47 protein-coding genes (1 of these 47 only partly in view) are annotated in these 57,671 nt (G+C 61.4%); 28 read left to right on the top strand and 19 right to left on the bottom strand.

What is annotated here, in order from left to right; translation table 11 throughout:
• The first annotated feature begins 64 nt into the window (after positions 1-64).
• From mexE to LIY45_RS08425, 3 genes are read left to right on the top strand one after another with little or no spacing between them, the layout of a single operon-like run.
• Complete coding sequence (mexE, locus tag LIY45_RS08435; RefSeq protein ID WP_226475966.1) at positions 65-1,306, top strand: multidrug efflux RND transporter periplasmic adaptor subunit MexE; 1,242 nt, start codon at positions 65-67, stop codon at positions 1,304-1,306.
• Positions 1,307-1,321: 15 nt separating this feature from the next.
• Entirely contained in the window at positions 1,322-4,501 is a 3,180-nt protein-coding gene (locus tag LIY45_RS08430) for an efflux RND transporter permease subunit (protein WP_226475965.1), read from the top strand.
• Positions 4,498-5,913 (top strand): TolC family protein, encoded by a 1,416-nt coding sequence (locus tag LIY45_RS08425; protein ID WP_017479681.1) that lies wholly within the window; start codon positions 4,498-4,500, stop codon positions 5,911-5,913. Before LIY45_RS08430 ends, LIY45_RS08425 begins: the two co-directional genes overlap by 4 nt.
• A 941-nt stretch (positions 5,914-6,854) precedes the next feature.
• Here the strand turns inward: LIY45_RS08425 and LIY45_RS08420 are convergent.
• The 3 genes from LIY45_RS08420 to LIY45_RS08410 form a co-directional block, all read right to left on the bottom strand.
• Positions 6,855-8,555 carry a TrkA C-terminal domain-containing protein gene (locus LIY45_RS08420; protein ID WP_226475964.1) on the bottom strand — a complete coding sequence of 567 codons (1,701 nt, stop codon included), beginning with the start codon at positions 8,553-8,555 and terminating at the stop codon, positions 6,855-6,857.
• Positions 8,556-8,624: 69 nt separating this feature from the next.
• Positions 8,625-10,055 carry a glutamate decarboxylase gene (locus LIY45_RS08415; RefSeq protein ID WP_226475963.1) on the bottom strand — a complete coding sequence of 477 codons (1,431 nt, stop codon included), beginning with the start codon at positions 10,053-10,055 and terminating at the stop codon, positions 8,625-8,627.
• 176 nt (positions 10,056-10,231) lie between these two features.
• Positions 10,232-11,254, bottom strand: coding sequence for an AraC family transcriptional regulator (locus tag LIY45_RS08410; RefSeq protein WP_226475962.1), 1,023 nt, complete (start codon positions 11,252-11,254; stop codon positions 10,232-10,234).
• Positions 11,255-11,422: 168 nt separating this feature from the next.
• Between LIY45_RS08410 and efeU the strand changes: the two genes are divergently transcribed.
• Genes efeU through efeO (LIY45_RS08390) form a run of 4 tightly spaced genes read left to right on the top strand, consistent with a single transcriptional unit; the run spans position 11,423 to position 15,652 of the window.
• Positions 11,423-12,271 carry an iron uptake transporter permease EfeU gene (gene efeU, locus LIY45_RS08405; protein WP_026078249.1) on the top strand — a complete coding sequence of 283 codons (849 nt, stop codon included), beginning with the start codon at positions 11,423-11,425 and terminating at the stop codon, positions 12,269-12,271.
• A gap of 10 nt (positions 12,272-12,281) precedes the next feature.
• Positions 12,282-13,484 carry an iron uptake system protein EfeO gene (gene efeO, locus LIY45_RS08400; RefSeq protein WP_017479674.1) on the top strand — a complete coding sequence of 401 codons (1,203 nt, stop codon included), beginning with the start codon at positions 12,282-12,284 and terminating at the stop codon, positions 13,482-13,484.
• 14 nt (positions 13,485-13,498) lie between these two features.
• Positions 13,499-14,806 carry an iron uptake transporter deferrochelatase/peroxidase subunit gene (gene efeB / locus LIY45_RS08395; RefSeq protein WP_226475961.1) on the top strand — a complete coding sequence of 436 codons (1,308 nt, stop codon included), beginning with the start codon at positions 13,499-13,501 and terminating at the stop codon, positions 14,804-14,806.
• A gap of 27 nt (positions 14,807-14,833) precedes the next feature.
• Positions 14,834-15,652 carry an iron uptake system protein EfeO gene (gene efeO, locus LIY45_RS08390; protein ID WP_003218415.1) on the top strand — a complete coding sequence of 273 codons (819 nt, stop codon included), beginning with the start codon at positions 14,834-14,836 and terminating at the stop codon, positions 15,650-15,652.
• Between the two features lie 211 nt (positions 15,653-15,863).
• On the opposite strand, the gene pssA is transcribed toward efeO (LIY45_RS08390), so the two are convergent.
• The gene (gene pssA / locus LIY45_RS08385) at positions 15,864-17,207 is read right to left on the bottom strand and encodes a CDP-diacylglycerol--serine O-phosphatidyltransferase (protein WP_226475960.1); all 1,344 of its coding nucleotides are present in this window, start codon (positions 17,205-17,207) and stop codon (positions 15,864-15,866) included.
• Between the two features lie 126 nt (positions 17,208-17,333).
• Here pssA and LIY45_RS08380 point away from each other — a divergent pair, with 126 nt between their 5' ends.
• Both LIY45_RS08380 and LIY45_RS08375 read left to right on the top strand, forming a co-directional pair.
• Positions 17,334-17,885, top strand: coding sequence for a TetR/AcrR family transcriptional regulator (locus tag LIY45_RS08380; RefSeq protein WP_226475959.1), 552 nt, complete (start codon positions 17,334-17,336; stop codon positions 17,883-17,885).
• A gap of 32 nt (positions 17,886-17,917) precedes the next feature.
• The gene (locus LIY45_RS08375) at positions 17,918-18,397 is read left to right on the top strand and encodes a nuclear transport factor 2 family protein (RefSeq protein ID WP_226475958.1); all 480 of its coding nucleotides are present in this window, start codon (positions 17,918-17,920) and stop codon (positions 18,395-18,397) included.
• Between the two features lie 140 nt (positions 18,398-18,537).
• Here LIY45_RS08375 and LIY45_RS08370 read toward each other — a convergent pair whose 3' ends face one another.
• A complete protein-coding gene (locus tag LIY45_RS08370) occupies positions 18,538-19,698 on the bottom strand; it encodes a PQQ-dependent sugar dehydrogenase (RefSeq protein WP_226475957.1) in 1,161 nt (386 codons plus the stop codon).
• Between the two features lie 30 nt (positions 19,699-19,728).
• Complete coding sequence (locus LIY45_RS08365) at positions 19,729-20,049, bottom strand: hypothetical protein (RefSeq protein WP_063029909.1); 321 nt, start codon at positions 20,047-20,049, stop codon at positions 19,729-19,731.
• A gap of 199 nt (positions 20,050-20,248) precedes the next feature.
• Here LIY45_RS08365 and LIY45_RS08360 point away from each other — a divergent pair, with 199 nt between their 5' ends.
• Complete coding sequence (locus LIY45_RS08360) at positions 20,249-21,085, top strand: Ku protein (RefSeq protein ID WP_226476091.1); 837 nt, start codon at positions 20,249-20,251, stop codon at positions 21,083-21,085.
• 11 nt (positions 21,086-21,096) lie between these two features.
• On the top strand, positions 21,097-23,595 hold the full coding sequence (ligD, locus tag LIY45_RS08355; protein WP_226475956.1) for a DNA ligase D: 2,499 nt from the start codon (positions 21,097-21,099) through the stop codon (positions 23,593-23,595).
• 18 nt (positions 23,596-23,613) lie between these two features.
• On the opposite strand, the gene lpxO is transcribed toward ligD, so the two are convergent.
• Both lpxO and LIY45_RS08345 read right to left on the bottom strand, forming a co-directional pair.
• Positions 23,614-24,513: a lipid A hydroxylase LpxO gene (gene lpxO, locus LIY45_RS08350; RefSeq protein WP_226475955.1), complete on the bottom strand. Its 900-nt coding sequence runs from the start codon at positions 24,511-24,513 to the stop codon at positions 23,614-23,616.
• A 263-nt stretch (positions 24,514-24,776) separates the two neighbouring features.
• A complete protein-coding gene (locus LIY45_RS08345; RefSeq protein WP_226475954.1) occupies positions 24,777-26,120 on the bottom strand; it encodes a Wzz/FepE/Etk N-terminal domain-containing protein in 1,344 nt (447 codons plus the stop codon).
• Positions 26,121-26,518: 398 nt separating this feature from the next.
• Between LIY45_RS08345 and LIY45_RS08340 the strand changes: the two genes are divergently transcribed.
• Positions 26,519-26,905, top strand: a complete 387-nt coding sequence (locus LIY45_RS08340; protein ID WP_226475953.1) for a TIGR03067 domain-containing protein — start codon at positions 26,519-26,521, stop codon at positions 26,903-26,905.
• Positions 26,906-27,042: 137 nt separating this feature from the next.
• On the opposite strand, the gene LIY45_RS08335 is transcribed toward LIY45_RS08340, so the two are convergent.
• Positions 27,043-27,855 (bottom strand): class I SAM-dependent methyltransferase, encoded by an 813-nt coding sequence (locus LIY45_RS08335; protein ID WP_226475952.1) that lies wholly within the window; start codon positions 27,853-27,855, stop codon positions 27,043-27,045.
• 302 nt (positions 27,856-28,157) lie between these two features.
• On the opposite strand from LIY45_RS08335, the gene LIY45_RS08330 reads away from it, so the two are divergent.
• The 3 genes from LIY45_RS08330 (at position 28,158) to LIY45_RS08320 (ending at position 33,394) form a co-directional block, all read left to right on the top strand.
• The gene (locus LIY45_RS08330; RefSeq protein WP_226475951.1) at positions 28,158-29,396 is read left to right on the top strand and encodes an MFS transporter; all 1,239 of its coding nucleotides are present in this window, start codon (positions 28,158-28,160) and stop codon (positions 29,394-29,396) included.
• 162 nt (positions 29,397-29,558) lie between these two features.
• On the top strand, positions 29,559-31,148 hold the full coding sequence (locus LIY45_RS08325) for an ABC-F family ATPase (protein WP_008436174.1): 1,590 nt from the start codon (positions 29,559-29,561) through the stop codon (positions 31,146-31,148).
• A 1,061-nt stretch (positions 31,149-32,209) separates the two neighbouring features.
• Positions 32,210-33,394, top strand: coding sequence for an MFS transporter (locus LIY45_RS08320; RefSeq protein WP_226475950.1), 1,185 nt, complete (start codon positions 32,210-32,212; stop codon positions 33,392-33,394).
• On the opposite strand, the gene LIY45_RS08315 is transcribed toward LIY45_RS08320, so the two are convergent.
• The 3 genes from LIY45_RS08315 to LIY45_RS08305 all read right to left on the bottom strand — a co-directional run bounded on the left by LIY45_RS08315 (position 33,388) and on the right by LIY45_RS08305 (position 36,323).
• Positions 33,388-34,425: a dienelactone hydrolase gene (locus LIY45_RS08315; RefSeq protein WP_226475949.1), complete on the bottom strand. Its 1,038-nt coding sequence runs from the start codon at positions 34,423-34,425 to the stop codon at positions 33,388-33,390. The genes LIY45_RS08320 and LIY45_RS08315 overlap by 7 nt on opposite strands.
• A gap of 227 nt (positions 34,426-34,652) precedes the next feature.
• Positions 34,653-35,264: an FMN-dependent NADH-azoreductase gene (locus LIY45_RS08310; protein WP_177026042.1), complete on the bottom strand. Its 612-nt coding sequence runs from the start codon at positions 35,262-35,264 to the stop codon at positions 34,653-34,655.
• A gap of 120 nt (positions 35,265-35,384) precedes the next feature.
• On the bottom strand, positions 35,385-36,323 hold the full coding sequence (locus LIY45_RS08305) for an AraC family transcriptional regulator (protein WP_226475948.1): 939 nt from the start codon (positions 36,321-36,323) through the stop codon (positions 35,385-35,387).
• A gap of 157 nt (positions 36,324-36,480) precedes the next feature.
• Between LIY45_RS08305 and LIY45_RS08300 the strand changes: the two genes are divergently transcribed.
• The gene (locus tag LIY45_RS08300) at positions 36,481-37,389 is read left to right on the top strand and encodes a LysR substrate-binding domain-containing protein (RefSeq protein WP_226475947.1); all 909 of its coding nucleotides are present in this window, start codon (positions 36,481-36,483) and stop codon (positions 37,387-37,389) included.
• Positions 37,386-37,748: an MmcQ/YjbR family DNA-binding protein gene (locus LIY45_RS08295; RefSeq protein ID WP_226475946.1), complete on the top strand. Its 363-nt coding sequence runs from the start codon at positions 37,386-37,388 to the stop codon at positions 37,746-37,748. The genes LIY45_RS08300 and LIY45_RS08295 overlap by 4 nt, the downstream gene beginning before the upstream one ends.
• Here LIY45_RS08295 and LIY45_RS08290 read toward each other — a convergent pair.
• Both LIY45_RS08290 and LIY45_RS08285 read right to left on the bottom strand, forming a co-directional pair.
• The gene (locus LIY45_RS08290) at positions 37,731-38,114 is read right to left on the bottom strand and encodes a DUF1294 domain-containing protein (RefSeq protein WP_226475945.1); all 384 of its coding nucleotides are present in this window, start codon (positions 38,112-38,114) and stop codon (positions 37,731-37,733) included. The genes LIY45_RS08295 and LIY45_RS08290 overlap by 18 nt on opposite strands.
• On the bottom strand, positions 38,111-38,941 hold the full coding sequence (locus tag LIY45_RS08285) for an undecaprenyl-diphosphate phosphatase (RefSeq protein ID WP_003215357.1): 831 nt from the start codon (positions 38,939-38,941) through the stop codon (positions 38,111-38,113). The genes LIY45_RS08290 and LIY45_RS08285 overlap by 4 nt, the downstream gene beginning before the upstream one ends.
• Before the next feature lie 229 nt (positions 38,942-39,170).
• Between LIY45_RS08285 and LIY45_RS08280 the strand changes: the two genes are divergently transcribed.
• From LIY45_RS08280 to LIY45_RS08265, 4 genes are all read left to right on the top strand, one after another.
• Entirely contained in the window at positions 39,171-40,805 is a 1,635-nt protein-coding gene (locus tag LIY45_RS08280; protein ID WP_017475614.1) for a methyl-accepting chemotaxis protein, read from the top strand.
• Between the two features lie 176 nt (positions 40,806-40,981).
• Positions 40,982-41,545, top strand: a complete 564-nt coding sequence (gene pnuC, locus LIY45_RS08275; RefSeq protein WP_226475944.1) for a nicotinamide riboside transporter PnuC — start codon at positions 40,982-40,984, stop codon at positions 41,543-41,545.
• A complete protein-coding gene (locus LIY45_RS08270; RefSeq protein WP_226475943.1) occupies positions 41,542-42,063 on the top strand; it encodes an AAA family ATPase in 522 nt (173 codons plus the stop codon). Before pnuC ends, LIY45_RS08270 begins: the two co-directional genes overlap by 4 nt.
• Positions 42,064-42,081: 18 nt before the next feature.
• Entirely contained in the window at positions 42,082-43,242 is a 1,161-nt protein-coding gene (locus LIY45_RS08265) for an NAD(P)/FAD-dependent oxidoreductase (RefSeq protein WP_226475942.1), read from the top strand.
• Here the strand turns inward: LIY45_RS08265 and ggt are convergent.
• Positions 43,236-44,960 (bottom strand): gamma-glutamyltransferase, encoded by a 1,725-nt coding sequence (ggt, locus tag LIY45_RS08260; protein WP_226475941.1) that lies wholly within the window; start codon positions 44,958-44,960, stop codon positions 43,236-43,238. The two genes, LIY45_RS08265 and ggt, sit on opposite strands and share 7 nt — an antisense overlap.
• A gap of 153 nt (positions 44,961-45,113) precedes the next feature.
• On the opposite strand from ggt, the gene LIY45_RS08255 reads away from it, so the two are divergent.
• A complete protein-coding gene (locus LIY45_RS08255) occupies positions 45,114-45,770 on the top strand; it encodes a TetR/AcrR family transcriptional regulator (protein WP_226475940.1) in 657 nt (218 codons plus the stop codon).
• Positions 45,771-45,890: 120 nt separating this feature from the next.
• On the opposite strand, the gene LIY45_RS08250 is transcribed toward LIY45_RS08255, so the two are convergent.
• From LIY45_RS08250 to LIY45_RS08235, 4 genes are all read right to left on the bottom strand, one after another.
• Positions 45,891-49,427, bottom strand: a complete 3,537-nt coding sequence (locus LIY45_RS08250; RefSeq protein WP_226475939.1) for a molybdopterin cofactor-binding domain-containing protein — start codon at positions 49,425-49,427, stop codon at positions 45,891-45,893.
• 16 nt (positions 49,428-49,443) lie between these two features.
• A complete protein-coding gene (locus tag LIY45_RS08245) occupies positions 49,444-49,920 on the bottom strand; it encodes a (2Fe-2S)-binding protein (protein ID WP_226475938.1) in 477 nt (158 codons plus the stop codon).
• A 255-nt stretch (positions 49,921-50,175) separates the two neighbouring features.
• Positions 50,176-50,610 carry a MarR family transcriptional regulator gene (locus LIY45_RS08240; RefSeq protein WP_226475937.1) on the bottom strand — a complete coding sequence of 145 codons (435 nt, stop codon included), beginning with the start codon at positions 50,608-50,610 and terminating at the stop codon, positions 50,176-50,178.
• 190 nt (positions 50,611-50,800) lie between these two features.
• Positions 50,801-51,853, bottom strand: coding sequence for a 2,5-dihydroxypyridine 5,6-dioxygenase (locus LIY45_RS08235; protein WP_226475936.1), 1,053 nt, complete (start codon positions 51,851-51,853; stop codon positions 50,801-50,803).
• A 308-nt stretch (positions 51,854-52,161) separates the two neighbouring features.
• Here LIY45_RS08235 and LIY45_RS08230 point away from each other — a divergent pair, with 308 nt between their 5' ends.
• From LIY45_RS08230 to LIY45_RS08205, 6 genes are all read left to right on the top strand, one after another.
• A complete protein-coding gene (locus LIY45_RS08230) occupies positions 52,162-53,295 on the top strand; it encodes an FAD-dependent monooxygenase (protein ID WP_226475935.1) in 1,134 nt (377 codons plus the stop codon).
• Positions 53,292-54,101 (top strand): alpha/beta hydrolase, encoded by an 810-nt coding sequence (locus LIY45_RS08225; protein ID WP_226475934.1) that lies wholly within the window; start codon positions 53,292-53,294, stop codon positions 54,099-54,101. Before LIY45_RS08230 ends, LIY45_RS08225 begins: the two co-directional genes overlap by 4 nt.
• An 11-nt stretch (positions 54,102-54,112) precedes the next feature.
• Complete coding sequence (locus tag LIY45_RS08220; RefSeq protein WP_088424308.1) at positions 54,113-54,865, top strand: Asp/Glu racemase; 753 nt, start codon at positions 54,113-54,115, stop codon at positions 54,863-54,865.
• 137 nt (positions 54,866-55,002) lie between these two features.
• The gene (locus LIY45_RS08215; RefSeq protein ID WP_003215327.1) at positions 55,003-55,635 is read left to right on the top strand and encodes an N-carbamoylsarcosine amidohydrolase; all 633 of its coding nucleotides are present in this window, start codon (positions 55,003-55,005) and stop codon (positions 55,633-55,635) included.
• Positions 55,636-55,776: 141 nt separating this feature from the next.
• Entirely contained in the window at positions 55,777-57,087 is a 1,311-nt protein-coding gene (locus tag LIY45_RS08210; protein ID WP_226475933.1) for an MFS transporter, read from the top strand.
• 27 nt (positions 57,088-57,114) lie between these two features.
• Positions 57,115-57,671, top strand: partial view of a nucleoside hydrolase gene (locus LIY45_RS08205; RefSeq protein ID WP_226475932.1) — the 5' portion only. The gene runs 526 nt beyond the window's last position; only the first 557 of its 1,083 coding nucleotides appear in the window; its start codon is at positions 57,115-57,117; its stop codon lies off the right edge, out of view.

Below are 57,671 nucleotides of genomic sequence, written 5' to 3'. Positions count from 1 at the left end.
TTCGTGAGATAGCACCCTGCCGAGCATGATCCGCCCATCTTAAATACATTGGCGGATGCACCTCATGGAACAGTCACTCAAACATTTGCGCTATCCCTTGGCCATTTTGGCCGTGATGGTGATGAGCGCCTGCGGCAAGGCGCCGGAACAAGCGGCCGCCATGCCACCAAGCCACGTCAGCGTGGCCAAGGTGCTGGAACAACCGGTCAACGAATGGGACGAATTCACCGGCCGCCTCGAAGCGCCGGAAACCGTGGAGATCCGTCCGCGGGTGTCGGGCCAGATCGATCAGGTCGCCTTCACCGAAGGCGCGCTGGTCAAGAAAGGAGACCTGCTGTTCCAGATCGACCCTCGCCCATTCCAGGCTGAGGTGCGCCGCCTCGAAGCACAACTCGCACAAACCAAGGCCGCCGCCACCCGCAGCGATAACGAAGCCCAGCGCGGCGAACGCCTGCGCCAGAGCAATGCGATCTCCGCCGAACTGGCCGACTCGCGCACCACCGCCGCCCAGGAGGCCCGCGCCGCTGTTGCCGGGATCCAGGCGCAGTTGGACCTGGCCAAGCTGAACCTGAGCTTCACCCGTGTCACCTCGCCCATCAGCGGCCGTGTCAGCCGTGCCGAGATCACCGCCGGCAACCTGGTGACCGCCGATGTCACCGCGCTGACCAGCGTGGTCTCCACCGACAAGGTCTACGCCTACTTCGACGCCGATGAACGTGTGTACCTCAAGTACACCGAACTCGCGCGCCAGGGCCGCCGTGGCGCGACCACCCCGGTGTACATGGGCCTGTCCAATGAAACCGGCAACCCGCACCTGGGCCAGATGAACTTCGTCGACAACCAGGTCAACCCGGCCACCGGCACCATTCGCGGTCGCGCCGTGTTTGATAACAGCAAGGGCGAATACACCCCTGGCCTGTACGCCCGCTTGAAGCTGGTGGGCAGCGGCACCTACTCCGCCGTACTGATCAGCGACGAAGCCGTGGGCACCGACCTGGGCAAGAAATTCGTACTGGTGATGGACGGCGACAAGCCGGCCTATCGCGCCGTGGAACTGGGGCCGAAGATCGAAGGCTTGCGCATCGTGCGCAGCGGCCTGACCAAGGACGACACGATCATCGTCAAGGGCTTGCAGCGCGTTCGCCCGGGATCGCCGGTGGCGCCGGAAACCATCCCGATGGCCAGCAAGGAAACCCTCGCCGCCTTGGCACAACAACGACAAGCGCTTGAAGCCAGCAACCTGGAGCAAGTGGCGCCGGATAAAGCCGCGCCCAAGCTCGCCAGTGTCGCGACTCCACGCGGTTAAGGGATACGACTCAAGATGAATTTTTCCAAGTTCTTCATTTCGCGGCCGATCTTCGCAGCAGTGCTCTCGCTGCTGATCCTGATCGCCGGCGCGATTTCACTGTTCCAGCTGCCGATCAGTGAATACCCGGAAGTGGTGCCGCCGACTGTAGTGGTCCGCGCCAACTTCCCGGGCGCCAACCCCAAGGTCATCGGTGAAACCGTGGCCGCGCCCCTGGAGCAAGCCATCACCGGCGTCGAGAACATGCTGTACATGTCCTCGCAATCGACCGCCGACGGCAAGCTGACCCTGACCATCACCTTCGCCCTGGGCACCGACCTGGACAACGCGCAGGTACAGGTGCAGAACCGGGTAACCCGGACTCAGCCCAAGCTGCCCGAGGAAGTGACGCGCATCGGTATTACCGTGGACAAGGCCTCTCCCGACCTGACCATGGTGGTGCACATCACCTCCCCCGATCAGCGCTACAACATGCTGTACCTGTCCAACTACGCGATCCTGAATATCAAGGATGAGCTGGCACGCCTGGGCGGCGTGGGTGACGTGCAGCTGTTCGGCATGGGCGACTACTCCCTGCGTGTGTGGCTCGATCCGAACAAGACCGCCTCGCGCAACCTGACCGCCACCGATGTGGTGACGGCCATCCGCGAACAGAACCGCCAGGTAGCGGCCGGTGCACTGGGCGCGCAACCTGCGCCGACTGACACCAGCTTCCAGCTGTCGGTCAACACCCAGGGCCGACTGGTCACTGAGGAAGAGTTCGAGAACATCGTCATCCGCGCCGGGGCTAATGGCGAAATCACGCGCCTGAAAGACATCGCGCGGGTTGAGCTGGGTTCCAGCCAGTACGCCCTGCGCTCGTTGATCGACAACCAACCGGCCGTGGCGATCCCGATCTTCCAGCGCCCGGGCTCCAACGCCATCGACATCTCCAATGAAGTACGCGCCAAGATGGCGGAGCTGAAACAGAGCTTCCCGGAGGGCATGGATTACCGCATCGCCTACGACCCTACCGTGTTTGTGCGGGGTTCCATCGAGGCCGTGGTTCACACCTTGTTTGAAGCACTGATCCTGGTGGTGCTGGTGGTGATCCTGTTCCTGCAGACCTGGCGCGCGTCGATCATTCCACTGGTAGCAGTGCCGGTTTCGTTGATCGGTACGTTTGCGGTGATGCACCTGTTTGGCTTCTCGCTCAACGCGCTGTCGCTGTTCGGGCTGGTGTTGGCGATTGGTATCGTGGTGGACGACGCCATCGTGGTGGTGGAGAACGTCGAGCGCAACATCGAGCTTGGACTGGAACCGTTCCCGGCCACCGAAAAGGCCATGAGCGAAGTGACTGGCCCGATCATCGCAACCGCGTTGGTACTGTGTGCGGTGTTCATTCCAGCGGCCTTTATCAGCGGCTTGACCGGCCAGTTCTATAAGCAGTTCGCCTTGACCATTGCGATCTCGACGGTGATTTCGGCGTTCAACTCGCTGACCCTGTCGCCCGCCCTGGCAGCGGTCTTGCTCAAAGGCCACAACGCGCCGAAAGACGGCTTCTCCAGGTTCCTCGACAAGATGCTGGGCGGCTGGTTGTTCAAACCGTTCAACCGCTTCTTCGACAAGGCCAGCCATGGTTACGTCGGCACCGTACGCCGGGTGATCCGCGGCAGTGGCATCGCGCTGTTCCTGTATGCCGGCCTGATGGTCCTGACCTGGCTGGGCTTTGCCCACACGCCGACCGGTTTCGTACCGGCCCAGGACAAGCAATACCTGGTGGCCTTCGCACAATTGCCGGACGCCGCGAGCCTGGACCGCACCGAAGACGTGATCAAGCGCATGTCCGACATCGCCATGAAACAACCCGGCGTGGAAAGCGCGATTGCCTTCCCTGGCTTGTCGATCAACGGTTTTACCAACAGCCCGAACAACGGCATCGTGTTCGTAACCTTGAAGCCGTTCGATGAGCGTAAAGACCCGAGCCTGTCTGCCGGTGCGATTGCCGGTGCACTGAACGGCAAGTACAGCAGCATCCAGGAAGCCTACATGGCGATCTTCCCGCCGCCGCCGGTACAGGGCCTGGGTACGATCGGCGGGTTCCGCCTGCAGGTCGAAGACCGTGGCAACCTGGGTTACGACGAGCTGTACAAAGAAGTGCAGAACATCATTACCAAGAGCCGTGGCGTGCCTGAGTTGTTCGGCCTGTTCACCAGCTACACGGTCAACGTGCCCCAGGTCGATGCTGCCATCGACCGCGAAAAGGCCAAGACCCACGGCGTGGCGATCAGCGACATCTTCGACACCCTGCAGATCTACCTGGGTTCGTTATATGCCAACGACTTCAACCGCTTCGGGCGTACCTATCAGGTCAACGTGCAGGCTGAGCAACAGTTCCGCCAGGATGAAGACCAGATCGGCCAGCTGAAAGTGCGCAACAACAAAGGCGAGATGATCCCGCTGGCGACCTTCATCAAGGTCAGCGACACCTCGGGCCCGGACCGCGTGATGCACTACAACGGCTTCATCACCGCCGAGATCAACGGCAACGCCGCACCGGGCTATAGCTCCGGCCAGGCCCAGGCGGCGATCGAGAAACTGTTGAAAGACGAACTGCCCAACGGCATGACCTACGAGTGGACCGACCTGACCTATCAGCAAATCCTCTCGGGCAACACCGCGCTGTTCGTATTCCCGCTCTGCGTACTGCTGGCGTTCCTGGTACTGGCCGCCCAATACGAAAGCTGGAGCCTGCCACTGGCGGTGATCCTGATCGTACCGATGACCCTGCTGTCGGCCATCACCGGGGTGATTATCTCCGGCGGCGACAACAACATCTTTACCCAGATCGGCCTGATCGTACTGGTGGGCCTGGCGTGTAAGAACGCGATTCTGATCGTCGAGTTCGCCAAGGATAAACAGCAGGAAGGCCTCGACCCGCTCGCTGCGGTACTGGAAGCCTGCCGTCTGCGTCTGCGGCCGATCCTGATGACTTCGTTTGCCTTCATCATGGGTGTGGTGCCGCTGGTGATGTCCAGCGGTGCCGGTGCCGAGATGCGTCATGCCATGGGTGTGGCGGTGTTCTCCGGGATGATCGGCGTGACCTTCTTCGGTCTGCTGCTGACGCCAGTGTTCTATGTACTGATCCGCCGGTTTGTTGAACGCGGTGAAGCGCGCAAAGCGGCCAAGGCCTTGAAGCTGGAGACACAGCAATGAGCGTGAAAGTATTTTTGCCGAGCTTGCTGGTACTGGCGCTGAGCGCCTGTGCCGTGGGCCCGGACTATAAAACCCAGCCACTGGAGGCGGCCAACGTAACGGCCGCCGCCGACGCCAAGCAGTACGACCACGCGAAGTTCGAAGGCATCTGGTGGCAGCAGTTCGAGGACCCGACCCTTAACCAGTTGGTGACTCAATCCCTGAACGGTAACCGTGACCTGCGGGTGGCATTTGCCCGCCTGCGGGCAGCCCGGGCGATTCGTGACGACGCCGCCAATGACGTGATGCCGGTGATCACCAGCCGCGCCAGCAGCGACGTGGGCAAAGGCCAGATTCCGGGCCAGACCACCAAGCGCGTCAACAGTGAGCGTTATGACCTGGGCCTGGACATGGCCTGGGAAGTGGACTTGTTCGGGCGGATCCGCCGCAACCTGGAGGCCAGCGACGCTGACCAACAGGTTGCCGAGGCCGACCTGTATCAACTGCAAGTCACCATGATTGCCGAATTGGTGGACGCTTACGGTCAACTGCGGGGCGCGCAACTGCGCGAGAAAATCGCGGTGGCCAACCTGAAGAACCAGGAAGACTCGCGCGGTATCACCGTCAGCCTGCGGGATGCCGGTGTGGGTGATCAGCTCGATGTGGTGCGGGCCGATGCGCGGCTGGCGGCTGTAGAAGCCAGTGTGCCGCAGCTGCAGGCGGAGGAAGTGCGCGAGCGTAATCGCATCGCTACCCTCCTCGGCCAGCGTCCGGACAAGTTGACCGTGGACTTGAGCCCGAAAGATTTGCCGGCGATTGCCAAGGCCTTGCCGATTGGTGATCCGGGGCAACTGTTGCAACGTCGTCCGGACATTCTCAGTGCCGAGCGTAAGTTGGCAGCGGCCACAGCGCGGATTGGGGTGGCCAAGGCTGATCTGTTTCCGCGGGTGAGTCTCAGTGGGTTCCTCGGGTTTACCGCTGGGCGTGGGTCGCAGATTGGTTCGGCGGCGGCGAATGCGTGGTCCCTGGGGCCGAGCATTACCTGGGCGGCGTTTGACCTGGGCAGTGTGCGGGCGCGGTTGCGTGGTGCGGATGCCGAGGCGGATGGTGCTCTGGCGAGCTATGAGCAGCAGGTGTTGCTGGCGCTGGAAGAATCGGAGAACGCCTTCAGTGATTACGGTAAACGCCAGCAGCGGTTGGTTTCGCTGATTCGTCAGAGTGAGTCGAGCCGGGCTGCTGCGGATCTGGCGGAGATTCGTTACCGCGAAGGGACGGTGGACTTCCTGGTGTTGCTGGACGCGCAGCGTGAGCGTTTGGCCGCCGAGGATTCGCAGGCTCAGGCCGAAGTGGATCTGTATCGGGGGATTGTCGCGATTTACAAGGCGTTGGGGGGTGGGTGGCAGCCGAGTACCACCATTGCCAGTGCCAAGTGATGTGATTTAAAGAGCTCCTTTGGTTGGTCGCATCCAGCCAATTTTTAGCCCCGTGCCGTCATTCGGTCGCGGGGCTTTTTTTTGCTCGTTTGTGGTGGGTACATATCCGTTATTTCGGTCAGGGCTGCTATTGGTTCCGCTCTTACAGCGGCTCACTTTTGAAGAGCGCAAAAGTAAGCAAAACGCTCTTGCCCCACCACTCGGCACCTCGCTTGGGCTCGGTGTGCCCTCACTCCGGCTTTGGACCGTGGGCCGCCGTCATGGGCCATCCTTGGCCCAGGACGGCTAACCCGGCGTCCTGCCGGGTTACCCACGCTCCAAAGCCTGCGTTCGGCCAGCGTGGTTTAACGGGGCGCCTAAGATCAAAATCAAGATCAACAGCAAGAGCACAGCGGCCTACAGGCCGGCTTGAGTGTTGTGAAGCAAAAGCCAAATCAAAAGCTAAAGCGGGCACGGTCAAATGTGGGAGCTGGCTTGCCTGCGATAGCATCAACTGGATGTACCTGATGCACCGAGTTGTCTGCATCGCAGGCAAGCCAGCTCCCACAGAAAAGCAGCTTTGCTTTCGCTCTGGTCTTTGCTTTTGCTTTTAACACTCAAGCCGGCCTGTAGGCCGCTGTGCTCTTGCTTTTGATCTGCTTTTGATTTTGATCTGCGGGCCCCGTTAACCACGATGGCCGCAAGTAGGCACGGTGGAGCGGGTAAATCGGCAGGGATGCCGATTTAGCCGCGCCGGGCCATGGATGGCCCGTCGCGGCGGCCCGCGGAATCGGGCCGGAGTGCGGGCATGCCGAGCCTAGGCGAGGCACCGAGTGGTGGGGCAAAGACCTTTTGGTTACTTTTGGCTGGGCCGGCATTCCGGGCGTTTGCCAAAAGTGACCCGCTGTAAGAGCGGAACCATAAGCCGCCGTTACCGCAGCAACGGATATGTACCCAATACGCTACCGCGCAAGCACCATGGCAAAGTACCCAAACACCGTGAGCAAAATCCCCGACACCGCATACGCCACCGGAAACCCAATCCACGGCACCGTACTATCAATTTCCTTGGCCGCCTCCCGCGCAGGCCCCGAGTGACTCCGCGCCCCCGCAACACCGCCCATGAGAATCGCCGGATTAATCTTGAACACATGAAACCCCACCGCCCAAACAATAAACGGTGGAATCGTGCAAGCCACAAACCCAAGCAAAAAGATCTTCAACGCAATGATCGCGCTGATCTGCGAAACCAGATTGGCCCCGGCATTCACCCCCACAATTGCGACAAAGAAAATCAACCCCATGTCCTCGAGAATGTTGCGCGCCGCATTCGGCGTATTCCCAAAAAACCGCACCCGCGACACCAGCGACGAGACGATAATCCCCGACACCAGCAACCCACCCGCATTCCCCAGGCCCACCGCCGCCCCGAACGCCGGCACTTGAATCAGGCCGATCAGCAACCCCAGCACCATGCCCAACGACAGCGTGAGCAAATCGGTCGCCGTACTCGGCCGTCCCGCCTTGCCCAGTAACGCCGTGGCCTTGTCGATGGCACTGCGCAAGCCAATCAGGTGCATCACATCCAGGCGCTGCAACCGCGTTTCCAGCCCCACCGGAATCGGCGCCCCTCCCCGCTCAATCCCCACCAACTGCACCTGCCCGGCAATCGGCGACTGGCTGAATTCCTTGAGCGCCTTGCCCACTGCATTCTTGTGGGTCACCAGAATCACCGCTTCATCCAGCGGTATATTCAGGGCCCGGGCATCCGGCACCTCCGGCCCGATCAGGCCCATGTGGTCGGTCAGTGCATCCAGGCTGCCACCCAGGGCAATCACATCGCCCAACTGCAACATCAATGTCGGATCGGCTCCCAGCAACTCGTCGCCACGCTCGATGTTCTCGATCTGGTACAGCGCAAAGCGCTGGCGAAACTGCGCGATGCTTTGTCCTACCAGCTCCGGGTTTACCAGGCGATAAGCCCGCAGATCAAACGGTCGATAGCCGCTGAGCCCGGCATCGTCGACGTTCGGCACGCCGTGCTCCACCTCAAACTCTTTGGCGGCCTTGCGCGCATCCACGCCCCACCAGCGCGGCAGGTATTTGCAGATCAGAATGATCCCGACTGTGCCCCAGATATAGGTGATGCCGTAGGACAGCGCGATCATCGCCGTGGCCGCTGCCGCCGTGGTGCCCGGCGGCAGTGGCACCACGCCCGAGGTGATGGCCTGCTCGGCGGAACCGATGGCCGCCGACATGGTTTGCGAACCGGCGAGAATCCCGCCTGCCGCGCCTACCGGCAGGGACAGCAGCCGCACGCCGAGCACCACGATGCCCAGCCCCAGGAACGAGGACAGAATCGCCAGGAAGGTAAACTTCAGGCCATCGCCCTTGAGGCTGTTGATGAACGAAGGCCCGACCCGCAACCCGACGCCGTACATGAACAGGTAATAAAACAGGCTCTTGGTGAAGTTATCGAGTTCGAAATGCACGCCGTAGTACGACGCCCAGGTCGCAATCGCGCAGCCGATCACGATGGCCCCGGCCACCGCGCCCAGGCCGTAGCCCTTGATAGTGCCGCGCCCGACCCAGACGGACAGGCCAACCACCAGGAACAGCAGGATGTAAGGGTTGTCGTGCAGGAAAGTAAAGAAGGCAGTCACGATGATTCGTACCTGGCGATGCAACGCTAAAGGTACCGGGCCTCAAGGCCCGGTGGGTTTTCAGTGCGTTCAGTCGAGGTTCGGGGTGTCGGCCGGGATGACCGGGTCGGCGATGGCGCCATGGCTGAAGCTGGGGCCCGCGTCGGAATGCTCCACCGGGTTTTTCTGCAGGTAGGCAACGGCCTTGCGCAGGTCCTCCAGCAGCAACGCCACCAGGTCACGACTCACGCCATGCCGCACCAGGATGCGCTGTACCACGATGTTCTGACGGTCGGACGGCAACGGGTAAGACGCAATCTGCCAGCCGCGCATGCGCACACGCTCCGACAGGTCGTAGAGGCTGAAGCCGTGGTCTACGCCGTCCTTGAGCTTGTAGCAGACCGCCGGCAGCCCGTCGTTGCCGTCGTACACCAGTTCCAGTGGGGCGAACTGGGCGATTTCCGATGCCAGCCACTGCGCCGTATCGGAGCACGCCTGTTGAATACGGGTGTAGCCGTCACGCCCGAGCCGCAGGAAGTTGTAGTACTGGGCGATGATTTCACCGCCGGGCCGGCTGAAGTTCAGGGCAAAGGTCGCCATGTTGCCGCCCAGGTAGTCGACGTAGAAAATCAGCTCTTCCGGCAGGTCTTCAGTGGAGCGCCAGATCACCCAGCCCACGCCAAGCGGCGCCAGGCCGTACTTGTGGCCGGAAGCGTTGATCGACTTGACGCGCTCGATCATAAAGTCCCATTGCAGCTCTTGCTGAATGAACGGGGCGATAAACCCACCGCTCGCCGCGTCGACATGAATCGGAATATCCAGGCCAAGATCGCGTTGCATCGAGTCCAGCTCGGCCGCCAGGGCGGCGACCGGTTCGTAGATCCCGGTAAAGGTCACGCCCAGGGTCGCCACCACGCCAATGGTGTTCTCGTCGCAATATTCCCGCAGGTCGGCCGGGCGCAGGCCTAATGCATCACCGCGCAACGGCACTTCGCGGATTTCCACATCGAAATAGCGGGCGAATTTCTTCCAGCAAATCTGCACCGGACCACACACAAAGTTCGGTTTGTCGGTGGGTAACCCCGCCGCTTCCCGGCGTTTTTTCCAGCTCCATTTAAGGGCCAGGCCCCCGAGCATCGCCGCTTCGCTGGAGCCCGTGGTGGAACAGCCAACGGTTTGCCAGGACTTCGGCGCGTGCCACAGGTCGGCAATGATGTGCACGCACCGGTTTTCAATCTCGGCCGTCTGCGGGTACTCGTCCTTGTCGATCATGTTCTTGTCGAGGGCGTCGGCCATCAACTGCTGCACTTCGGGCTCGACCCAGGTGGTGCAGAAGGTCGCCAGGTTTTGCCGGGAATTGCCGTCCAGCAGCAGTTCGTCGCGCACCAGGTTGTAGGCGGCGGACGGCGTGGTCGAGTGGTCCGGAAGGCGATATTTGGGCAGCTTGTGCTGGGCGGAGCCACTCGAATAGACGTCTTCGATGGCTTGGTCCTGAGTCTCTACGGTTCTGTGAAGTGCCATGAAATCCTGCTCTTGAATGAGGGAAATGGCGTAGACGTTGATCGCGACAAATGCCGATCAGGCTGCGTCAGGAAACGAACGATGGAGCGGTGGCGCCGAATATCACACGCATCGAGGCACAGGTAAGTGACCCAGGTCATTAAAGCCGTGGATAGTCAGTGCAGCCTGGCAGTGACCTATTGGCTCAGTGCTTCGTTCAATATCAGGCTGCGATAGTGTCCGGGGTTGGAGCCCGACCACTTGCGAAACGCCTTGTAGAACGAGCTGGCATCGGCAAACCCCAGGCGCGTGGCGATCTCGGCAAAGCTGATGTCGGCGTCTGCCAGCCAGACGATCGCCAATTCCTTGCGCACGCTGTCCTTGAGGCCCTGGTAGGTCTGCCCTTCTTCCGCCAGGCGCCGGCGCAGGGTCGAGGCCGAGATGCACAAGGACGCCGCCAGGCCTTCGGTTTCCGGCCAGGTGTCGGCGGGCATCTGCCGCAGGTCGGTCTTGATGCGGGTGGCGAGGCTGTCCGGGTCGCGGTATTTGACCAGGATGTTGGCGGGCGCGTGGGCCAGGAAACGCTTGAGTTCTTCCGGGCTGCGCTTGATCGGCAGGTCGAGGCAGTCGGCCGAGAAAATCATCCGGGTGCGCGGCCGGTCGAAGCGCAGGTTGTCGGAGAACATCACTTGGTAGTCGTCGCAGAAGTCCGGCGGCGAGCAGCGCAGCTCAATCGCCAGGATCGGAATGCGTCGCCCCGCCAGCCAACAGGCGACGCCATGGACGATCATCCAGTAGGCGAAGTAGGTGAAGGCCCGCTTGGGTTCGGGCTCTGGCTCCAACAAGACGATTTCCGCCAGACTCTGCTGGCGTACCAGTTGCGCCGGCATGCGCTCAAGCATCAGCGACAGGAAGCCCAGGCCGGTTTCCAGCGCGGCGGCCAGGGTGGGTTGTGCCATGGAGGCCCGGCACAGGAATTCCAGGCTGCCGGATTTGAGCTTGCGCGGGTCCATGCCAAAGAATTCATCGTCCATGCGCCGTGCCAGCAGGCGCCAGAGGCGCGCGTACGCCGTTGCCGGAACACGTGCACTTGGCTGTTCCAGCAGCGCTGGACTGATCCCGACTTTGCTCAACACTTCATCGGTCGCCGCACCCGGCGCGCAGCTCTGCAACAGGGCTTCGCGGACCAGTTGGATGGAAATCGTGTCTTTTTCCGACATGGGGAATGGCGCAATCCGGTGGCTGGGACGATGCCGCGCATTCTAGTGGCGGTTGCGGTTTGCCACCACCGTTCAGTCAAGGTTCAGTAAAGGTCAATATTTCTTGTTTAGCAATGAGTATCATTATGTTACAACTTAGCCTCCTATCTAGTGACGATTCGGTGCCGAATGCTTGTTCCTTTTCTCATCATGCTGCGCGAAGGCATAGAAGCCGCCTTGATCGTTGGCATTATTGCCAGCTACCTCAAGCAGACTGGCCGTGGCCAGTACATGCCCGCAGTGTGGATCGGCGTGTTTCTGGCAGCCGCCCTTGCGCTGCTGGTCGGCGGTGGCCTGGAACTGGTGAGTGCCGAATTCCCGCAGAAACAACAGGAACTGTTCGAAGGCATCGTCGGCCTGGTGGCTGTGGGCATTCTCAGCTCCATGGTGTTCTGGATGCGCAAGGTGGCGCGCTCCATCAAGCATTCCCTGCATGAATCCCTTGATCACGCCCTCGCCGGCTCCAAACACCAGGTGACAGCGCTGATCGCCATGGTGTTTTTCGCGGTGGCCCGGGAAGGCCTGGAAACCGTGTTCTTCCTGCTGGCGGTGTTCCAGCAAAGCGAAGGCCCGGGTGCGCCGATTGGTGCCCTGCTCGGCCTGATCCTGGCGATCATCGTCGGCTTCCTGATCTACACCGGCAGCATGCGCCTGAACCTCGGCGCGTTCTTCCGCTGGACCGGGCTGTTCATCCTGGTGGTTGCCGCCGGCATCCTCGCCAACTCGGTACAAGCCCTGCACGAAGCCGGGGTGTGGAACCACCTGCAAACCGTCCTGTTCGATTTCAGCGCGACGCTGCCGATGGATGGCCCGCTGGGCTCGGTGCTGGCCGGCATGTTCGGCTATCAGGACGCCCCGACCGTCAGCACCCTCGGCGCCTACCTGATTTACCTGGTGGTGGCCCTGGTGATGTTCTTCCTGCCCGCGCCGCCCAGCAAGCCGGCTACCCGCACAACTTCTTCCGTTTCCAGCCAGTAAGGACCGCCTCTTGTCCAACCAAACCCCTCAACCGGCTCCGCCGTCCCGCGCCTTGCGCTGGGCGGTGGGCGGCTCGGTGGTCGTGATGATCGCCGCCGGTGGCCTGTTCTACTACGCCTCGCAACTGGCTGCCTCCAAGCGCCAGGCCAACCACAATGAAATCGCGGTGACGATCCACGCCCACAGCTGCGAGCCGAATGCGCTGACGGTGCCGGCCGGACGCGCCAGTTTCCGCATCATCAACCGCTCGGACCGTGCCGTGGAATGGGAAATCCTCGACGGCGTGCTGGTGGTCGAAGAGCGCGAAAACATCGCCCCGGGCCTGAGCCAGGTGATCAACGCCAACCTGCTGCCCGGCGACTACCAGATCACCTGCGGCCTGCTGAGCAACCCACGAGGCACCTTGACGGTGACGCCAACTGCCGAGTCGGACGCGCAAGCCAAGGCCAAGCCGTCGATGGTGGCGTTTATCGGCCCGCTGTCGGAATTCCGCGTGTACCTGAGCAGCCAGGGCAGTGCCCTGGTCAAGGCCGTTACGGCACTTGAGCAGGCCATCGAAGCCGGCGACCTCGCCCAGGCCCAGGCACTTTATGTACCGGCCCGCGAGGCCTACCAGCGTCTGGCCCCGGCCTCCCAACGCCTGGCGGAACTGGACAACGCGATCAACGCCCGCGCCGACTACTTTGAAAAACGCGAGCAGGACCCGGCGTTCAGCGGCTTCCACCGCCTCGAGTACGGCCTGTTCCAGCAACGCAACCTCGACGGCCTGGCGCCGATTGCCCAGCGCCTGGTCACCGATGTGACCAGCCTCAAGCAACAGTTGCTGGCCCAGTCGCTGCCGCCGGAGCAACTGGTGAGCATCGTGGTGCGCAACCTCAACAGCCTGGCCGACGTACGCGCCGCCAGCGGCGAGGAAGAACGCTACAGCCACACCGACCTCAACGGCTTCGCCGCCAACCTGGACGCCGCCCGCAAAGTGGTCGACCTGATGCGTCCGCTGTTGACCAAATCCGCCGCGCAATTGTTGCCGGGGATCGACAGTGCGATCAGCGCCCTCGACGCCGAACTCAACGGTTTGAAAGTCGATGGCCGCTACGCCTCGTATGACAGCGTTACCGCCGATCAGCGCAAGCAGATCGCCGACAAGGCCAAGGCTCTGGCCGTTGCACTCGATGGAATCGACCCCGCCCTTGGCCTTTCCGGCCTGAAGTGAAGACGACCGTAGATATGAGTGATTCAGAACAGTTTTCATCCCAGCGCCGTCGTGTATTGCTGGGCATGGCCGCCACCGGCGCCGCGATTGCCGGCAGCAGCCTGAGCTGCCCGGCGATGGCCGCCAACGCTGCCGCGCAAGTCACCACCGCGCCCAGCAGTGAAAAGACCCAGGACCACCACGACTACCGCGGCAAGCACCAGACCGGCATCGTCACCCCGCGCCCGGCCTGCGGCATGCTCGTGGCATTCGACGTGTTGGCCAGCGACCGCGAGGACCTGGAGCGGCTGTTCCGCACCTTGAACGAGCGCATCGCGTTCCTGATGACCGGCGGCACTGTGGTGCAAGTCGACCCGAAACTGCCCCCCACCGACTCCGGCATCCTCGGCCCGGTGGTAACGCCAGACAACCTGACCATCACCGTGTCGGTGGGCGAGTCGCTGTTCGACGAACGCTTTGGCCTGGCTGCGGCCAAGCCCAAGCGCCTGATCCGCATGGTCGGTTTCCCCAACGATGCGCTGGAACCGGCGCAGTGCCACGGCGACCTGAGCCTGCAGTTCAGCTCCAACACCCCGGACACCAATATCCACGCCCTGCGCGACATCGTGAAAAACCTGCCGGACCTGCTGCTGGTGCGCTGGAAACAGGAAGGCAGCGTGCCGCCCCAGGCCCCTGCCCGCCCCGGCGAGCCGGCGCAAAGCGCGCGCAACTTCCTCGGTTTCCGCGACGGCTCGGCCAACCCGAACTCCAACGACAACAGGGCGATGGACCAGATTGTGTGGGTGCAACCAGGCAGTGACGAACCGGCCTGGGCCGCCAATGGCAGCTACCAGGCGGTGCGGATCATCCGCAACTTCGTCGAGCGCTGGGACCGCACGCCGCTGCAAGAGCAAGAAAGCATCATTGGCCGGATCAAGACCAGTGGCGCGCCCATGGATGGCCTGAAAGAAACCCAGGTGCCGGACTACAGCAAGGACCCGGAAGGCAAGTTGACCAAGCTCGATGCCCACATCCGCCTGGCCAACCCGCGCACCCCACAGACCCAGGCCAACCTGATCCTGCGCCGGCCGTTCAACTACTCCAACGGGGTCAACAAAAACGGTCAGCTGGACATGGGGCTGTTGTTCATCTGCTACCAGGCTGACCTGGAGAAAGGCTTTATCAGCGTGCAAACCCGGCTCAACGGCGAGCCCCTGGAGGAATACCTGAAGCCGGTCGGCGGCGGTTATTTCTTCACCTTGCCAGGCGTCACCGGGGACAAGGATTTCATCGGGCGCACGCTGCTTGATGCGACACATCCACACACCACTGCCAAAACCTAAAACAAACCCCAGAGCGGAAATCGTCCCATGAAGAAGTCGTCTCTCGCATTGTCGTTGTTAATGAGCCTTTCGCCGCTGGCCGCCTTTGCCGCCACCGCGCCGCTGGACCTGGTAGGGCCGGTGTCGGACTACAAGATTTACGTCACCGAAGAAATCGGCGAACTGGTTACCCAGACCCAGGCGTTCACCGACGCCGTGAAAAAAGGCGACCTGGCCACCGCCAAGAAACTGTACGCGCCAACCCGCGTTCACTATGAGTCCATCGAGCCGATCGCCGAGCTGTTCAGCGACCTCGACGCCTCCATCGACTCCCGTGTGGACGACCACGAGAAAGGCGTGAAAGCCGAAGACTTCACTGGCTTCCACCGCATCGAGTACAGCCTGTTCTCCGAGAACACCACCAAAGGCCTCGACGCCCTGGCGGACAAGCTCAACAGCGACGTACTGGACCTGAAAACCCGCGTGGACGGCCTGACCTTCCCGCCGGAAAAAGTCGTGGGTGGCGCTGCTGCCCTGCTGGAAGAAGTGGCCGCGACCAAGATCTCCGGTGAAGAAGATCGCTACAGCCACACCGACCTGTATGACTTCCAGGGCAACATCGACGGCGCGAAGAAAATCGTCGACCTGTTCCGTCCGCAGATCGAGAAGCAAGACAAGGCCTTCGTCGCCAAAGTCGACAAGAACTTCGCCACCGTGGACAAGATCCTGGCCAAGTACAAAACCAAGGATGGCGGTTTCGAGACCTACGACAAGGTCAAGGAAGCCGACCGTAAAGCCCTGGTTGGCCCGGTCAACACCCTGGCAGAAGACCTGTCCACCTTGCGTGGCAAGCTTGGCCTGAACTGATGCACCTCACTCGCGGGCCCTTCGTGCCCGCGAGTACTCCCCGCTCCAGCGCCCTCGTCACTGAGGTTCATGAGATACGTATCTCAACATCCTACTCATTCATGACTCGATCATATTCTGGTCAAGAAGTGCAGGCAGCGAACCCCATCGCTACGACTTGGACAACATTCTTGTCAGGTCGATTCCGGGTTGACCTGCAAGGTCACGGGCCCTACAAAATCCGATACAACAACCGCTCGATCCGCACCCGGCTGACCCGGCGCAAGAACTTGCCGACGGCCGCCGGGTACTCCACCAGGGTTTCCAGCTGCTGGTAGCGTTCAATACGCGAGGTGTGCTGGAAAATCTCGGCAAGCTCGGCGCGCCGTGGCCCAACCCACTCACCCTTGGGGTCATCGATGAGCAAGGCGTTTTCCAGGTCGAGGCGAAACGCCCGCGGGTTGATGTTGTTGCCGGTCAGCAAGGTGTAGCGCTGGTCGACCCACATGCCCTTGAGGTGGTAGGTGTTGTCGCCGTCGCGCCACAGGTGCAGGTTCAACTGGCCGCTGTCGATCATGCGCTGGTGACGCTTGGCGAAACGTCGCAGGCTGATTTCGTAGAGATACGGCAGCGCGGCGATGACCTTGAATGGCTCGCTCGGCGGGATGTAGAAGTCGTTGGCGGTCTTGTCACCGACGATGATGTCGATCTTCACCCCGCGCGCCAGGGCGCGGTTGATTTCCCGGGTTACCGGCAGCGGCAGGTTGAAGTATGGGGTGCAGATAGTCAGCTGGTGCTGGGCGCTGGCAATCAGCTCACAGATCACTCGGCTCAGGGGGTTGTTCTTGCATACGCCCAACAACGGACTGACCGTCAGGTTGCCGTTGGGCAACTGCCCCGCCGTGGTGTCATACACCGCGTGTTTCAGGCGGCTGCGCAGGTCGCCGATGTCGTTGCGCAGGCTGCGGGTGGTCGGTGGGTTGGGCAGGTCCAGGCGATGCACCGCCTTGGCGGCCACCAGGCCGTGTTCCACCAGGTGCTGCATCGAGTCGGCCAGCGCCTTGTTGTGGATCAGGTGGTAACGGTCGTAGCGGTATTTGTCGAACTTGTGCAGGTACACGTTATTCAGGCTGGCGCCGCTGTACAGCACGCTGTCATCGATCACAAAGCCCTTGAGGTGCAGCACGCCGAACAATTCGCGGGTTTGTACCGGCACGCCATACACCGGCACTTCAGTGCTGTGGGATTGGGTCATGGCCTGGTACCAGGCGCTGTTGCCCGGTTGCTTGCCTGCGCCGATCAAACCGCGCTGGGCCCGCAGCGAGTCGACCACCACCACGATATCCAGCCCGGGCCGGGCGGCCTTGGCAGCGTGCAATGCGTCGTAGATCTCTTGCCCGGCCTCATCCTGCTGCAGGTACAACGCCACGATGTAGATGCGCTGGGTAGCCTGGGAAATTTTCTCCAGCAGGCAACGGCGGTACTCGGCCGCGCCGGACAGCACCTCGATAGCGTCGGGCGTAAGGGGAAAACCGCGCAGCTTGGGCAACAGGGAGCGTTTGAATAACGACGGCATAGGGCTCGCAATGGGTCGAATCCGAAGGACTCGAGAGCTTACACCATGGGCTGGCTCAGGTCTTCCCGCGCGCGGGTAAAAAATAGTTGATTGACCAAGGAGAACGATCGTTCTACTGTAGTAAACATGAACGATATCACTCGCGACATTATTCTCGACGTCACTGAAAAGTTGATCTACCGAAATGGCATCGCTGCCACCGGCATGGATCTTCTGGTGAAGACCGCCGGCGTCTCCCGAAAGAGCGTCTACCGCTACTTCGCCAACAAGGACGAACTGGTGATTGCCGCCCTGCAACGCCGCGACGAGCGCTGGATGCACTGGCTGCGCAGCGAAGTGGAACACCACGTCACCACGGGCGAGCGCCTGCTGGGGGTGTTCAGCGCGCTGAAATGCTGGTTCGGCTCCGATGACTTTCGCGGCTGCGCCTTCATCAACACCAGCGGCGAGACCGGCGACCCGCAAGACCCGGTGCGCCTGCTGGCCAAGGCCCATAAACAGAAACTGTTCGAATACGTCCTCGAACTGTGTCAAGCACATGGCACCCCCGACCCGGAACGCCAGGCCGCGCACCTGCTGATCCTGATTGATGGCGCCATTACCGTTGCCCTGGTGATGGGCGACACCACCGCTGCCGATAATGCGCGAGCCATGGCGCGCACTTTATTGCAACTTTGACCTGACTTTTAAACCTGTGAAGGAGCCGTCCCATGCCATCCACTGCTGAAATACGCCCGCCATTGCCGCCATTCACCCGTGAATCGGCGATTGAAAAAGTTCGCCTGGCCGAGGACGGCTGGAACTCCCGCGACCCGCAACGGGTATCCCTGGCGTATACCCTGGATACCCAATGGCGTAACCGCGCCGAGTTCGCCCATGACCGCGAAGAAGCCAAAGCCTTCCTGACCCGCAAATGGGCCAAGGAACTGGATTATCGGTTGATCAAGGAGTTGTGGGCGTTTACCGGCAACCGCATTGCGGTGCGCTATGCCTATGAGTGGCATGACGACTCCGGCAACTGGTTTCGCTCCTACGGCAACGAGAACTGGGAGTTTGATGAGAATGGCCTGATGGCGAACCGATTTGCCTGCATCAACGACATGCCGATCAAGGAAAGCGAGCGCAAGTTCCACTGGCCGCTGGGGCGGCGCCCGGATGAGCATCCGGGATTGTCAGAGCTTGGCTTGTAGGCTCGACGCTACCCGCCTGTGGGAGCTGGCTTTTCAGTGGGAGCTGGCTTGCCTGCGATGGCATCAACTGGGTGTGCCTGATACACCGAGGTGTTTGCATCGCAGGCAAGCCAGCTCCCACACAACCCCGGTGGCCTACGTCAGTCCTGGTTAAGGCCTACCCGATACAACACGCCGTTATCTTCATCCGTGAGCACATACAGGTAGCCATCCGGCCCCTGACGCACATCACGGATCCGCGCTTTCAACCCGCCAAGCAAGCGCTCTTCGTGGATGACCTTGTCCCCATCGAACTGCAAGCGAATCAGCTCCTGGCTCACCAGTGCACCAATAAACACGTTGTGCTGCCAGGCCTTGAACCGGTCGGCGTCGTAGAACGCCATGCCACTCACGCCGGGGGATTTCTCCCACACATGGTGCGGTGCAACAGTGCCTTCGACCGTCTTGCCCTTTGCCTCGGGAATCGGTGTCAGGGAATAGTTAATGCCGTGGGTCGCCAGCGGCCAGCCGTAGTTTTTCCCACGCTCGATAATATTGATCTCATCCCCGCCACGCGGGCCGTGTTCGTTTTCCCAGAGTGTGCCGCTCCACGGGTTCAGCGCTGCGCCCTGGGGATTACGCTGGCCGTAGGACCAGATTTCCGGCCGCACGCCTTCCTGGCCGACGAAGGGGTTGTCTTCCGGCACACGGCCGTCCGGGAAGATCCGCACCACTTTGCCTTGCAGCTTGTCCAGGTCCTGGGCGGTCGGGCGATCGTTGTTTTCCCCCAGGGTCACGAACAGATAACCATCGCGGTCAAACACCAGCCGTGAGCCGAAGTGATTACCCGTGGACAGCTTGGGCTCCTGGCGCAGGATCACCTTGAAGTCCTGCAGGCCACTCAGGTCATCGCTCAAGCGCCCGCGCCCGACGGCGGTGCCAGCCGTGCCATTCTTGCCACCGCCTTCGGCGTACGACAGATACACCAGGCGGTCCTCCTTGAAGTCTGGCGACAGCACCACGTCCAGCAGGCCGCCCTGCCCCTTGGCAAACACTTTAGGCACGCCACTCAGGGGCGCGGACAGCTTACCGTCCGGGCTGACAAAGCGCAGGTTGCCAGGGCGCTCGGTGACCAGGAAACCTTGTTTGTCCGGCAGGAACGCCACCGCCCACGGGTGATCCAGGCCCTTGGCAATCGGGGTGACGGTGATACTTCCCTGCTCGCTGGGGAACTGTTGGGTGTCGGCCGCCGAAACGGGCAGCGCCAGGGGCAGCAAGGCCGCGGCGCAGAAGGTCGCTAGAAGGGTTTTGCGTAGAAACATACGGTGGGTTTCCTTGTCGTCTTCACACACTCAATCGCCGCGATTGCCATTGGCATCACGGGTGGGAGCTTTGGGCTGGATGGCCGGCGGGGTCTGTGGGCTGTCGCGGCGCTGGACGCTGTTGCCAATGCCGCCGTTTTGCAGGGTCGGTGACCGCTGCGCCGGTGGGATGTAGGTGCCCCGCGCTGCCGGCGCGTTGGGCTGGGTGCCCTGCATGCTGTTGGGGTTGGCCTGATGGATGGGGCCGTTGTAGGGGTTGTTGCTGCTGCCGGGCAGGTTTTGCGCCTGTGCCAACGAACTCAAGGCCAGGCCCAACGCCAATACGGCAAGGTTGCGCAAACGGGTGTTCATGACAAAAGCCTCTCTGGGCGCAAGTAACACGTGCTTTCGATAACACGCTACGCCTTGGGTTCGGCTTTGGTAACTAAATAGTTTCTCATCAGGTGTAACACGATCTGTCTGAAACCCCGGTGCCAGCCGGCTGGCCAGGGAAACTTTTGCCGAAACCGCCATGTCACCTGAAGACCCCTACATCTTCAGGAAAACCGACATGCCACGGGCTATCTGGAAAGGCGCAATCAGTTTTGGCTTGGTACACATCCCGGTGTCGCTGGTCTCGGCCACGTCCTCCCAAGGCGTCGACTTCGACTGGCTGGACAAGCGCAGCATGGACCCGGTGGGTTACAAGCGCATCAACAAGACCACCGGCAAGGAAGTCACTAAGGACAATATCGTCAAGGGCGTGGCCTACGAGAAAGGCCGCTACGTGATCCTCAGCGAAGACGAAATTCGCTCGGCCCACCCCAAGTCCACCCAGACCATTGAAATTATCGCGTTTGTGGCCAGCGACCAGATCCCGTTGCAGAACATCGACACGCCCTACTTCCTGGCGCCTGACAAGCGCGGTGGCAAGGTCTATGCGCTGCTGCGGGAAACCCTGAAGAAAACCCGCAAGGTGGCCCTGGCCAACGTGGTGCTGCACACCAAGCAGCACCTGGCGGCGCTGATGCCGCTGGAGTCGGCGCTGGTATTGGTAATGCTGCGCTGGCCCGCTGAAGTGCGTGGCCTGGATGAGTTGGAACTGGGCAGCGACGTGACCAAACCGACCCTGGCCAAGGGCGAGTTGGACATGGCCAAGCGACTGGTGGAAGACATGAGCGCCGACTGGAAGCCCGAAGACTATCGCGACAGTTTCCAGGAGAAGATCATGGCGTTGGTGGCGAAGAAGGCCAAGGCCGGCAAGATCGAAGATGTGGAATCCAGCGAGGGTGAGGACGAGCGCAAATCAGCCGATGTGATCGACCTGACAGAGCTGCTCAAACGCAGCCTGGCGGGCAAGAGCCCGGCGAAGAAACCGGCCGCGAAAAAAACCCGCAAGGCTTCATGAGGTAGACCGCCATGGCCAAGCCCCTGAGTGAATACAACGCCAAGCGCGACTTCGATGTGACCGCTGAACCGGCAGGCCGTGCGCCTCGCGGCAGGAGCCGGGCCCAGGCCTTGACCTTCGTGATTCAAAAGCACGATGCGCGCAACCTGCATTACGACTTTCGCCTGGAACTCGATGGCGTGCTCAAAAGCTGGGCGGTGCCCAAGGGGCCGAGCCTGGACCCGAGCCAGAAGCGCCTCGCCGTGCATGTGGAAGATCACCCAGTGGGTTACGGCAGTTTCGAGGGCAGCATCCCCGCCGGCCAATACGGCGCGGGTGACGTGATGGTCTGGGATCGCGGCGTGTGGCAGCCCCACGACGACCCGCGCAAAGCCTACGCGGCCGGCAAGCTGAAATTCACCCTGATCGGCGAAAAGCTCGCCGGTGACTGGACATTGGTGCGCACGCGACTCAAGGGCAGCGGCGACAAGGAGCAGTGGCTGTTGATCAAGGAGAACGATCAGCAGGCGCGCCCGGTGGCTGACTACGACGTGGTCCAGGCCGAGCCGAAAAGCGTGCTGAGTGACGCAACCGTGGGACGCCCGAAAAAAACCGGTGCATCGAAAAAAACCAAGCGCAAACCTTCAATCGCCCTGCCCGATCAATTCACGCCACAGTTGGCGACCCTGGTAGACCGTGCACCGGACGGCGACTGGGTGTACGAGATCAAATTCGACGGCTACCGGATCCTCACGCGTATTCGTGACGGCGAGGTACGGTTGTTCACTCGCAATGGTCATGACTGGACCGACCGGCTGCCGCGCCAGGTCAAGGCCCTGGAGGCGCTTAAGCTCAAGGACAGCTGGCTCGACGGCGAGGTGGTCAGCCTGAACGCGGATGGGTTACCGGACTTCCAGGCATTGCAGAATGCCTTTGATATCGGTCGCAGCCTGGACATCGTCTATTACCTGTTTGACGCGCCGTTTCTGGAAGGTCGTGACCAGCGCGAAATCGCCGTCGAAGAGCGCCGCGCCGCGCTGAAAAGCGTGCTGGCCCGCAGCAGGAGCAAGCTGCTGCGCTTCTCCGAGTCCTTCGCCGCCAATCAGCGGGATATTTTCGAAAGCGCCTGTGACCTGGCGCTGGAGGCCGTGATCGGAAAACGTGCGGGCAGCCTGTACGTCTCCAAGCGCAGCCCGGACTGGATCAAGCTCAAGTGCCGACTGCGCCAGGAGTTCGTGATCGTCGGTTTCACTCGTCCGCAAGGTTCACGCAGCGGCTTTGGTGCACTGTTGCTGGCGGTCAATGACGACACCGGCCTGGTGTATGCCGGGCGCGTGGGCACTGGATTTGATCAGACCGCGCTGAAAAAGATCAGTGAGCAATTGAAAGCGCTGCAACGCGATGCTTCACCGCTGGCCACACCGCTGACCAGCGCCCAGGCACGTGGGGTGCACTGGGTCGAACCTCAATTGGTGGGCGAAGTGCAATTTGCCGAGTGGACCCGCGAAGGCGTGGTGCGCCAGGCGGCCTTTGTCGGGTTGCGCACCGACAAGCCGGCGGAGCAGATTGTTCATGAACAGCCGCGTGCGGCCAAATCGCTGAAGGAAAAGCCCCGCAAAAAGGCAACCGAGACCGGCACCGTGGCTGGGGTCAAGATCACCCATCCCGACCGGGTCATCGACTCCCAAAGCGCTACGCAGAAACTGCAACTGGCCCAGTTCTACGAGGGCATCAGCGAATGGATCCTGCCCTACTTGCGCAACCGTCCTGTGTCTTTGCTCAGGGCGCCGGAAGGCATTGGCGGCGAACAGTTTTTCCAGAAGCACTCCGAACACCTGGCGATCCCGAATATCAAGCAACTGGACCAGGCCCTGGACCCGGGCCATGCGCGGCTGATGGAAATCGACAGCCCGGCCGCACTGATCGGTGCGGTGCAAATGGGCACCGTCGAGTTGCACACCTGGGGCGCCACCGCAGACAAGATCGAAACCCCAGACCTGTTCGTGCTCGACCTCGACCCGGATCCGGCGCTGCCGTGGAAAAGCATGCTTGAAGCGGCGCAGTTGACCCTGTCGGTGCTGGATGAGTTGGGGCTTGAAGCGTTCGTCAAGACCAGCGGTGGCAAAGGCCTGCACCTGGTGGTGCCGCTGGCGCGCAGGGACGGCTGGGACACGATAAAAGCGTTCGCCAAGGCGATCGCCCAGTTCATGACGCAGCAGTTGCCAGAGCGTTTTACCGCAACCTCGGGCCCGAAAAACCGCGTTGGCAAAATCTTTATCGATTACCTGCGCAACGCCCGGGGCGCCAGTACGGTGGCGGCCTACTCGGTGCGCGCGCGGCCCGGCCTGCCGGTGTCGGTGCCGGTGAGTCGTGACGAGTTGAAAGGTTTGCACGGCGCCCAGCAATGGACCGTGGCCAACCTGCACGAGCGGTTGCAGGGTTTGAAGAAGGACCCGTGGGCCGGTTATGCCAATCGGCAGAAGATCAGCAAGAAGATGTGGGAGAAGCTGGGCGCGCATCCGCCAGGCTGATGCGCTCCCCTGCCAGGTTCAGATCAGGATGAAGATCAGCGCCAAACCGGCGAAGATCGCCCACTTCTCCAGGTAGTAGCGGGTGCGATTGCGCTTTTTCAGCTCCTTGCCCCGCAGACGGATCTTGTACAGGCGGGTAAAGGCACGGTTCAAGCCACCGGTCTTGTCCCCGGCATCGTTGGGCGAGCCGGCCGCCGCCATGACGTTGCGGCTGAACCAACGGTTGAACGCCGCCGCCCAGCGATACTTCATCGGGCGTTCGATATCGCAGAACAGAATGATCCGGTTCTGCTCCGTAGTGTTTTCGGCGTAGTGGATGAAAGTCTCGTCAAACATCACCGGTTCGCCGTCGCGCCAATAGTAGTTTTCACCGTCTACGTTGATGTAGCAGCCCGGGGAGTTCGGCGTGTCCAGCCCCAGGTGGTAACGGTAGGAACCGGCGTAGGGGTCACGGTGGCGTACCAGCTTGGAGCCCGGTGGCAATTCGGCAAACATCGCGGCCTTGATCGAGCCAATGCTTTGCACCAGCTCAGTGGTGCGCGGGCACAGCTTCATCGCGGAAGGATGGCTGTCGCCGTACCACTTCAAATAGAAACGCTTCCAGCCCGACTTGAAGAACGAGTTGAAACCCACGTCGTTGTATTGGTCGGAACGCTTGATCTCGCCCGCGCGCAGCAGGTTCTGGCCTTCCTGGCGGATTTCTTGCCAATGCTCCTGGAGCGGACTCAGGTCGGGAAAGTCACTGGGAGACAGGTACGGTCGGCTGGGCAGCTTGGAGAAGAGGTACAGAAAGCAGTTCACCGGAGCCAGGAAGGTCGAGTGATCGCTGAGCTGGCGGCCCAGCTTGTGCCGCACACGGCCACGCAGATGAACGTAGGCAATGGAGGCAACGTAGAGAGCAACAATGATGAGTTTCAAGTTATTCGTCACAAGTCAGAAGAGAACAGGCTGCTCCTGCGTGCCCACGACGGCCGAGGATTGAAGATGCAGCACCTGAAATCACAATTCACAAACAGGCAACACGATCGGCTGGGGCGACAATCCGGTCATGGTCATTGGCAGCTATTTTAGCCACACTTTGTAACCAAAGGTTAATCAAGATTTGTGAAAAGGTGTCCACTGAGTGTGCTGGGAAGCGCTCAAGCGGGCTTGCCAGGCGGCAAGCCCGAGGGCAGCCGGCCTTAAACGTGCGGCTCGTCATCCTTGCGTGGACGCTGGGAAAGGCGATGGTCATCCAACTGCGAATAGGGCACAGACTCGCGCCGCGCCAAGACAAAATGGCGGCCCAGCGCAAACAGCACGCCCAGCACCAATCCTCCAACCAGACTCAGCGCAATCACCAAGGCTTTTTTAGGCTTGATCGGGCTCAGCGGCTCTTGGGCACGCCGGTCAATGGTGACCAGTTTCAGGCTACTCATGTCGATATTAAGGGCCTTCAATCGCGCGACTTCAGCTCGCAATGGTTCAACATCCTGCAAGAAGATGTCTTCATTCCCACGCTTTTTCAGCACTTCTACTTCACGGTTGACCTGCAGCATCTGCAACTCTTTGCCAATTTCCGCAATGCGGCTGTTGGTAAAGTCATCGTTGGTTCGCGCCTGCAAAGCCGTGCGTTCCGCCTCAAGCGCCTCCGTACCCATGAAGTACAGCGGGATTTTCTGATTATTGACCTCAGTGCGCATGACTTGATTCGAGCCGCTACGCGAGGCATCCGCCATAGAGGACGGCGTGGTCGGCGTCTTGATGCCCATCGACTTGGCGATGGAAATGGCCTCAGCCAGCTCCGCCAACCGATCCGTCCGCTCCATTTTCATTTGCAGGCGCAGGGCACCCAACTCGTCTTCCAGCTGGGCTCGCTTGAGCCTGTCGGCCTCAAGCAACTTGGCAATCTTCGATTCCTTATCGGTGTCGTAGCTGGCGCGTGCCGCGTCAATCTTGCCCTTGAGTTCGTTCAGGCGGTTATTGACGATCACTTTCAGGTCTGCACCGACCTGTGCACGCTCCAAATCAATGGCGTAGTCCACAAACCCGTTGAGAATAGCCACCCCGTCGATGTCTCTGGGGTACTGCAATTCGAGACGGATATAGCTGCTCAGGGAATCGGCTTTTTTCGGGTCAGGCAGGATCAGGTTGATGGAGTTTCGGTTGAACGCCTCAAAACTCTGCTCAAGACTTTGGCCGGATTTCTGGAACGCCTTGAACAGCTCTTCATGGGACTTGAAGAACCCCAGGCGGGCTTCGTAGGAATCCAGTTGTGCCCCCACTTTGTTCAAGGCATCAGCCGGGGGCAGCTTATAGACTTCGGAACGGTTCAGTGCATCGAGTTCATTGATAGCAGCGGGACGCAGCACGCTGCTGACCTGATACTCTCGCGGAGCCAGAAACGCGTAGCCCACCCCCAGGATCCCCGCCAGAACCGTGCATCCCAGCACTAACTTTTTCTGCCGCCAGATACCGTGACACAGTTCAATCAGATCAATTTCATCCGATGCCGCATGAGCTTGGAACCGAGGAGTTTTATTCAAAACTGGAGCACCTTAAAAAGTCGACGTCAACGGCCGCACATATTCATGAAAGACTGAATAACCACTTGAAAAACAGGGACAACGCCCTGTGCACAAGCCACACACGATCTACCGATGGTCATCGGACCACCCACGCTGCGGAAAAGTCCCGCACGACAGGAGATTGTTTTCGTTCAGATACTTGGGTATCACTCCCACTGCGCAGAGCGTAGACGAACCTGTAAGGGCACGTTTCCAAAGCCGGACGTAAAATAGCGCTAAACACCTGGGATTATTGGGAAATTTCGTACGCGTCCGTAAGAAATCAGAAAATTATCACAAAATCGTTTCAGTAGATCCGTCAGTCACAGCTAAACCAGCGTATTGACTGATCATTTTTCAACCAAAAAGGAGTTTGTATGGCATCTGTTTCTGAGGAGGATTTCCAAGCACTTCAGGGGGCTTGGGAACAAACGGCACTGGAAGACGGCGGCGTGCACAACCCTGCTGATGACCACAGCGCGCCCGGCGCCATCACGACCATCTCTGGCGATCAATTTCAAGTGGTGACCGTCGGCGGCGAGGTGTTACTGGCAGGCAGCTTTACCCTCGATGCCAGCACGGCACCCAAAAGCATTATCTGGATTGATTCGATGGGTGAAGACGCTGGCAAGCAATTGCTTGCGAGTTACCAACTGGAAGGTGATCACTTCATGTTTATCGCAGCAGATGAAGGCATGCCCCGCCCTACCCGTTTCAGTACTGGCCCGGGGCAAACCATGCGTACCTTTGTGCGCAGAAGCTGAAGAGACTGAACATCCGTCCTTGCGACACGGTTTTCACATGGCCTTCACTTATCGAGCGATAGGGTGAAGGCTACCTACTCCAGTGAACACCTTGGCCCGCCTTCCTCACGGGCTTTTTTTGCCTGCGCGACCGTCAGTCAGCCCGGGCGTTTGATTGCGGTGAGGGTGTAGCACAGGGGCAGTTGCGCGGGCTGGTGTTCATACTGGTCGTAGAGTTCCTCGCGATTGGAGTGCGCGAACTCCTGCAGATGAGTGATCTGCAACCCGGCGGCGATGGCACCGCTGACGATCGCACCCAAGGTGTGCACGAACCAATAGGAGGCAGCTGCAACACCTTCGGTCTCACCTTCGTAGACGATGGCCTCCTGCTGCACGAAAGGTTCACGTTGAAAGTACGAACTGACCGGCAGCATCGGGTTGGCCGCTGTTGGGTCAAACACTTCCAGGAACGGATGGGTTTCGTAAATCACCAGGCTGCCGCCGGGCTTCAGGGTGCTGGCGACATGGGCCATGAACAACGCGATGTCCGGCATCCAGTTCAGCACGCCGATGGTGATCAAGGCGACATCAAAGCGCTCGGTGAGCCCCCGGGGGAGATGGTGAATGTCAGCTTCGATGAACTCCGGCTTGTGGGGCGAAGCGTCGGCCAACTCGCGAGCTTGTTGCAGAAAAGCTTCGGACTGATCGATTCCCACCACCGTTCGCGCGCCCAGCCCGAACAGCGACAGGCTTTCCCGACCGTTGTTGCAGCCCAGTTGCACCACGTCCTTGCCATCGACACCGACCTTGAGCAGCAATGCGGTCAACGTCGGGTCAAAACGCGAAAAGTCGGGCTTGGCGACATCCTCAAGCAAGGCCTTCCAACTGGCAGTGTTTTTATGCAGCCTGGCGGATTCGTTCCAGGCTTCCTTATTGCTGGAAATAGCCTCTTGGGGTGACAGCATGTCCATTGCGTCTCCTAAACTTTCTAGTCATTGCGACAAAAGAGGTTCGCCCTACACCAAAAGCCTCGCCATCCATGAACCGGTAAAGAGCCTTCGCTGTAGGGCGAACGGACGGAAAATAAGCCAGGCTTATGGGATGTTCAACTGTTAACAATAAAATTCCCTGAAAAAACCTTCGCCCGCGCCATTTTTTTATGCAAACGGCGCCACTTTGTAAATGTTTGTGCTTTTGCGACGGCTACGCCAGAAACTATCCCCTCGTCCCATGGGTCACTATCGCTACCGACCTCTCGCCTGAAGACCGTGCCATGGCCACTCGCTCTGACCTGCGCAACACACTGTCCCTGGACAGCCTGAACTTCTTCCTGGCGGATGTCCGTGACGGACTGGGGCCTTACCTGGCGATTTATCTGCTGGCGGTGCACCACTGGGACCCCGCCAGTATCGGGGTGGTCATGACCCTCGCCGGGATTGCGGCGTTGCTCACCCAGACGCCGGCCGGCGCGTTGATTGACCGAACCCGCAGCAAGCGCGCGGTGATTGTGATCGCCGCACTGTTGGTCACCGCCAGTTGCCTGCTCCTGCCCTTCGTCAGTTCCTTCAGCCTGGTGGCGCTGACCCAGGCAGCCAGTGCAGCAGCGGCCTCGGTGTTCGCGCCAGCCATCTCGGCGATTTCCCTTGGCATTACCGGGCCACGGGCGTTCACCCGCCGCACCGGCCGCAACGAAACCTTCAACCACGCCGGTAACGCGGTGGCTGCCCTGCTCGCTGGCGGGTTCGCCTACCTGTTCGGCCCGGTGGCAGTGTTCTATCTGATGGCGGTCATGGCAGTGGCCAGTGTGATCGCGGTCAGTTGTGTTTCAGCCAAGGCAATCGACCACGAAGTCGCGCGGGGCTTCGACCCTGCCCATAGCGTCGAACACGAACAGCCCTCGGGGATGACCGTGCTTCTGGCAAACAAACCCTTAATGCTATTTGCAATCTGCTGCGCGCTGTTTCACCTGGCCAATGCGGCGATGTTGCCGCTGGTCAGCCAGAAGCTGTCGCAGATCAACCTGCAGATGGCCACGCCGCTGACTTCGGCCTGCATCGTCGCGGCCCAGTTGGTGATGGTGCCGGTGGCCTGGCTGGTGGGCGTGAAGGCCGATGTGTGGGGGCGCAAGCCGCTGCTGCTCGCCGGCTTTATGATCCTGCCGCTGCGGGGTGTGCTGTATACGCTGTCCAGTGATCCCTATTGGCTGGTCGCGGTACAGATGCTCGACGGGGTCGGCGCCGGGGTGTTCGGCGCGCTGTTTCCGGTGATCGTCAAAGACCTCACCCAGGGCACCGGGCGCTTCAATGTCAGCCTGGGGGCGCTGTCCACGGTATTCGGCCTCGGCGCGGCCCTGAGCAGCAGCCTGGCGGGTTTTGTCGTGCAGTGGGCGGGTTACAACGCCGCGTTCCTGACGCTGGCGGGTGTGGCCGCGGTTGCACTGGGGTTGTTGTGGGTGGCGATGCCGGAGACTCAGGCGAATCCATCCTTGCACCGCCATACAACTCCCGCCTGACATATGCGACAATGCGCGCCAAATTCCAACATGCACCCATTTTTCTGCTCAGCGACTGGGCCTCAAGCCTTGATGTCGCTGCCGACGTATGCCCGTTGGCCTGGGCCACAAAATGGGCCCGGCTCACATTAGCGCACTCCAAGCTATTGATAGGTAAAGTAATTGATCTCCACAGCTAACATCACCATGCAGTTCGGCGCCAAGCCGCTATTTGAGAACGTTTCGGTCAAGTTCGGCGCAGGCAACCGTTATGGCCTGATCGGCGCCAATGGTTGCGGCAAGTCGACCTTCATGAAAATCCTCGGTGGCGACCTCGACCCGTCGGGTGGCCAGGTCATGCTCGAGCCGAACGTACGCCTGGGTAAACTGCGCCAGGACCAGTTCGCCTACGAAGAATTCACCGTACTCGACACCGTGATCATGGGTCACGAAGAGCTGTGGAAGGTCAAGGCCGAGCGCGATCGCATCTACTCGCTGCCGGAAATGACCGAAGACGACGGCATGGCCGTGGCCGAGTTGGAAACCGACTTCGCCGAGATGGACGGCTACACCGCCGAATCCCGTGCTGGCGAATTGCTGCTGGGCCTGGGTATCGGCATCGAGCAGCACAATGGCCCGATGAGCGAAGTGTCACCCGGCTGGAAGCTGCGCGTATTGCTGGCCCAGGCGCTGTTTTCCGATCCGGAAGTGTTGCTGCTCGACGAGCCCACCAACCACCTGGACATCAACACCATCCGCTGGCTGGAAAACATCCTGACCCAGCGTAACAGCCTGATGATCATCATCTCTCACGACCGTCACTTCCTGAACAGCGTCTGCACCCACATGGCCGACCTTGACTACGGCGAGCTGCGCCTGTTCCCGGGCAACTACGACGAATACATGACCGTGGCGACCCAGTCCCGCGAGCAGTTGCTGTCGGACAACGCCAAGAAGAAAGCGCAGATTTCCGAGCTGCAATCCTTCGTCAGCCGCTTCTCGGCCAACGCCTCGAAAGCCAAGCAGGCCACTTCCCGCGCCAAGGCGATCGACAAGATCCAGCTGGCCGAAGTCAAGCCATCGAGCCGCGTCAGCCCGTTCATCCGCTTTGACCAGACCAAAAAGCTGCACCGCCAGGCGGTCATCGTCGATCGCATGGCCAAAGGCTTTGACGGCAAGACACTGTTCAAGGACTTCAGCTTCCAGGTTGAAGCCGGCGAGCGCGTGGCGATCATCGGCCCGAACGGTATCGGCAAGACCACCCTGCTGCGCACCCTGGTCAACGAACTGACCCCGGATGCCGGCACCGTCAAGTGGACCGACGCGGCTGAACTGGGCTACTACGCCCAGGACCACGCGTCGGACTTCGAAGACGAGTCCAACCTGTTCGACTGGATGGGCCGCTGGACCAAGGAAGGCGAACAAGTGGTTCGCGGCACCCTGGGCCGCATGCTGTTCTCCAACGACGAGATCCTGAAGTCGGTGAAGGTGATTTCCGGTGGTGAGCAAGGCCGCATGCTGTTCGGCAAGCTGATCCTGCAAAAGCCGAACGTGCTGATCATGGACGAACCGACCAACCACTTGGACATGGAATCCATCGAGGCGCTGAACCTGGCGCTGGAGAACTACCCGGGTACGCTGATCTTCGTCAGCCATGACCGTGAGTTCGTCTCGTCCCTGGCCACTCGCATCATCGAGCTGAGCCCGAGTGGTGTGATCGACTTCAGCGGTACTTATGACGATTACCTGCGCAGTCAGGGTGTGGTTTTCTAAGCACTGCCAGTTGTTTGAAATGCAAAAGCCCCGTCCAGTGTGATGGGGCTTTTTTTTGCGGTTGGGATTGGAACTCCCTGACCTCCCCCTCCCCCCCTGTGGGAGCCGTCGAGCCCCAGCGAGGCCGCGATGGCGGTGGGTCAGGCAACCTCTTTATCGACCATGCCGCCGCCTTCGCAGCCTCGCTAAAGCTCGACAGCTCCCACATTCGATTTGCGCAACCCGAGTGCTTGCGATCAAACCCACAATTCCCAGACTTCCCCTGACCCTGTGGGAGCTGTCGAGCCCTGGCGAGGCTGCGATAGCGGTGTGTCAGGCAATCTACTTATCGAGCATGCCGCCGCCTTCGCAGTCTCGCTAAAGCTCGACAGCTCCCACATTCGATTTGTGCAACCCGAGTGCTTGCGATCAAACACACAATTCCCAGACTTCCCCCGATCCCCTGTGGGAGCCGTCGAGCCCCAGCGAGGCCGCGATAGCGGTGTGTCAGGCAACCTCTTTATCGACCATGCCGCCGCCTTCGCAGCCTCGCTAAAGCTCGACAGCTCCCACATTCGATTTGCGCAACCCGAGTGCTTGCGATCAAACACACAATTCCCAGACTTCCCCCGAACCCTGTGGGAGCTGTCGAGCCCGAGCGAGGCTGCGATAGTGGTGTGTCAGGCGACCTCTTTATCGACTGTGCCGCCGCCTTCGCAGCCTCGCTAAAGCTCGACAGCTCCCACATTCGATTTGCGCAACCCAAGTACTTGCGACCGAACACACAAGCCCCAGACTTCCCCCGCCCCCTGTGGGAGCTGTCGAGCCCAAGCGAGGCTGCGATAGCGGTGTGTCAGGCAACCTCTTTATCGACCATGCCGCCGCCTTCGCAGCCTCACTAAAGCTCGACAGCTCCCACATTATCACCGTGCCCGCTTTAGCTGTCCCGGACCAGGGAGAACTCATGAGTCCAAAGCCGGATATGCACGCCCCCTCAAAAACACCCAATATAGTTAGCCTGCTTCCTTTTACCCCACGCCCTTGCCATGATGCACTCACCGCCCGCCCGCGAACGAGTTCCCATGCCTGCCCCACAGCCCGCCGCCCCCAGCTCCTTGTCGATCACCCTGCAGATCGTCTCCATCGTCTTCTACACCTTTATCGCGTTTATCTGCATCGGCCTGCCGATTGCGGTAATCCCCGGCTATGTCCACGGCGAGCTGGGCTTCAGTGCAGTAATCGCCGGGATAACCATCGGCTCGCAATACCTGGCCACGCTGCTCAGCCGCCCGATGGCCGGGCGCATGTCGGACAATGTGGGCACCAAGCGCGCCATTGTGCTGGGCTTGAGCGGAATCCTGCTGAGCGGCGTGCTGACGTTTATCGCCACGCTGGTGCAAAGCCTGCCGTTGCTGAGCCTCGGCATCTTGATTGTCGGGCGGCTATTACTGGGGGTGGCGCAGGGCCTGATCGGCGTCGGCACCATCAGTTGGTGCATGGGCGCAGTCGGCGCCGAACACACCGCACGCTCGATCTCGTGGAACGGCATCGCCTCCTACGGCGCGATTGCCATTGGCGCTCCGCTTGGGGTGGTGATGGTTGCCGACTACGGCTACACCAGCCTCGGCATCGCCCTCACGGTGCTTTCCGCCCTGGGACTGCTGCTGATTCGCAACAAACCTTCGGTGCCCGTGGTACGCGGCGAGCGGCTGCCGTTCTGGGCGGTCTTCGGACGTATCGCGCCGTTTGGCGCCAGCCTGTGTCTCGCATCGATTGGCTACGGCACCCTCACCACCTTTATCACCCTCTACTACCTGAGCCGTGGCTGGACCGGCGCGGCCTGGTGCCTGACGGTATTTGGCGTGTGCTTTATCCTGTCACGCCTGGTGTTTATCACGGCCATCAACCGCTTCGGCGGCTTCACGGCGGCGATTGCCTGCATGACCATCGAAACCCTGGGGCTGACGCTGCTGTGGCTGGCACCGTCCACCGGCGTGGCCTTGATCGGCGCCGGGCTGACCGGCTTTGGCTTGTCGCTGGTGTACCCGGCGCTGGGCGTGGAGGCAATCAAGCAAGTGCCCAACAGCAGCCGGGGCGCCGGGTTGAGTGCGTATGCGGTGTTTTTTGACCTGGCGCTGGCCATTGCCGGGCCGGTGATGGGCGCGGTGGCGTTGAACCTGGGCTATTCGTGGATCTTCTTCTGCGCCGCTTTGCTCTCCGTCACCGGCCTGGGCCTGACCTTGCTGCTCAAGCGCCGCGCTTACTGATCCGCCGTCTGCAGGCCCGCCCGGGTGGATTGCCCAAGGGTGTGATTGAAGAACCGCCCGGCCTCGGAAATCAGGTCGCGGTGGATGCTTTCACGGTCAACCCCGTCGGCATCGGTGCACATGGCGGGCATCGCCGCCAACTGGCTCTCATCACAAGGCGCCATGAACACGAAGTGCCCTGCCCCGGCCAGCAGCTTGAAGTCCGGCGGTTCCGGCAGTTTGCGCGCCAGGGCCTCGGCGTTCTTGTCCACGGCCACCAGCTTGTCGCCGTCGCCGCTGTAGAGCAGCACCGGCACATGCACGTCCGCCAGAGTGTGGCGGCCAAACATCAGGCTCAGCGGCGCCATCAACATCAACGCATGGATGCGCGAGTCGGCCTGGGGCTGCAAATCGTCACGGTCGACGATCAGTTCGCCCTTGGTGGTGCAGGCGTCGCGGTCTTCGGGGCGTTGTTGACAGTAGCGGCGCAGGCGGTCCAGGTCCGGCTTGGCACCGGCGAGGATCAACGCGGTTTCGCCGCCGGCCGAATAACCGATGACACCCACCTGGTCGACATTGACGAACGGCGACAGCATCGGGTCGCCGAGGGTGGCGGTGATGGCCTCGGAAATCTGGATCGGGCGACCATACAGGTTGCTCAAGGTCCCCAGGCGGCTGTGGTCCTTGTAGTTGTCGCCAGGGTGCAGCACCGCCACCACGACGAACCCCTTGCGCGCCAGAGAGGTGGCGAGGTCGTGCAGGGCCAGGGGTGTGCCGGTATTGCCGTGGGACAGCATCAACATCGGAAAGCGGCCGATGGCGATTTTCGAGTCTTCAGTGGCGGCAATGTTATAGGCGCCTACATGGGTGGTGTGTTCAAGGCCCGTAGACGGATAGAACGCGACGGCTTTCATCGGCTGCAAATCGAGCGGGTCGAGAAAGGTCATGCGGTGGAAGCCCACACTCCAATGAGGGTGCGGTGCGGGCGCGGCGTGCACTGAAATCAGGCCACCGAGCAGGGAAAGAACCAAGACTGCACAAAGACGCATCATGGGGATGTCCACCTTTGTTGCGTAAGCCCGCGTAGCTGTTGAAATATCCATGGTTCAGGCGCTCGGACCGGCAGGGTTTACCCATGCGTGCATAACCTGGGCCAAAGTAGTGACAGCGGGTAAACGAAAAAACTCCGTACTCCGTTCGCTTTTCAGGCGAGCAGAATACAGAGTTTAGGCGCCTCGATTCAGATTGATATCGAGGAACAGCAAAATTTACACAAGTCTTACGCTGCAGCGAACAACTGGTCGCTGATCAATACATGGGCGTCGCTCAGTGCCTTGGTGCGGGCCTCGTCACCGTAAGCCAGGCCGTGGGCACGGACGAACTCGATGTCGGTGATCCCGAGGAACCCCAACAGCACCGTCAAGTAGTCTTCGTGGGCTGCGCCCGTCGGCTGGCCCACATGTAAGCCGCCGGAGGTGGAAACAATGATGACTTTCTTGCCGCCACACAGGCCTTCCGGGCCTGCTTCGGTGTAACGGAACGTCTGGCCGGCGACGGCAATGCGGTCGATCCAGGCTTTCAGTTGGGTCGGGATGGTGAAGTTGTACATCGGCGCAGCCAGCACTACGGCGTCTGCTGCCAGGAATTCGGCCAGGGTGGAAGCGCTCAGGTCGGCTTCGTGTTTTTGCACGGCATCGCGCAATTCGGCGGCAGTGCCCAGGGCGCCCAGGGTGACACCGGAGAAGTGGTTGATGGCGTCAGCGGCCAAGTCACGATAAACCACTTCGACACCCGGCTCCGCTGCCTGCCAGGCTTTGACGACACCGGCGCTCAACTGACGGGAAACCGAGTTGTCGCCGAGGATGCTGGAATCGATATGCAACAGTTTCATGGTTCATCTCCAAGTAAGCATCGCCTTTGGCGACGGAATGGAACTCAGCCTACAGATGAATCCAATCAACGATTAGTCGGGCAGAATGCGATTGTTTGTCCCACTGACAGGACAGTGATCCTAATGTGACGAGACATAGATCGACCCGCTCGTGGGCGCCGGTAACGCGTAGGTACGCTTCATCCAGTCAATCTCTTCATGGGGCGTGCGGCCAAAAAACCGCTTGAACTCGCGGCTGAACTGCGAAGCGCTCTCATACCCGACCCTGGCGCAGGCCGTGGCGGCGCTGATGTCATTCCTCAGCATCAGTAACCGCGCCTGGTGCAAGCGTGTCGACTTCAGGTACTGCATCGGCGAGGTGTCAGTCACCGTACGAAAGTGCGCATGAAAACTCGGCACGCTCATCATTGCTTCCCTGGCCAACGTTTCCACGTCCAGATGCTGCGCATAACACGCGTGGATCTTGCGAATCGCCCGGGCCACCTTGCCAAACTGCCCCTGGAGATTCAGTGCAGCCCGCATCGAACCGCCCTGCTCGCCCGTGATGATGCGGTAGTAGATTTCCCGCATCAGGGTCGGCCCGAGCACCCGCGCGTCCACTGGCACACTCATCGCCTCCAGAAAGCGCAGCAACGACTCACTGAGCTTGTCATCCATCGGCGAGGCGTACATGCCCTTGGGCCTGGCGTCGGGCTGCGGGGCCAACGCGTCGAGCTCCAGCATCAGCTCGGCGGCCAGGTTGAAATCCAGGCGCAAATACACCGCGAGCATTGGCTCTGCTTCGCTGGCCTCGGTTTCCATGGTGAAGGGTACCGGCACCGACACCACCAGGTAGTGCTGGGCGTCGTAAACGTAGATGTCCTCCCCCAGGTAACCACGCTTGCGGCCCTGGCATACGATCACAATACCCGGGTCGTAAAGCACCGGAACCCGCGTCAGGGGCCGATTGGAGCGCAGGAAACGCACGTCATCCAGCGGCGTCAGGTTGTAACCCTCCACGGGCGCCAACTGTCCCATCAGCTCGACGATTCGGCGGGTACGTGGATGTTCGAGGCTCATTGGAATGCACTGTTCGGGGAAAACCAAAAGGTAACCCGTCGGTCCGTCACTGGCCAGCCAACCGTAGGCGCAAGCTTGCTCACCGCTGTATTTTGGGGTGGATTTGCCGACGTCAGGCGCGGATAGTTCGTCCCATTGACAGGACAATAGGCCGACCATGCAAGATCTGAATGACCTCTACTATTTCGCCAAGGTAGTGGAAGCCGGCGGTTTCGCCGCCGCCGGACGGCTGCTGGGGATTCCCAAGTCGCGGCTGTCGCGGCGCATCGCCGAACTGGAGGAGCGCCTCGGCGCCCGCTTGCTGCAACGCACCACCCGCCAACTGACCCTGACCGCCGTGGGTGAACGCTACCTGCGCCACTGCCAGGCGATGTTGCTGGAGGCGGAAATGGCCGATGAGGCCGTGGCCAGCATGTCCAGCGAACCCCGCGGCCGGCTGCGGGTCAGCAGCCCGGTGGGCCTGGCTCACCAATTCCTGCAGACCGTGGTGGCGGAATTTCTCACCGCCAACCCGCTGGTGCAGTTGGAGATGAGCCTGGTCAACCGCCGCGTCGACCTGGTGGCCGAAGGCATTGATGTGGCCTTGCGCGTGCGTGAGCTCGGGGATGAAGACCCGCTGCTGGTGACCAAGCGCCTGCGCCAGGCCCAGACGGCGATTGTCGCCAGCCCCGGTTTTGTGCGTGAGCGGCAAATCAACAGCCTGGAAGACCTCAAGCAATTGCCGGTGCTGGGCGCCCTGGAAGCAGACCGCATGGTGCACTTCCGCATGCTCAGTCCGGAGGGCAACAGCCACGACCTGGTCATGGAAGCACGGTTGGGCATCGACGATTTCCTGGTGCGCAAAGCCTGCGCCCTCGCCGGCCTGGGGTTTACCGTGCTACCCATGATGTATTGCGAGGAAGAATTGGCCAGCGGCCAGTTGGTGCAGCTGTTGCCCGAATGGTCATTGCCGGGCGGCTGGTTGCAGGCGGTCTACCCACATCGGCGCGGCGTGTTGCCGGCCGTGCGGGCCTGGATCGACCATCTGGATAACGCCTTCAAGGAATGTGGAGACCGTTTGTTATGAGAATGACCGAAGCACAAGTCGCCGAGTTTTGCCTGGGCTTGCCCGGTGCGCGGGAAGACTACAAATGGGGCGGCGTGCGGGTATTTTCGATTGCCGGCAACAAGATGTTTGCCTTGCAGAACCTGCGGGGTGACTCGCTGGCGTTCAAGGTCGACAAGGAGCTGTTCCTGGGCCATGTGGATCGCCCGGGCATCCACCCGGCGCCGTACCTGGCACGGGCGCAGTGGATCATCATGAACACGCCCTACCCGCTGGGCGCCGAAGAACTGCGTGGCCTGTTGCAACGTTCCCACCAGTTGGTGGTGAGCAAGCTGCCCAAGCGCACGCAGGTCGGTTTGCTGCTAGAAGATCGAGAGTAGCGTGCCACCCAGGAACAACTGATCAATCCAGAACACCTGGTGCAGCAACACGATCAACCAGAACACCACCTGATAAGACACTTTGCGCGTCTTGTGGCGGAATACCTGCTGGGCAATCAACGCCCCCGGCCAACCGCCTGCCAGCTCAACGGCGTGCAGGACATTTTCCGGGGTGCGCCAGCTGTCTTCGCGGGCCTTGCGCTTGTCGCTCCAGTACAGCAGGAACGCCATCAGGCTGACCACGCCATAGGCCACCAGCGGGATCAGCGAAACCCCGCGGTACCACAGCAGCGCCGAACCAAACAGCGGCGCGGCGCACAACAGTGCAAACACCAACGCCTTGAAGCGCGGATGCTGGAGGGTCATGGCTTGACGGCCGACCAGTCGATCCAGCCGAACTGCCAGGTGGCCAGGATCACCAGGCCGAAGGCGATCCGGTACCAGGCAAACGCCGCGTAGCTGTGGCTGGCGATGAACTTGAGCAGCGCCTTGACCGCGATCATCGCAAAGATGAACGAGGTGACGAACCCGATGGCAAACACAGGAAGGTCATCCGGCTGGAACAGGTGACGGTACTTGTAGCCCGAATACACCGCCGCGCCGACCATGGTGGGCATCGCCAGGAAGAACGAGAACTCGGTGGCGGTCTTGCGTGACAAGCCGAACAACAGACCACCGATGATGGTGGCACCGGAGCGCGAGGTGCCCGGGATCATCGCCAGGCACTGGGCGAAGCCGACCTTGATGGCGTCCTTCCAGGTGATGTCGTCGACGGTTTCGGCGTGCACTTCATGTTGGCGGCGCTCGGCCCACAACATGATGACGCCGCCCACCACCAGCGCCGCCGCAACGGTGATCGGGTTGAACAGGTAGTGCTTGATCAGGTCGGCGAAAATCACCCCCAGCACCACCGCCGGCAACACGGCGATGATCAGGTTGACGGTGAAGCGCTGGGCATTGCGCTGGGTCGGCAAGCCGATGACCACATCCAGGATCTTGCGTCGAAACTCCCACACCACCGCCAGGATCGCACCCAGCTGGATGATGATATTGAACGCTTCAAAGCGCTCGCCACCGAAGTTAATCAGGTCGGCGACGATAATCTGGTGCCCGGTACTGGAGATCGGCAAAAACTCCGTCAGCCCTTCTACAACCCCGAGTATCAGTGCCTGTACGGCGGTCCAAAGATCCATCGATTCCCCCAAAGGTCATGCCCACGGCATGCCTCGTTGATATTTTTTAGACGTTCACTAACGAAGAGTGCGCTGCAAGCACAGCGCAAATAATCAAGGCCGAACTGCGAAAATTCCGTGAAAAATCAGGCAGGACTCAGGTTTTTTGATTCTGGGCCGAAAGCCTATCAGACAAGCCGGAAAAGTCGATGCAGCACCCAAAATTATAAGAACACGGAGTGACAGGACCATGAACAGTTTGCGCAATATGTCTATCAGCCGGCGACTCTGGCTGATCCTGATCGTCGCCGTGCTGATGCTGCTAACCCTCGGCCTGCTTATGCTCAGGCAGATTCATGGCGACCTGTACCAGGCCAAGAGCGAGCAGACCCAGCGTGTGGTGCAAACCGCCAGCGGGATCCTGACTTATTATCACAGCCTCGAAACCAGCGGCGTCCTGACCCGTGAAGCGGCGCAGAAACAAGCCTTGAGCGCAGTGCGCGGGCTGCGGTATGGCAAGGATGATTACTTCTGGATCAATGACCTCACGCCCGTGATGATCATGCACGCGGCCAACCCCAAGCTCGACGGCCAGAACCTGTCGGCCATCCGCGACCCGGACGGTTTTGCGGTGTTCAACGAGTTCGTGATCCTGGCCAAGGCCAAGGGCGCCGGGATGGTGAATTACCGCTGGCCCAAGCCCGGGGCGGATGCGCCGGTGGCCAAGACCTCGTATATCCAGCTGTTTGAACCCTGGGGCTGGATCATCGGCTCCGGCGTGTATGTCGATGACGTGCAAGGCGAGTTCCGGGGCCAGGTGTGGAAAGCCTCAATGGTCGGCCTTGTGATTGCCGTGATCATGGCCCTGCTGGTGGTGCTGATTGCCCGCAGCATCGTGCGCCCGCTGCAACAGGCGGTGAATGCGATGGCCAATATCGCCAGTGGCGAAAGCGACCTGACCCGCACCCTCGACACCCACGGCCAGGACGAAGTCACCCAATTGTCCCGCCACTTCAACGGCTTTACCGCCAAGTTGCGGCAAGTGGTCGGCCAGTTGCAGACCTGCGCCAACGCGCTGGGCCAGTCGTCCACCGAGCTGGGCAGCAACGCCAGCGACGCCCATGACCGCAGCCAGCAGCAATCGCAGCAAATGGAACTGGTGGCAACCGCGATCAACGAAGTCACCTATGGCGTGCAGGACGTGGCCAAGAATGCCGAGCACGCCGCCAGCGAAATGCGCGATGCCCAGGTGCAGGCCGAACAGGGCCAGCTCAATATCGACGGCAGCCTGCAACGGATCGACCAGCTCTCCAGCACCATCAGCCAGGCGGTGGAGGTGATCCGCACCCTGTCGACTGAAAGCACGCAGATTGGCGGGGTACTGGAAGTGATCCGCTCCATCGCCGACCAGACCAACCTGCTGGCCCTCAACGCCGCCATCGAAGCAGCCCGCGCCGGGGAGCAAGGCCGTGGTTTCGCGGTGGTGGCCGATGAAGTACGCCTGCTGGCCCAGCGTACGCAAAAATCCACCGCTGAGATCCAGGCCATGATCGAGCGCCTGCAAGGCCATTCGGAAGCGGCGGTCAAGGTCATCAGCGACAGTCACCAGGCGTCGCAACTGACCATTGAACAAGCGGGCCAGGCCGGCGCAAGCCTCACTGCCATCGGGCAAGCGCTGCGCAATCTCAATGGTTTGAACGCCTCGATTGCCAGCGCCACGTTGCAGCAGGCGCATGTGGTGGAAGACATCAATCAGAACGTCACCCAGGCGGCCGGTTTGTCCCACAGCACGGCACTGGCGGCGCAGCAGTCCAGCGCGGCGAGTGCACACTTGAAGGTCCTGAGCGAACAGCTCGACAGCCTTCTACACCAATTCAAGGTCTAACCCAGGACTAGATCGTTCCCACGCTCCGCGTGGGAACGCATCCTGTGACGCTCTGCGTCACCATTGCGCAGAGCGTCCGGAACTGCATTCCCACCCAGAGCGTGGCAACGATCTACCCCCGCGCCCACCACTCTGGTTACAATCACCGCCCTCTTCGACTCCCCCAAGGAACCGCCATGTCCGGGCTTGAACTGTTTGCCGCCGCCCTGGGGGTGATCGCTGTGTGGTTGACGGTTAAACAGAATCCGTGGTGCTGGCCCATCGGCCTGGTGATGGTGCTGCTGTACACCTGGATCTTCTTCGATGTGAAGCTCTACTCCGACATGCTCCTGCAAGTGATCTACGCGGCCCTGCAGCTCTACGGCTGGTGGCAGTGGACCCGCGCCGGCGAGGTCAAGCAAGGCCGGCAAGTCACCAGCCTCGGCCTGCAACCGATCCTCCAAGGCCTGGCCGTGGGTGCCCTGGGCAGCCTGTTGCTGGGGGCCGCCATGGCCCACTGGACCGACGCCGCCCAACCCTGGCTGGACGCGGCCCTGACCGGCTTCAGCCTGGTGGCGCAGATGTGGATGGCGCAAAAACGCGTGCAGTGCTGGCCGTTGTGGATCACCGTGGATGTGATCTTTGTCGGCCTGTTCCTCTATAAAGGCCTGTACCTCACCGCCGCACTCTATGCCTTGTTCACCGTGATCGCCGTGCAAGGCTGGCGCGAATGGCGCGCCGACCCGGCGTTGCACCCATGAAAGTCGTGGTATTGGCCGGCCCGGAATCCAGCGGTAAAAGCTGGCTGGCCACGCAGTTGCAGGCGCATTTTGGCGGGGTGATGGTGGGCGAATACGTGCGCCATTTCATCGACCACCACCAGCGCGATACCCGCCTGGCCGATATCCCGGCCATCGCCCGTGGCCAACTGGCCTGGGAAGACGCCGCCCGTGCCGCGCAGCCCGCGTTGCTGATCCTGGACACCAATCTGCTGACCAACAAGCTGTGGAGCCAGACCCTGTTTGGCGACTGCCCGGCCTGGCTCGACAGCGAACTGCTCGCCCGCCACTACGACCTGCACCTGCTGCTGTCGCCGGAGGACGTGGAATGGACCGCCGATGGCCAGCGCTGCCAGCCGGAGTTTGCCGACCGCCTGGCGTTTTTCCAGGCCAGCCTTGACTGGCTGGAGCAACATCATCAGCCGTTACGGATCATTCGTGGGGATTGGCAAGCACGCCAGGACCAGGCCTTTTCAGCTGTGGCACAACTGCTGGATTAACCGGCGAGGACAGTGTTCATGAACCGCTCGTTACGCATTGCCATTGTCGGTGGCGGCCCCGCCGGGCTGACCCTGGCGCGGATTCTCAAGGTCAACGGTTTTGCCATCAGCGTGTTCGAGCGCGAGCGCGGACCGCTGGAACGCCCTCAGGGCGGCACCCTGGATTTACATGTGGAATCCGGCCAGCTGGCGCTCAAAAAAGCCGGCCTTGAAGATGCCTTCCGCACCATCGCCCGTTATGAAGACCAAGGCTCGCGCCTGATGGACAAACACGCGCGACTGCTGTTTGAAGACCCCAGTCCAGCCGCCGGCGACCGTCCGGAAGTCGACCGCACCGCCTTGCGGCAAGTCCTCCTGGATTCGTTGCCTGCTGATTGCGTGAAATGGGACGTCAACGTCAGCGAGATCCGCCAGGCCGGCGATACGTGCTGGACCGTGCATCAGGGGGACACCGTCCACGGTCCGTTTGACCTGGTCGTCGGTGCCGACGGTGCCTGGTCGAAAGTGCGCCCCTTGCTGTCGCGCTATCAACCGCAATACAGCGGGCTGACGTTTATCGAGTTCGGGATTGATGACGTCGACCGCCGCCACCCGGCTCTCGCCAGACTCGTCGGCAAAGGCAAGCTGGACGTTTCCGGAGACGCCAGGTTGCTGGTCGTGCAGCGCAATGCCAATGCGCACCTGCGCGGCTATGCGATCTTCCGCGTCCCTACCGACTGGGCAGCGCAACAACTCGACGGGTCGACGCCACAGGCGACCCGGCAATCGCTGCTGGCGCAGTTCGAAGGTTGGCACCCGGACATCCTGGCGCTGCTGCACGCCTCAAACGAGCGCTTTGTGTCCCGGGCCATTTACGCGCTGCCCGTCGGGCATCATTGGGCACACCGCCCAGGCCTGACCCTGATCGGCGATGCCGCACACCTGATGTCACCGTTTGGTGGCGAAGGCGTCAATGCGGCGATGCTCGATGCTGCGGAGTTGGCTCGGCATTTGATTGAGAACACCTCATGCTCCGCGGCGGTGAAAGCCTATGAAGCCGAGATGTTCGAGCGCATTGAACCCATCGCCCGTGACAGCGCCGAAGCGGCCGCCACCCAACTCTCCCATGATGATATCGCCCTCTCCCTGGCGCACTTTCGCAGCCACCAGGAAGAGTACGACGGGTTGACGCCTCAGTAGCCCAACGACAAACCGGTATTGCGTCGTGGGTCGTTGGCCCCGTAGAAGCGGTTGTTGCCCACTGGCTTGCCATCCAGGGACGGCGCGCCTACCAGGATCGCCGCCAGGTGGTTGGCGTCCTGCGGGCCGGCAAACTTGTGGCCCCAGCCTTCGAGGATTTTCTGGGTATCCGGGCTCAGGGCAAAGCGCTCGATATTGGTCGACTCCGGCAGCCATTGCTGGTGGAAACGCGGCGCGTCCACGGCTTCCTGAATGTTCATCTTGTAGTCGATCACATTGAGGATGGTCAGCAAGGTGGCCGTGATGATGCGGCTGCCACCCGGCGTCCCCACCACCATCACCGCCTTGCCATCCTTGGTGACGATGGTCGGGCTCATGGACGACAGCGGCGTCTTGCCCGGGGCGATGGCGTTGGCTTCGCCCTGGACCAGGCCGTACATGTTCGGCACGCCGATCTTGGAGGTGAAGTCGTCCATTTCATCGTTGAGGATCACCCCGGTCTTGCTCGCCATCACGCCGGCGCCGAACCAGTCGTTGAGGGTGTAAGTCACCGAGACCGCGTTGCCCCACTTGTCGACGATGGAGTAGTGGGTAGTGTTATTGCCTTCGTGGGGCGAAACCCCGGGCTTGATGTCCTGGGAGATCCCGGCTTTCTGTGGGTCGATGGCAGCGCGCAGTTTGGCGGCGTAGTCCTTGTCCAGCAGGTGCTCCACCGGGTTCTGCACGAAGTCCGGGTCGCCGAGGTAGCTGTTGCGGTCGACGTAGGCGTGGCGCATGGCTTCGATCTGGTAGTGCAGGCCCTGGGCCGAGTGATAGCCAAGATCGGCCATCGGGTAGCCTTCAAGGATGTTCATGATTTCGCAGATGACCACCCCGCCGGAGCTGGGTGGTGGCGCGGACACCACGTGATAGCCACGGTAGTCACACTCGATGGGCGCCAGTTCGCGGGTCTTGTAGTTGTCCAGGTCGGCCTGGGTGATGATGCCTTTGCCCGACTGGCTGGAGTCGACAATGGCCTTGGCTACCCAGCCCTTGTAGAAGCCGTCGGTGCCCTTGGCGGAGATTTCCCGCAGGGTTTTCGCCAGGTCTTTCTGCACCAGCTTCTGGCCCACCAGCATCGGCTCTCCGCCGTGGAGGAAGATGCCGCGCAGGTCTTTGTCTTTCTTGAATTCGTCGGTTGCGGTGTGCAGCAGGTCGACATCGCCCTGCTCCAGGGCAAACCCGTCTTCAGCCAGCTTGATCGCCGGGGCGATCACCTGGGCACGCTTGAGGGTGCCGTATTTGCTCAACGCCAGTTCCATACCCGATACGGTGCCGGGTACGCCGACTGCAAGGTGGCCTTTGGAACTGAGGTCCGGAACGACGTTGCCGTCCTTGTCCAGGTACATGTCGGCAGTCGCCGCCAGCGGGGCTTTTTCGCGGAAGTCGAGGAAGGTCTTGCGTCCATCGGCCAGTTGCACGGTCATGAAACCGCCGCCGCCCAGGTTGCCGGCCGCCGGGTAGACCACGGCCAGGGCGTAGCCCACCGCCACCGCCGCATCCACGGCATTGCCACCGGCCTTGAGCACATCCACGCCCACATGGGTGGCGAGGTGCTGAGCCGTGACCACCATGCCATTTTCGCCAGCCACCGGGGCCTGGGAGGCCGCCTGTACTCCGCTGACGGTCAGCACCAACGCGGTGACAATCAACGTTCGGGTAAACGGTTGGTATTTCATCCCTGCATACTCTGTTTATTAGAAGAACTAGAAAGTAATACGTTTCGGATCCAAGCCCCAGCGTTTTGCCGCGTTTGTGACAGAGCCTGTCGGTAACGGAATAATGCCCATGCTATATTCCGGGCCTTTACGCTGCGCAGCAGAGGCTTTTCGATGGGGATCAAGAAGACCGGTATCCGCGCCCAGCAGGCCGACCAGACCCGCGCGCGGATTCTCCAGGCGGCGGTCAAGGTCTTCACCCGCGACGGCTATTCCGGCGGGCGCGTCGAAAGCATCTCGCGGGAGGCCGACTCCAACGACCGCATGTTGTATTACTACTTCGGCAGCAAGGAGCATCTGTTTGTGTGTGTGCTGGAGCACACCTACGAGCAGTTCAATAAAGCCGAAAGCAAACTCAAGCTCGACCTGAGTGCGCCGGTGCAAGCGTTGCAGGCGTTGGTAGGGTTTATCTGGAATTACTACGTCAAACATCCCGAGTTTGTGGCGATCCTCAGTATCGAGAACCTGCACAAGGGCAAGCATGCGAAGCAGTCCGGGGAGCTGCGGCGGTTGTCCGGGGAAGCGGTTGGGGTGTTGCGGCCGATCATCGAGGCGGGTCAGGCCCAGGGGCTGTTTCGTGAGGATGTGGACATCAAGCATGTGTACTTGATGATTGCTTCGTTGTGCTACTTCTATAACTCCAACCAGCACACGCTGAGTTCGTTTCTGGGGGAGGATTTGGCGGACAAAACCCAGCAGCGGGATTGGCTGGGGTTTATCAGTGATCTGGTGTTGCGTGGTGTATGCCTGACACCGCCCATCCAACGGTAGAACCTGGATCTAAATGTGGGAGCGGGCTTGCTCGCGAATGCGGTGTATCAATCAGTACATTTGGCGACTGACGAACCGCTTTCGCGAGCAAGCCCGCTCCCACATTCTTGACCGTGTGAATCAATGGGTGCCCGGGTTGGCTCTTAGGTGAGCGACTTTTTGCTCCAAGCTGTCCCATTGCGGTGCATTGGGTGCAAAGCGCCCGCGTAGGTAGGCGGCCAGCTCCGCCACTTGGGTATTCGACAGGCTGTCCCTGAAAGCCGGCATGTAACCCAGGTCCTTGGTCGCCGGTGTGCTGATCCCTTGCAAAATCACCTTGATCAGATTGTCCGGTTGATCGCTGTGCACATTGGTATTGGTCGCCAGTGACGGGCTGACTCCGAACAGTTTCGGCCCCTGCCCGTCGGCATGGCAGGCTTTGCACGAGCCTTCGAATACCCGCCGCCCGTTGGCATTGGGCACTGTCACAGCCGCCACCACCTGTGCTTCGGTGGCGCCGCTGTCATTCAGTGACGCCAGGTACACCGCCATCGCACGGATGTCGGTCTTGGGCAATTTCGCCAGTTCTGTCACCACCGGCCCCATCGGCCCTGTCGCGACGCCGTGGGCATCGGAATAACCGGTGCTCAGATAGGTGAACAATTGGTCCTCGGTCCACGGCGTCGGCGCCTTGGACAAGCCATACAACGCCGGCGCGTCCCAACCATCCACCACGCCGCCCGCGAGGAACGCTTTGCCGCCCTTCTCCGCCCCCATCAGGTTGCGCGGCGAGTGGCACGCCGCGCAGTGCCCCAAACCGTTGACCAGATAGGCGCCGCGATTCCATTGCTCACTTCTTTGGGGCTGCACGCTGATTTCCCCTCGGCGCAAAAACAGTGCATTCCAGCCGGCCATCAACGGCCGGATATTGAATGGAAAACTCATCGCATTCGGCACCGGCGCCTGACTCACTGGCGCCTGGGACATCAGGTAAGCGTACAGCGCCTGCATGTCCGCATCGTTGATATTGCGAAACGCCGTATAGGGAAACGCCGGGTACAGGTTGCGCCCGTCGCGGCCGATGCCGTCGCGCATCGCCCGCTCGAACGCCGGGTAGGACCAGTTGCCAATCCCGGTCTTCTCATCCGGGGTGATGTTGCTGCTGTACAGCGTGCCGAACGGCGTGTGCATCGCCAGCCCGCCGGCATTGGTGGCGCCACCGGGCGCGGTGTGGCACACCGCGCAATCCCCCACGGCGGCCAGCAAACGCCCGCGCTCCAGGGTGGCCTTGGACCAGGTGCCGGCGCTGGGCGGTGCGATCGGGGCGATTTCGCTGTGAAACGGCCACGCGGTGGCGGCCATGCCCAGCACCGCGCCAAACGCCGCGAACAATGAGCCGAACAACCATTTGCGGCGTTTCTCCGGGGACTTCGCCGGCTCGCCCAATGTGCCTGCATTCAGCGCCGCCAATACCCGCTCGGGAGTAATCGGCAGCTCGCGAAAACGAATGCCGGTGGCGTCGTAGATCGCATTGGCAATCGCCGCCGCGCTGGGCACCGAGGCGGATTCACCGGCGCCCATCGGTGGCTGGTCCTGGCGCGGCATCATCAGCACGTCGATCTGCGGCACTTCAGGGAAGGTCAGGATCGGATAACCGCCCCACTCCTTGCTCGCCACGGTGGACTCTTCAAAGGTCACGCGCTCCTTGAGCACGCGGCTGGTGGACTGGATCACATTGCCGTGGATCTGATGCTGCACCCCCGCCGGGTTGATCATCATCCCCGAGTCGTGCCCGATCACCACCCGGGTCACCGAGACATCGCCGGTCTGTTTGTCGATGGCCACATCCGCCACCCACGCCGCCCACGCCGCGCCGAAGCCGGGGAACTTGCTGTGGATGTAGCGCGCGTAGGCAAAGCCCCGGCCTCGCAGCAGGTGGTCTTCGTTGGCGGTTTGCATCGGCGCGGTGCGCGGTGCCCAATTGGCCCGCTCGGCCGTGGATTTCACCAGGTCGATGGCGCGCTCGTCCTTCAGGTAACGCAGGCGGTATTCCACCGGATCGACCCCGGCGGCGAACGCCAGTTCGTCGATATAGGATTCATGGGCGAAGGTGTTGGGCAACGCCGACACGCCGCGCATCCACGAGGCGCGCACGATCGGCGCCATGTCGTTGATGGTGACGCGCATGTGGTCGATGTCGTAGGGCGGAATCGAGGTGCGGTCGCCCATTTCGAACATCGCCGCCACGGACTCGACCCGACCCGTCAACAGCAGCGCCAAGGTGGGCGCGCCGTTGGACGGGTAGCTGGTTTCAAAGTCATAGGCGGCGATGCTGCCGTCGGCGTTCAGGCCGCCGTCGACATCCATCAGTTGCGCGGTGCCCTTGGGCTCCCACAGGTGTTCTTGCTCACGGGTCAGTTGCACCCGCACCGGCTTGCCCACGGCGCGGGACAGCAGCAAGGCGTCGGCGCACACGTCATCGGCGCAGTTGCGGCCGTAGCAGCCGGCGGCCTCCATGCGGATCACGTCGATGGACTCTTCCGGGCATTCCAGCAACCAGGCCAGATCAGCCCGCAGCAAGTGTGGATTCTGGCTGCCGGACCAGACCCGACTGACCCCGGACTGATAATCCGCCACGCCGCAGGATGGGCCAATGGAACCGTGCATCTGGTAGGGCCACAAGTAGGTGCGCGGCATACGCTGGCTGGCGGCGGCCAGGGCTGCGTCGACGTTGCCCTGGTCGAGCACGGTGCGGCGTACCCGTGGGTTATCGCGAATCGCCTGCTCCACGTCGCTCATGTCCGGTAGCTGGTTATTCCAGGGTTTCCAGTGCACCCGCAGTTCCTGGGCGGCCTTGATGGCCTGTTCTTCGCGCAAGGCGACTACACCGACAAAATCGCGAATCACCACCACGGCGACAATGCCCGGGATATGGGCAATGGATGATTCGTCGACGTTCAGCAGGCTATTGCCGACAAAATCACCGCAATCCAGCCCCGCATAAGGTGGGCGGATCACCCGACCGTGAAGCATGTCGGGCACGCGCATGTCGTGGACGTAGGTCAGCTCTCCGGTGGCCTTGCCGGGGATATCCACCCGGGCCGCGCCCTTCCCCACCAGGCGGTAATCGGCGGTGGCTTTAAGCGGTGCATCGCCGCTGATGCGCAGTTCGTCGTGCTCCCCCGTGACCAGTTCGCCATAGGTGGTGGTGCGTCCGTCTTCAGCGGTAATCACGCCCGCGTCGACCGTGAGGCTCTGTGCACTGACCGACCAACGTTGCGCCGCCCGCATCAGCAGGAAACGCCGGGCTTCGGCGGCGGCATTGCGCAGTGGGATTGCGGAGATCTGCAACGTTGCGCTGGCAATGGTCGCGCCCTGGTTCGGCGCCCGTTCGGTGTCGCCCAGCACCATGCGCACCTGTTCCATGGTCAGGTCCAGTTCTTCGGCGACGATCTGCGCCAAGGAAGTGCGAATGCCGGTGCCCAGGTCCACATGCCCGTTAAAGGCGTACACCAGCCCGTCATCGTTCACCGCGATAAACAGCCCCAGCTCCTTGGGCTTGATCGTCGGCGTGCCGCCTTTGGCCACCGGCCCCGAAGGTGGCAGCACGTCGTCGACGATCAGCAGGACGCCGGCCTTGGCCAGCCATTGGTCGCGGGAAGGGATTGCGTCAGTCATGGTCATCGATCCACGTTCAAGGCGTTTGGCGGGCGGCACGCAGCACCGCGCGGAGGATTTCGATATGGGTGCCGCAGCGGCAGAGGTTGCCCGAGAGCTCGGTGCGCACCTCGGCTTCGCTGGGGTTGGGATTACGGTCGAGCAAGGCCTTGGCGGTCATGATCATGCCGTTGAGGCAGTAGCCGCACTGGGCGGCCTGCTCGTCGATAAAGGCCTGCTGCACCGGGTGCGGGGTTTCGCGGGTGCCGAGGCCTTCGAGGGTGACGATGGCGCGGCCCACGGCGCCCGACAGCGGGAAGACACAGGCCCTTGCGGCCACGCCGTCGATGATCACCGTGCACGCACCGCACTCCCCCAGGCCGCAGCCGTATTTGGGGCCGTTGAGTTGCAGGTCATTGCGCAGGATCAGTAACAGCGGGGTGTCGGCCATTGCGCTGACTTCGCGGGTGTGGCCGTTGACCTCAAGCGTTACCGTGATGTTCTGGCTGATCATTCGCTTCGCCCGTTGGTTTTGGTGAAGTGCCCACTACATCAAACAGTCAAAAAAAAGCGTCGCGTACCTGGGGTCTCGCGACACACTTGAAGGGTGAAGTGGTTACTACATCAACGTAGAGCAAAAACGGTGCCAGAACATGGACGAATACCTGTGGCGAGGGAGCTTGCTCCCGCTGGACTGCGCAGCAGGCCCATCGTTTGGGGTCGCTTCGCAACCCAGCGGGGGCAAGCTCCCTCGCCACAGGGAATCGGGTCAGGTTTGGGGGTCGTCGATCATTTTGCGCAGCAGGAACAGCACGGCCACGCGTTCGGCGGGGTTGAGGTTGCTCAGGGTCAGTTCGGTGATGGTGGCGGCGCAAGGCACGGTTTGCTGCACCAGGGCGGCGCCGGAGTTGGACAGGTTGACCACGACTTTGCGTTTGTCCTGGGGATCGGGTTCGAGGGTGATCAGTTCGCGGGCCTTGAGGCGTTCGACGATGCCGCGGATGGTCGCCTGGTCGACGGCGGTGGCCTTGACCAGTTCGGTGAGCGAACTTGCACCGTGATCGCGCAGGGCACACAGGGTGACGAACTGCACGGCGGTGAGCTGGGAGTCGCCGACATTCTGCTGGAAGATCGCCAGGTGGCGCTGGTAGGCCTTGCGCAACAGGTGACCGACTTGCTCGGAGAAAACGTAGGAATCAGGCACGGCGGGCTCGGGAAGGCGGTGGTCGATGGGGTGGCATGATGGCGGGGTTGTGGATTGGACTCAAGCATCAGCCACTGAAGGAACCGAATCGAATGTGGGAGCTGGCTTGCCTGCGATAGCGGTGGATCAGCCAGCTCTGTGCTGTCTGACACTCCGCAATCGCAGGCAAGCCAGCTCCCACAGGGGATAGTCAGTGGGCCAGGGAGGCCTTGGGGGCTACGACGTCGCCGGCGATGACCACGGCTTGGTCATCGAGGTAGACATCGCAATTGCGCAGCGGGATGTCCATGTGGCACGGGGTCTTGCGGGTGCCGCCGACTTCGGTGTTCGGGCCGGTGGAGAACAGGAAGTTGCCGTAGAACGCCCGGGCGTCCATGCACATGCCGTCGTTCTTGTCGTGCAGTCCCATCGCCGTCCATTGCGCCCGTGGCTGCAGGCCCCAGCCGATGTGGGAGATGCCGTACACCTCGGGGTCGTTGAAGTATTTCATGTAGTCGCGCAGGTATTCGGCTTCGAAACCGCCGTGGATTTTGGTGATGAAGCCCTTCTCGATCTCCAGGGTGATTTTCTCCCGGGTATAGGTCTTGAACGGCAGCAGGATGTCGCCGATGTCCAGCACCAGCACGCCTTCGGCGGTTTCTTCGTTGGGCCAGGAGAACAGGAAGCCGCTCGGCCAGTGATCCCAGCGTCCGGGTTCGTCAGCAAAACCATACTCGGTGACGGACGGGTATTGCCCCAGCGCCGCGCGAAAATCGCTGCCGGCGCGGGATTTGACGTGGATCGAACGGGCCTTTTTCAGCAGCGCTTCAGCGGCCAGCACCCGCACTTTGTCTTCTTCGGTGGGCAGCATGCGCGCCAGTACTTCCGGGGGTTCTACCGCCAGCAGGATGCGTGTGCCGGTCTTGAGGATCTGTTCCTGCTCCGGCGAGTGCAACAGCATCATGGTGTCGACGATCAGGTCCGCCGCTTCCAGCGCCCGCTGGGCCGCTATATTCCCGGTCAGCGCGGTGTCGCCGCAGTAGGCGGTCATGTCATTGCCCATGGCCCGGGGATGGTTGAACGACGGCAACTCCACCGCATACACCCTGGCCCCCAGGCGCTGCGCCGCGTCCATCGCGGCGCGCACGGTGCGCGGGTCGGAGTAATGGCTCTTGAGCACAGCGACGCTCTGGGTCGGGTCGACCTTCGAGAGCTTCAACACGTGCTCAAACATCTGGGTCAGTTCGCAATCACTTACCGGCATTTCCTGTCTCCTCAGCTGCTGCACCAAGATCTTGCAGGGCGCTTCACTCTAGTGCGTTTTTATAGCGTATACGCCAATTAATCACGATAAGAACTGATTTCAGCATGGACTGCAAGCACCACGCCAAAACGTTACGAATCCACACAAGCCCAGTGATATATGGAGACAACCAGTTACAGGGGATCGATATGGCCAAAAAAACAATTTTTAAGGCGTGGGCTTTTCATTTGAAAAAATGAGCGTATACACTTTAAAAACCTTGCGGACAGACGCCGCCGGCCATTATTCGAAAAAGAGGACCACGCCCCATGGCAAGCACACAAAAAATCGCAATCGTCGGCGCCGGCCTTGGCGGTGCCGCCGCTGCCACCCTGTTGCAACAAGCGGGGTTTGACGTGGATATCTACGAGCAGGCGCCGGAGTTTTCCCGTCTCGGTGCCGGGATCCACATGGGCCCCAACATCATGAAAATCTTCCGGCGCATGGGCATTGAAAAGCAGCTGGACCTGATGGGCTCGCACCCCGAGCACTGGTTCAGCCGCGACGGTGAGACCGGTGATTACCTGTCCCGCATTCCGCTCACCGGCTACGGCGCGTCCTACATCACCGTGCACCGTGGCGACTTGCACGCGCTGCAGATGTCCACCCTCAAGCCCGGCACCCTGCACTTCAACAAACGCCTGGAAACCCTCGAGGAAACCGATACCCAGGTGCGCCTGACCTTCGCCGACGGCGAGGTGACCTACGCCGACATCGTGATCGGTGCCGACGGCATCAACTCGCGTATCCGTGAAGAACTGCTGGGCGCGGAAAAACCGCTGTACAGCGGCTGGGTCGCCCACCGTGCGCTGATCCGTGGCGATCAACTGGCCAAGTACGACCTGAAGTTCGAAGACTGCATCAAGTGGTGGACCGAGGACCGGCACATGATGGTCTACTACACCACCGGCAAGCGCGACGAGTACTACTACGTCACCGGCGTGCCGCACCCGGAATGGGACTTCCAGGGCGCCTTCGTCGACAGCAGCCGGGACGAGATGTTCGATGCCTTCAAGGGCTACCACCCCACCGTCCAGGCCCTGATCGAATCCACCGAAAGCGTGACCAAATGGCCGTTGCGCAACCGCAACCCGCTGCCGCTGTGGAGCCGTGGTCGCCTGGTATTGCTGGGGGACGCCTGCCACCCGATGAAGCCGCACATGGCCCAGGGCGCCGGCATGGCCATCGAAGACGCTGCGATGCTCACCCGCTGCCTGCAGGAGACCGGCATCAGCGACTACCGCACCGCCTTCGAACTGTATGAAGCCAACCGCAAGGAACGGGCGTCACGGGTACAGGCCGTGTCCAACGCCAACACCTGGCTGCGCACCCAGGAAGATCCGGACTGGGTCTACGGCTATGACCTCTACGCCCAACCGTTGAAATCGGGGGTGGCCGCGTGAGCCGCTTTCTCTACGGCGGCAACGTCCAGGCCAACGGCATTCGCCAGCATTACCTGCGCTATGGCGGCAAAGGCCCGGCGCTGATCCTGATTCCCGGCATCACCAGCCCGGCGATTACCTGGGGGTTTGTCGCGGAACGCCTGGGCCTGCATTTCGACACCTATGTGCTGGATGTGCGCGGGCGTGGCCTGTCATCCACCGGCCCGGAACTGGACTACAGCGCCGACACCTGCGCCGATGACATTGGCGCCTTCGCCGATGCCCTCAAGCTCGACAGCTATCACCTGGTAGGCCACTCCATGGGCGCGCGGTTTGCCGTGCGCAGCGCGGTGCGCCATCCACGAGGGGTCAACCGTGTGGTGCTGATCGACCCGCCGGTGTCCGGCCCCGGCCGCCGGGAATACCCGAGCAAGCTGCCGTGGTACGTCGATTCGATTCGTCAGTCGCTGCTGGGCATGGACGCTGAAGCAATGCGCGCCTTCTGCCCCACCTGGACCGACGAACAACTGCAACTGCGCGCCGAATGGCTGCACACCTGCTACGAGCCGGCCATCGTTCGCGCCTTCAACGACTTCCACACCGTCGACTTCCATCAGGATCTGCCGCACCTGAAGGCCCCTGCCCTGTTAATTGTTGCCGGACGCGGCGGTGTTATTCAGCCGGAAGATGTTGCGCAAGTCCGGCAGTTACAGCCAGGCCTGCAGGTCGCCCATGTGCCGAATGCCGGACACATGATCCCTTGGGACGACCTTGAAGGTTTTTTCACCGCCTTCGGCGACTTCCTCGGCCAGCCCCTGACTGCATAACGGAGACCACCATGCTCAAGCCTTACCGCATCGGCCAGATCGTGCCGAGTTCCAACACCACCATGGAAACCGAGATCCCGGCGATGCTCAATGCACGCCAGGCGATCCGTCCGGAACGTTTCACCTTTCACTCCAGCCGCATGCGCATGAAGCAAGTGCGCAAGGAAGAGCTGGCCGCGATGGACGGCGAGTCCGACCGTTGCGCCATCGAGCTGTCCGACGCCAAGGTCGACGTGCTGGGCTACGCCTGCCTGGTGGCGATCATGGCCATGGGGCTGGGTTACCACCGTAACTCCGAGCAACGCCTGCGCAAGGCCACCGCCGACAACGACGCCAACGCCCCGGTGATCACCAGTGCCGGCGCCTTGATCGAAGGCCTGAAAGTGATGGGCGCCAAGCGCATCGCCATTGTCGCGCCGTACATGAAACCCCTCACTGAGCTGGTGGTGAACTACATCCGCGAAGAAGGCTTTGACGTGGTGGACTGGCGCGCCCTGGAGATCCCCGACAACCTCGAAGTGGCCCGCCACGACCCGGCCAACCTGCCGGCCATCGTCGCCGGGATGAACCTGGAAGGCGTCGACGTGATCGTGCTGTCGGCCTGCGTGCAGATGCAGTCGCTGCCGGTGGTGGCGAAGGTCGAAGCGCAGACCGGCCTGCCGGTGCTGACCGCCGCCATCGCCACCACCTACGCCATGCTCAAGGCCCTGGACCTGGAACCCATCGTCCCCGGTGCCGGCGCCCTACTCTCCGGCGCCTACTGAAATCGCTTTTGTGGCGAGGGAGCTTGCTCCCGCTGGGGTGCGAAGCGCCCCCAAAAAACAGGCCTGCTACGCAGTCCAACGGGAGCAAGCTCCCTCGCCACAAGGTATGTGCACTGTCCATTACCGAGGACTGAAAGATGAGCGAACAATCCGCCGACGCCAACTACCAGGGCGTCTGGGGCAACCGAATCGGCTTCGGCAAAAAATCCGCCCTGCTGATGATCGACTTCATGCAGGGCTATACCACCGAAGGCGCCCCGCTGTTTGCCCCCGAAGTGCGCATCGCCGTGGCCGAAAGCGTCGAGCTGCTGGCCTGCGCCAGGCGTCACGGAATCAGCGTGGTGCACACCAATATCCGCTACCATCCCGGCCATTTCGCCGACGGCGGTATCTGGGTCAAAAAGGCCCCGGTGATGAAAGACATGGTGGAGGGCAATCCCCTCGCCGCCTTTTGCACCGAGGTCTTGCCCCTGGCCAATGAAGTGGTGATCACCAAACAATACGCCAGTGCGTTTTTCGGCAGCAGCCTGGCCCCGATGCTGCACGCCCAGGGCATCGACACCGTGGTGCTCGCCGGCTGTTCCACCAGCGGCTGCATCCGGGCCACGGCGGTGGATGCGGTGCAACACGGCTTTCGCACCATCGTCGTGCGCGAATGCGTCGGCGACCGTCACCCGGCGCCCCATGAAGCGAACTTGTTTGATATCGACAGCAAGTACGGCGACGTGGTCAGCAAGCAGGAGGCCATGAGCAAGTTCAAGGAGCAATAACGTTTCACTAAGAACCGCGCCACAGAGCGCGGTCTTGCACTCTTCTGACACTGCCTTTGGACGTCGCTTTCACAGCACTCCGAAGTGCTGGAACAAAAGCGGCTGTATAAAAACCATAAGTCACCGCCAGGAGACACCCCAATGCCCATTGCGAATGCAGCGCCCGCGACTACGGTCGCCGATCCGGTCAACACGCTCTACCACAAGATCACCTGGAAGCTGATTCCGTTCCTGTGTTTCTGCTACCTCGCGGCCTACCTGGACCGCATCAATATCGGCTTCGCCAAACTGCAGATGCTCGACCAGCTGCACTTCAGCGAAACCGCGTTCGGCCTCGGCGCCGGGCTGTTTTTTGTCGGCTATATCCTCTTCGAAGTGCCGAGCAACCTGATCCTGGAAAGGGTCGGCGCGAAGATCTGGATCGCCCGCATCATGATCACCTGGGGCCTGCTCTCGGCCTGCACCATGCTGGTCACCTCCACCACCCAGTTCTACATCCTGCGGTTCCTGCTGGGCGCCGCCGAGGCCGGGTTCCTGCCGGGCGTGCTGTATTACCTGACCACCTGGTTTCCCACCCATCGCCGGGGGCGGATCATCGCCCTGTTCATGATCGGCCTGCCGCTGTCCAGCGTGATCGGCGGCCCGTTGTCCGGCTGGATCATGGGCCACTTCGACAACATGGGCGGCCTGCGCGGCTGGCAGTGGCTGTTCCTGATCGAAGCGGTGCCCAGCGTGCTGCTCGGCGTGTGGACCTTCTGGGCATTGCCCAATACCTATCAGCAAGCCAAGTGGCTGTCGCCGGACGAAAAGACCCTGCTGGAAAGCGAGCTGCGCAAGGACGACGCCGACGGTGCCGACAGCAAGCACAGCTTCCGCGACGGGTTCTTCAACCTCAAGGTATGGATGCTCGGCGGTATCGACTTCTCGATCCTGCTCAGCGCCTATGCCATGGGCTTCTGGATGCCAACCTTTATCCGCAACGCCGGCATCACCGACACCTTCCACATCGGCATCCTCACCGCCTTGCCCAGCGTGGCGGCGCTGCTGGGCATGCTGCTGATCGGCGCCAGCTCCGATAAACACCGCGAACGCCGCTGGCACATCATCGTGCCGTTTTTCATCGGCGCGGCGGCGATGGCCACCAGCACCTTCTTCACCCATAACGTGGTCGCCACCGTGGCCTTGTTTGCGATTGCCTCCGCGGCAATCATCGGTGCGGTGCCGGTGTTTTTCAGCCTGCCGGCGACCTTTCTCAAGGGCACCGCAGCGGCCACCGGGTTTGCCCTGGCCTGCTCACTGGCGAACATCGCAGGCCTGGTGAGCAACTCGTTGATGGGGGTGGCGATCGACGTCACCGGCAGCAGCGCGGGGGCCTTGTGGTTTTTTGCCGGCTGCCTGATTCTCAGCAGCTTCCTGGTGATCGCCTTGCCGGCGAAGCTGGTCAACCGCTAACAACAACAATTTTTCGGGTGAGTCTCCATGCAAGGTTTCATCAAGCGCTGTGCCCTGCTTGTCGCCGTGGGCCTGTGTGCCGGTACGGCGCAGGCCGCAGAAAAGATCATTTTCGACACCGACTTCAACGTGCTCAATGATGACGGCCAGGCCTTTATCATGCTCGCCCAGCTGCACGGGCAAAAACGCATCGACCTGCTGGGCATGACCCTGGTCAGCGGCAACGCCTGGGTCGACCAGGAACAGGTCGACGCCCTCAAGGCGGTGGAACGCATGGGTGTGGAGAAGGAAGTCGGCGTGTATTCCGGCGCCGCCTACCCGCTACTGCATGACTACGCCACCTATGAGGCGGAAAAAGCCCTGTTCGGTTCCGGCTGGCCGGGTGCGTTCAAGAACCCGCGGCCAACCAGTGCCTCACAACGGGTCGCGCCACCGGACGGCCTGGCGACCCACACCAGGCTGCGCAAGGAAACCGCCGCCCAGTTCATCGTCGACAGCGTACGGGCCAACCCCCACGAGGTAACGATCCTGGCGGTCGGCCCGCTGACCAACATTGCCCTGGCGATTCGCTCGGCGCCGGACAT

Origin of the sequence: Pseudomonas sp. MWU16-30323 (genome assembly GCF_020515595.1) — a bacterium.
Taxonomy (GTDB): domain Bacteria; phylum Pseudomonadota; class Gammaproteobacteria; order Pseudomonadales; family Pseudomonadaceae; genus Aquipseudomonas; species Aquipseudomonas yamanorum.
Note: the sequence above shows the minus strand (reverse complement) of the source record. Positions and strands in the feature narration are given on the sequence as shown.

Excerpts from the sequence above, each read along its gene's own strand:
- mexE (WP_226475966.1), top strand. The coding sequence starts at position 65 with ATGGAACAGTCACTCAAACATTTGCGCTATCCCTTGGCCATTTTGGCC.
- LIY45_RS08430 (WP_226475965.1), top strand. The coding sequence starts at position 1,322 with ATGAATTTTTCCAAGTTCTTCATTTCGCGGCCGATCTTCGCAGCAGTG.
- LIY45_RS08425 (WP_017479681.1), top strand. The coding sequence starts at position 4,498 with ATGAGCGTGAAAGTATTTTTGCCGAGCTTGCTGGTACTGGCGCTGAGC.
- LIY45_RS08415 (WP_226475963.1), bottom strand. The coding sequence starts at position 10,055 with ATGGCACTTCACAGAACCGTAGAGACTCAGGACCAAGCCATCGAAGAC.
- LIY45_RS08410 (WP_226475962.1), bottom strand. The coding sequence starts at position 11,254 with ATGTCGGAAAAAGACACGATTTCCATCCAACTGGTCCGCGAAGCCCTG.
- efeU (WP_026078249.1), top strand. The coding sequence starts at position 11,423 with ATGCTTGTTCCTTTTCTCATCATGCTGCGCGAAGGCATAGAAGCCGCC.
- efeB (WP_226475961.1), top strand. The coding sequence starts at position 13,499 with ATGAGTGATTCAGAACAGTTTTCATCCCAGCGCCGTCGTGTATTGCTG.
- efeO (WP_003218415.1), top strand. The coding sequence starts at position 14,834 with ATGAAGAAGTCGTCTCTCGCATTGTCGTTGTTAATGAGCCTTTCGCCG.
- pssA (WP_226475960.1), bottom strand. The coding sequence starts at position 17,207 with ATGCCGTCGTTATTCAAACGCTCCCTGTTGCCCAAGCTGCGCGGTTTT.
- LIY45_RS08380 (WP_226475959.1), top strand. The coding sequence starts at position 17,334 with ATGAACGATATCACTCGCGACATTATTCTCGACGTCACTGAAAAGTTG.
- LIY45_RS08375 (WP_226475958.1), top strand. The coding sequence starts at position 17,918 with ATGCCATCCACTGCTGAAATACGCCCGCCATTGCCGCCATTCACCCGT.
- LIY45_RS08370 (WP_226475957.1), bottom strand. The coding sequence starts at position 19,698 with ATGTTTCTACGCAAAACCCTTCTAGCGACCTTCTGCGCCGCGGCCTTG.
- LIY45_RS08365 (WP_063029909.1), bottom strand. The coding sequence starts at position 20,049 with ATGAACACCCGTTTGCGCAACCTTGCCGTATTGGCGTTGGGCCTGGCC.
- LIY45_RS08360 (WP_226476091.1), top strand. The coding sequence starts at position 20,249 with ATGCCACGGGCTATCTGGAAAGGCGCAATCAGTTTTGGCTTGGTACAC.
- ligD (WP_226475956.1), top strand. The coding sequence starts at position 21,097 with ATGGCCAAGCCCCTGAGTGAATACAACGCCAAGCGCGACTTCGATGTG.
- LIY45_RS08340 (WP_226475953.1), top strand. The coding sequence starts at position 26,519 with ATGGCATCTGTTTCTGAGGAGGATTTCCAAGCACTTCAGGGGGCTTGG.
- LIY45_RS08335 (WP_226475952.1), bottom strand. The coding sequence starts at position 27,855 with ATGGACATGCTGTCACCCCAAGAGGCTATTTCCAGCAATAAGGAAGCC.
- LIY45_RS08330 (WP_226475951.1), top strand. The coding sequence starts at position 28,158 with ATGGCCACTCGCTCTGACCTGCGCAACACACTGTCCCTGGACAGCCTG.
- LIY45_RS08320 (WP_226475950.1), top strand. The coding sequence starts at position 32,210 with ATGCCTGCCCCACAGCCCGCCGCCCCCAGCTCCTTGTCGATCACCCTG.
- LIY45_RS08315 (WP_226475949.1), bottom strand. The coding sequence starts at position 34,425 with ATGATGCGTCTTTGTGCAGTCTTGGTTCTTTCCCTGCTCGGTGGCCTG.
- LIY45_RS08310 (WP_177026042.1), bottom strand. The coding sequence starts at position 35,264 with ATGAAACTGTTGCATATCGATTCCAGCATCCTCGGCGACAACTCGGTT.
- LIY45_RS08305 (WP_226475948.1), bottom strand. The coding sequence starts at position 36,323 with ATGAGCCTCGAACATCCACGTACCCGCCGAATCGTCGAGCTGATGGGA.
- LIY45_RS08300 (WP_226475947.1), top strand. The coding sequence starts at position 36,481 with ATGCAAGATCTGAATGACCTCTACTATTTCGCCAAGGTAGTGGAAGCC.
- LIY45_RS08295 (WP_226475946.1), top strand. The coding sequence starts at position 37,386 with ATGAGAATGACCGAAGCACAAGTCGCCGAGTTTTGCCTGGGCTTGCCC.
- LIY45_RS08290 (WP_226475945.1), bottom strand. The coding sequence starts at position 38,114 with ATGACCCTCCAGCATCCGCGCTTCAAGGCGTTGGTGTTTGCACTGTTG.
- LIY45_RS08285 (WP_003215357.1), bottom strand. The coding sequence starts at position 38,941 with ATGGATCTTTGGACCGCCGTACAGGCACTGATACTCGGGGTTGTAGAA.
- LIY45_RS08280 (WP_017475614.1), top strand. The coding sequence starts at position 39,171 with ATGAACAGTTTGCGCAATATGTCTATCAGCCGGCGACTCTGGCTGATC.
- pnuC (WP_226475944.1), top strand. The coding sequence starts at position 40,982 with ATGTCCGGGCTTGAACTGTTTGCCGCCGCCCTGGGGGTGATCGCTGTG.
- LIY45_RS08270 (WP_226475943.1), top strand. The coding sequence starts at position 41,542 with ATGAAAGTCGTGGTATTGGCCGGCCCGGAATCCAGCGGTAAAAGCTGG.
- LIY45_RS08265 (WP_226475942.1), top strand. The coding sequence starts at position 42,082 with ATGAACCGCTCGTTACGCATTGCCATTGTCGGTGGCGGCCCCGCCGGG.
- ggt (WP_226475941.1), bottom strand. The coding sequence starts at position 44,960 with ATGAAATACCAACCGTTTACCCGAACGTTGATTGTCACCGCGTTGGTG.
- LIY45_RS08255 (WP_226475940.1), top strand. The coding sequence starts at position 45,114 with ATGGGGATCAAGAAGACCGGTATCCGCGCCCAGCAGGCCGACCAGACC.
- LIY45_RS08250 (WP_226475939.1), bottom strand. The coding sequence starts at position 49,427 with ATGACTGACGCAATCCCTTCCCGCGACCAATGGCTGGCCAAGGCCGGC.
- LIY45_RS08245 (WP_226475938.1), bottom strand. The coding sequence starts at position 49,920 with ATGATCAGCCAGAACATCACGGTAACGCTTGAGGTCAACGGCCACACC.
- LIY45_RS08235 (WP_226475936.1), bottom strand. The coding sequence starts at position 51,853 with ATGCCGGTAAGTGATTGCGAACTGACCCAGATGTTTGAGCACGTGTTG.
- LIY45_RS08230 (WP_226475935.1), top strand. The coding sequence starts at position 52,162 with ATGGCAAGCACACAAAAAATCGCAATCGTCGGCGCCGGCCTTGGCGGT.
- LIY45_RS08220 (WP_088424308.1), top strand. The coding sequence starts at position 54,113 with ATGCTCAAGCCTTACCGCATCGGCCAGATCGTGCCGAGTTCCAACACC.
- LIY45_RS08215 (WP_003215327.1), top strand. The coding sequence starts at position 55,003 with ATGAGCGAACAATCCGCCGACGCCAACTACCAGGGCGTCTGGGGCAAC.
- LIY45_RS08210 (WP_226475933.1), top strand. The coding sequence starts at position 55,777 with ATGCCCATTGCGAATGCAGCGCCCGCGACTACGGTCGCCGATCCGGTC.